The sequence below is a fragment of the Mesorhizobium sp. WSM4814 genome, from assembly GCF_055811595.1.
The window spans coordinates 1-57671 of record NZ_JBVVQT010000001.1 but is presented as its reverse complement, the minus strand read 5'-3'; the positions used below and the strand labels follow the sequence as shown (position 1 = coordinate 57671).

Annotated in this window: 47 protein-coding genes and 1 tRNA gene (1 of these 48 running past the window's edge); 33 read left to right on the top strand and 15 right to left on the bottom strand. The window is 62.6% G+C overall.

Annotated features, from left to right (window positions below):
* From AC0L2V_RS00240 to AC0L2V_RS00225, 4 genes are all read left to right on the top strand, one after another.
* Window positions 1-328, top strand: partial view of a M3 family oligoendopeptidase gene (locus tag AC0L2V_RS00240; protein ID WP_473519118.1) — the 3' end only. 1511 nt of this gene lie to the left of the window's left edge; only the last 328 of its 1839 coding nucleotides appear in the window; its start codon lies off the left edge, out of view; the stop codon is at window positions 326-328.
* Window positions 329-681: 353 nt separating this feature from the next.
* Window positions 682-1503 carry a proton-conducting membrane transporter gene (locus tag AC0L2V_RS00235; protein WP_473519117.1) on the top strand — a complete coding sequence of 274 codons (822 nt, stop codon included), beginning with the start codon at window positions 682-684 and terminating at the stop codon, window positions 1501-1503.
* 171 nt (window positions 1504-1674) lie between these two features.
* Window positions 1675-2820 carry an aminodeoxychorismate synthase component I gene (locus AC0L2V_RS00230; RefSeq protein ID WP_473519116.1) on the top strand — a complete coding sequence of 382 codons (1146 nt, stop codon included), beginning with the start codon at window positions 1675-1677 and terminating at the stop codon, window positions 2818-2820.
* Complete coding sequence (locus AC0L2V_RS00225; protein ID WP_091594871.1) at window positions 2769-3431, top strand: aminotransferase class IV family protein; 663 nt, start codon at window positions 2769-2771, stop codon at window positions 3429-3431. The genes AC0L2V_RS00230 and AC0L2V_RS00225 overlap by 52 nt, the downstream gene beginning before the upstream one ends.
* A gap of 120 nt (window positions 3432-3551) precedes the next feature.
* On the opposite strand, the gene aztD is transcribed toward AC0L2V_RS00225, so the two are convergent.
* Together aztD and aztC are read right to left on the bottom strand one after the other, a co-directional pair.
* Complete coding sequence (gene aztD / locus AC0L2V_RS00220) at window positions 3552-4763, bottom strand: zinc metallochaperone AztD (RefSeq protein ID WP_091594873.1); 1212 nt, start codon at window positions 4761-4763, stop codon at window positions 3552-3554.
* An 85-nt stretch (window positions 4764-4848) separates the two neighbouring features.
* Window positions 4849-5832, bottom strand: a complete 984-nt coding sequence (aztC, locus tag AC0L2V_RS00215; RefSeq protein ID WP_091594942.1) for a zinc ABC transporter substrate-binding protein AztC — start codon at window positions 5830-5832, stop codon at window positions 4849-4851.
* A 372-nt stretch (window positions 5833-6204) separates the two neighbouring features.
* Here aztC and AC0L2V_RS00210 point away from each other — a divergent pair, with 372 nt between their 5' ends.
* The 9 genes from AC0L2V_RS00210 to AC0L2V_RS00170 all read left to right on the top strand — a co-directional run bounded on the left by AC0L2V_RS00210 (window position 6205) and on the right by AC0L2V_RS00170 (window position 15377).
* Window positions 6205-6585, top strand: coding sequence for a Fur family transcriptional regulator (locus tag AC0L2V_RS00210; RefSeq protein WP_473519115.1), 381 nt, complete (start codon window positions 6205-6207; stop codon window positions 6583-6585).
* Between the two features lie 90 nt (window positions 6586-6675).
* On the top strand, window positions 6676-7680 hold the full coding sequence (locus AC0L2V_RS00205; RefSeq protein ID WP_167366456.1) for a CobW family GTP-binding protein: 1005 nt from the start codon (window positions 6676-6678) through the stop codon (window positions 7678-7680).
* Between the two features lie 72 nt (window positions 7681-7752).
* Complete coding sequence (locus tag AC0L2V_RS00200; protein ID WP_091594877.1) at window positions 7753-8013, top strand: nitrate reductase; 261 nt, start codon at window positions 7753-7755, stop codon at window positions 8011-8013.
* 365 nt (window positions 8014-8378) lie between these two features.
* Window positions 8379-9824 carry a homospermidine synthase gene (locus AC0L2V_RS00195; RefSeq protein ID WP_473519114.1) on the top strand — a complete coding sequence of 482 codons (1446 nt, stop codon included), beginning with the start codon at window positions 8379-8381 and terminating at the stop codon, window positions 9822-9824.
* Between the two features lie 198 nt (window positions 9825-10022).
* Window positions 10023-10394, top strand: a complete 372-nt coding sequence (gene omp10, locus AC0L2V_RS00190; RefSeq protein ID WP_128170933.1) for an outer membrane lipoprotein Omp10 — start codon at window positions 10023-10025, stop codon at window positions 10392-10394.
* 178 nt (window positions 10395-10572) lie between these two features.
* Window positions 10573-12591 (top strand): 5'-nucleotidase C-terminal domain-containing protein, encoded by a 2019-nt coding sequence (locus AC0L2V_RS00185; RefSeq protein ID WP_473519113.1) that lies wholly within the window; start codon window positions 10573-10575, stop codon window positions 12589-12591.
* A gap of 146 nt (window positions 12592-12737) precedes the next feature.
* The gene (gene hemH / locus AC0L2V_RS00180) at window positions 12738-13802 is read left to right on the top strand and encodes a ferrochelatase (RefSeq protein WP_473519112.1); all 1065 of its coding nucleotides are present in this window, start codon (window positions 12738-12740) and stop codon (window positions 13800-13802) included.
* A gap of 149 nt (window positions 13803-13951) precedes the next feature.
* The gene (locus AC0L2V_RS00175) at window positions 13952-14902 is read left to right on the top strand and encodes an SPFH domain-containing protein (RefSeq protein WP_091594884.1); all 951 of its coding nucleotides are present in this window, start codon (window positions 13952-13954) and stop codon (window positions 14900-14902) included.
* A 4-nt stretch (window positions 14903-14906) separates the two neighbouring features.
* Window positions 14907-15377 carry an NfeD family protein gene (locus AC0L2V_RS00170; protein WP_473519111.1) on the top strand — a complete coding sequence of 157 codons (471 nt, stop codon included), beginning with the start codon at window positions 14907-14909 and terminating at the stop codon, window positions 15375-15377.
* 72 nt (window positions 15378-15449) lie between these two features.
* Here AC0L2V_RS00170 and AC0L2V_RS00165 read toward each other — a convergent pair whose 3' ends face one another.
* Window positions 15450-16451 carry a KpsF/GutQ family sugar-phosphate isomerase gene (locus AC0L2V_RS00165; protein WP_091594888.1) on the bottom strand — a complete coding sequence of 334 codons (1002 nt, stop codon included), beginning with the start codon at window positions 16449-16451 and terminating at the stop codon, window positions 15450-15452.
* 162 nt (window positions 16452-16613) lie between these two features.
* Here AC0L2V_RS00165 and AC0L2V_RS00160 point away from each other — a divergent pair, with 162 nt between their 5' ends.
* Complete coding sequence (locus AC0L2V_RS00160; protein WP_473508121.1) at window positions 16614-18344, top strand: outer membrane beta-barrel protein; 1731 nt, start codon at window positions 16614-16616, stop codon at window positions 18342-18344.
* A 69-nt stretch (window positions 18345-18413) separates the two neighbouring features.
* On the opposite strand, the gene galU is transcribed toward AC0L2V_RS00160, so the two are convergent.
* Window positions 18414-19319 carry a UTP--glucose-1-phosphate uridylyltransferase GalU gene (galU, locus tag AC0L2V_RS00155; RefSeq protein ID WP_473519110.1) on the bottom strand — a complete coding sequence of 302 codons (906 nt, stop codon included), beginning with the start codon at window positions 19317-19319 and terminating at the stop codon, window positions 18414-18416.
* Window positions 19320-19531: 212 nt separating this feature from the next.
* Between galU and AC0L2V_RS00150 the strand changes: the two genes are divergently transcribed.
* Together AC0L2V_RS00150 and AC0L2V_RS00145 are read left to right on the top strand one after the other, a co-directional pair.
* The gene (locus AC0L2V_RS00150; protein WP_473519109.1) at window positions 19532-20755 is read left to right on the top strand and encodes a lytic murein transglycosylase; all 1224 of its coding nucleotides are present in this window, start codon (window positions 19532-19534) and stop codon (window positions 20753-20755) included.
* A gap of 127 nt (window positions 20756-20882) precedes the next feature.
* Window positions 20883-22118 (top strand): SGNH/GDSL hydrolase family protein, encoded by a 1236-nt coding sequence (locus AC0L2V_RS00145; RefSeq protein WP_473519108.1) that lies wholly within the window; start codon window positions 20883-20885, stop codon window positions 22116-22118.
* Between the two features lie 34 nt (window positions 22119-22152).
* On the opposite strand, the gene AC0L2V_RS00140 is transcribed toward AC0L2V_RS00145, so the two are convergent.
* Together AC0L2V_RS00140 and gltB are read right to left on the bottom strand one after the other, a co-directional pair.
* Entirely contained in the window at window positions 22153-23607 is a 1455-nt protein-coding gene (locus AC0L2V_RS00140) for a glutamate synthase subunit beta (RefSeq protein WP_023798073.1), read from the bottom strand.
* A 144-nt stretch (window positions 23608-23751) separates the two neighbouring features.
* On the bottom strand, window positions 23752-28500 hold the full coding sequence (gltB, locus tag AC0L2V_RS00135) for a glutamate synthase large subunit (RefSeq protein ID WP_473519107.1): 4749 nt from the start codon (window positions 28498-28500) through the stop codon (window positions 23752-23754).
* Window positions 28501-29090: 590 nt separating this feature from the next.
* On the opposite strand from gltB, the gene AC0L2V_RS00130 reads away from it, so the two are divergent.
* Window positions 29091-30149: a threonine aldolase family protein gene (locus tag AC0L2V_RS00130; RefSeq protein WP_473519106.1), complete on the top strand. Its 1059-nt coding sequence runs from the start codon at window positions 29091-29093 to the stop codon at window positions 30147-30149.
* Between the two features lie 59 nt (window positions 30150-30208).
* Here the strand turns inward: AC0L2V_RS00130 and AC0L2V_RS00125 are convergent, their stop codons facing one another.
* Window positions 30209-30673, bottom strand: a complete 465-nt coding sequence (locus AC0L2V_RS00125) for an Hsp20 family protein (protein WP_023798077.1) — start codon at window positions 30671-30673, stop codon at window positions 30209-30211.
* Between the two features lie 567 nt (window positions 30674-31240).
* Between AC0L2V_RS00125 and AC0L2V_RS00120 the strand changes: the two genes are divergently transcribed.
* Entirely contained in the window at window positions 31241-32215 is a 975-nt protein-coding gene (locus AC0L2V_RS00120) for an alpha/beta fold hydrolase (protein WP_473519105.1), read from the top strand.
* 133 nt (window positions 32216-32348) lie between these two features.
* On the opposite strand, the gene AC0L2V_RS00115 is transcribed toward AC0L2V_RS00120, so the two are convergent.
* The 3 genes from AC0L2V_RS00115 to AC0L2V_RS00105 form a co-directional block, all read right to left on the bottom strand.
* Entirely contained in the window at window positions 32349-32891 is a 543-nt protein-coding gene (locus AC0L2V_RS00115) for a DUF1579 domain-containing protein (RefSeq protein ID WP_473519104.1), read from the bottom strand.
* Window positions 32892-33011: 120 nt separating this feature from the next.
* Window positions 33012-33785: a histidinol-phosphatase gene (gene hisN, locus AC0L2V_RS00110; protein WP_077380458.1), complete on the bottom strand. Its 774-nt coding sequence runs from the start codon at window positions 33783-33785 to the stop codon at window positions 33012-33014.
* Window positions 33786-34155: 370 nt separating this feature from the next.
* The gene (locus tag AC0L2V_RS00105) at window positions 34156-35112 is read right to left on the bottom strand and encodes an N-formylglutamate amidohydrolase (protein ID WP_473491113.1); all 957 of its coding nucleotides are present in this window, start codon (window positions 35110-35112) and stop codon (window positions 34156-34158) included.
* Between the two features lie 147 nt (window positions 35113-35259).
* On the opposite strand from AC0L2V_RS00105, the gene cpdR reads away from it, so the two are divergent.
* Together cpdR and AC0L2V_RS00095 are read left to right on the top strand one after the other, a co-directional pair.
* Complete coding sequence (cpdR, locus tag AC0L2V_RS00100) at window positions 35260-35622, top strand: cell cycle two-component system response regulator CpdR (protein ID WP_006199474.1); 363 nt, start codon at window positions 35260-35262, stop codon at window positions 35620-35622.
* Between the two features lie 118 nt (window positions 35623-35740).
* Window positions 35741-35815 (top strand) — tRNA-Val (locus AC0L2V_RS00095).
* 251 nt (window positions 35816-36066) lie between these two features.
* Here the strand turns inward: AC0L2V_RS00095 and AC0L2V_RS00090 are convergent.
* The 5 genes from AC0L2V_RS00090 to AC0L2V_RS00070 form a co-directional block, all read right to left on the bottom strand.
* Complete coding sequence (locus AC0L2V_RS00090; RefSeq protein ID WP_473519103.1) at window positions 36067-37029, bottom strand: hypothetical protein; 963 nt, start codon at window positions 37027-37029, stop codon at window positions 36067-36069.
* Window position 37030: 1 nt separating this feature from the next.
* Window positions 37031-38143, bottom strand: a complete 1113-nt coding sequence (locus tag AC0L2V_RS00085) for an AAA family ATPase (RefSeq protein WP_473519102.1) — start codon at window positions 38141-38143, stop codon at window positions 37031-37033.
* Complete coding sequence (locus AC0L2V_RS00080) at window positions 38140-39270, bottom strand: DUF262 domain-containing protein (protein ID WP_473519101.1); 1131 nt, start codon at window positions 39268-39270, stop codon at window positions 38140-38142. Before AC0L2V_RS00080 ends, AC0L2V_RS00085 begins: the two co-directional genes overlap by 4 nt.
* A gap of 1024 nt (window positions 39271-40294) precedes the next feature.
* Complete coding sequence (gene fcl, locus AC0L2V_RS00075) at window positions 40295-41257, bottom strand: GDP-L-fucose synthase (RefSeq protein ID WP_473519100.1); 963 nt, start codon at window positions 41255-41257, stop codon at window positions 40295-40297.
* A gap of 143 nt (window positions 41258-41400) precedes the next feature.
* Window positions 41401-42555, bottom strand: coding sequence for a dihydrodipicolinate synthase family protein (locus AC0L2V_RS00070; RefSeq protein WP_473519099.1), 1155 nt, complete (start codon window positions 42553-42555; stop codon window positions 41401-41403).
* A 240-nt stretch (window positions 42556-42795) separates the two neighbouring features.
* On the opposite strand from AC0L2V_RS00070, the gene AC0L2V_RS00065 reads away from it, so the two are divergent.
* The 13 genes from AC0L2V_RS00065 (at window position 42796) to AC0L2V_RS00005 (ending at window position 57653) form a co-directional block, all read left to right on the top strand.
* Window positions 42796-43839 (top strand): LacI family DNA-binding transcriptional regulator, encoded by a 1044-nt coding sequence (locus AC0L2V_RS00065; protein ID WP_473491118.1) that lies wholly within the window; start codon window positions 42796-42798, stop codon window positions 43837-43839.
* Window positions 43836-44852: a Gfo/Idh/MocA family protein gene (locus tag AC0L2V_RS00060; RefSeq protein ID WP_473519098.1), complete on the top strand. Its 1017-nt coding sequence runs from the start codon at window positions 43836-43838 to the stop codon at window positions 44850-44852. Before AC0L2V_RS00065 ends, AC0L2V_RS00060 begins: the two co-directional genes overlap by 4 nt.
* Window positions 44849-46450, top strand: coding sequence for an acyl CoA:acetate/3-ketoacid CoA transferase (locus tag AC0L2V_RS00055; RefSeq protein WP_473519097.1), 1602 nt, complete (start codon window positions 44849-44851; stop codon window positions 46448-46450). The genes AC0L2V_RS00060 and AC0L2V_RS00055 overlap by 4 nt, the downstream gene beginning before the upstream one ends.
* Window positions 46443-47219, top strand: a complete 777-nt coding sequence (locus AC0L2V_RS00050) for an enoyl-CoA hydratase/isomerase family protein (RefSeq protein ID WP_473519096.1) — start codon at window positions 46443-46445, stop codon at window positions 47217-47219. Before AC0L2V_RS00055 ends, AC0L2V_RS00050 begins: the two co-directional genes overlap by 8 nt.
* A gap of 25 nt (window positions 47220-47244) precedes the next feature.
* Window positions 47245-48756 carry an aldehyde dehydrogenase family protein gene (locus AC0L2V_RS00045; RefSeq protein WP_473519095.1) on the top strand — a complete coding sequence of 504 codons (1512 nt, stop codon included), beginning with the start codon at window positions 47245-47247 and terminating at the stop codon, window positions 48754-48756.
* A gap of 59 nt (window positions 48757-48815) precedes the next feature.
* A complete protein-coding gene (locus AC0L2V_RS00040) occupies window positions 48816-50069 on the top strand; it encodes an ABC transporter substrate-binding protein (RefSeq protein ID WP_091600411.1) in 1254 nt (417 codons plus the stop codon).
* A gap of 165 nt (window positions 50070-50234) precedes the next feature.
* Entirely contained in the window at window positions 50235-51191 is a 957-nt protein-coding gene (locus AC0L2V_RS00035; RefSeq protein ID WP_236392586.1) for a carbohydrate ABC transporter permease, read from the top strand.
* Window positions 51188-52132 carry a carbohydrate ABC transporter permease gene (locus tag AC0L2V_RS00030; RefSeq protein WP_473519094.1) on the top strand — a complete coding sequence of 315 codons (945 nt, stop codon included), beginning with the start codon at window positions 51188-51190 and terminating at the stop codon, window positions 52130-52132. The genes AC0L2V_RS00035 and AC0L2V_RS00030 overlap by 4 nt, the downstream gene beginning before the upstream one ends.
* 4 nt (window positions 52133-52136) lie before the next feature.
* Window positions 52137-53252 (top strand): ABC transporter ATP-binding protein, encoded by a 1116-nt coding sequence (locus AC0L2V_RS00025; protein WP_473519093.1) that lies wholly within the window; start codon window positions 52137-52139, stop codon window positions 53250-53252.
* A gap of 5 nt (window positions 53253-53257) precedes the next feature.
* Window positions 53258-54760 carry a GMC oxidoreductase gene (locus tag AC0L2V_RS00020; RefSeq protein WP_473519092.1) on the top strand — a complete coding sequence of 501 codons (1503 nt, stop codon included), beginning with the start codon at window positions 53258-53260 and terminating at the stop codon, window positions 54758-54760.
* Window positions 54761-54968: 208 nt separating this feature from the next.
* Complete coding sequence (locus tag AC0L2V_RS00015) at window positions 54969-55730, top strand: 3-ketoacyl-ACP reductase (RefSeq protein WP_473519091.1); 762 nt, start codon at window positions 54969-54971, stop codon at window positions 55728-55730.
* Between the two features lie 12 nt (window positions 55731-55742).
* Window positions 55743-57371, top strand: a complete 1629-nt coding sequence (locus AC0L2V_RS00010; protein ID WP_473519090.1) for a GMC family oxidoreductase — start codon at window positions 55743-55745, stop codon at window positions 57369-57371.
* 9 nt (window positions 57372-57380) lie between these two features.
* A complete protein-coding gene (locus AC0L2V_RS00005; protein ID WP_473519089.1) occupies window positions 57381-57653 on the top strand; it encodes a Dabb family protein in 273 nt (90 codons plus the stop codon).
* Window positions 57654-57671 lie beyond the last annotated feature (18 nt).

Here is a 57671-nt window from a genome sequence, read left to right as displayed (position 1 = left end):
GCAGGCGGAAAGCCTCGGGCCGGCGATCAAGCTGCGCGAGGGTTACGAGGTCTTCTGGAGCTATATTCCACACTTCATCCATTCGCCTTTCTACGTCTACGCCTATGCGTTCGGCGACTGCCTAGTGAATTCGCTCTACGCGGTCTATCAGAATGCAGAGCGTGGCTTTCAGGACAAATATTTTGCCATGCTGCGCGCCGGCGGCACCAAGCATCATTCCGAGCTCCTGGCTCCCTTCGGTCTTGATGCCACCGATCCTGCTTTCTGGCAGATCGGCCTTGGCGTGATCAGCGGGCTGATCGACGAGCTCGAAGCTTTGGACAATTGACGCACAGCGCTGAACATCCAGGTTCGACAGAACAGATTAGCCGCAATGCATATTGAAGGCCATTCTATTCTTCCCCTAAATATCTGTTCTTAAATAACTCTCCATGGAATTTTTCCGTTAGCTTTCCGGAAGCTGTATGATAGCGTCCCGCCTCAAGCTCAGTCGGGCGCGGCCAAATCTTCGGCCGGTCACGGCGCTTCGACGATTGCGACAGCGCCGTTGGCCATGGCAGGAAAGCCGGTCGCCGACAGCGCGATTTAAGCCGGCTGTTCCACGAGCAGCGGAGCCACCATTGAATGGTCCTTGTGCCAAGGTCCCAGGCCACGGCAGATGGATCGGACTGGAGAGAGACAATGGGCACTTTTTTCTACATGCTCCTGGCGTTCCTGGTAGGTGCGTTGGCTGGCTGGTTCATCTGGGGACGCCCGCGTGGCGATCTCGACAGCCTGCGCGGTGACATGGACCGCACCCGCAGCGAGCGCGACAGGCTGCGCGCCGACGCCGACCGCCTGACCCGTGAGCTGGAAGTATGCCGCGGCGCCCGCGCCGACCTGGAGCGCCAGTTGGGCGAGGCGCAAGGCACCAAGGCCAGTGCGACAAAGGCAGCAATCCCGGCACCGCCGGCATTGATGGCGACATCCGCGCCGGCCAACACGACGCCCGCCAAGACGACGCCCGCTAAGACGACGCCGGCCAAGACCGGGCCGGCTAGGTCCGGGCCGGCAAGGACCACGTCCAAGAAACCGGCGGCCGGGAAGGCGGCAGCCGCGCCGAAGGCCAGTGCATCGAAAGCGAGTGCATCGAAAGCGAGTCCGTCGCAGGCAAGTGCGCCAAAACCTCCCGCATCGAAAACCAGTGCTGCACCAAAGAGCGCTGCGCCAGCGGCAAAGAAAGCCGCGACAACAAAGGCGGCGGTGGGCAAAGCCAGCAATCTGCGTCGCCTGATCGGCATCGGCCCGGCCAACGAGCGACTGCTCCACGAGCTCGGAGTGACGACCTACGCGCAAATCGCCGCCTGGACGGCCGCCGACGTCAAGCGGATCGAGGAGACATTGAACTTCGACGGCCGCATCGAGCGTGAGCGCTGGATCGAGCAGGCGAAACTGCTTGCCGCCGGCGATGAGGAGGAATTCGCGCGCCGCTTCCCGACCGCGGGGACCGGCAGCAACACCTGAATTGCCTGCCGGCATCGAGCACATAAGAGACCGGCGACGCCCGCGAGGTGCCGCCGGTTTGCTTTTGCACTAGCTGCGTTTGCGTCTTGAGACGCCGGTCTCTCGATTGCGCGCGATCGAGCCGCCATATAGAGCGATAGCTGGCGTCATCGATCGCAGCATCAGAGTCCCATGCCCCTGCCCTCTGCAATTTTTCGAAATGACGAGCGCGCTCATCAGCTCGTCTTCGACCAGCCGGCCGACATCATCGTGGCGCATGAGGCAGAGGATTTCCTGCCGGCGCTGGACATTGCGCAGGCCGCGCATGACGCCGGCAAATGGCTGGCCGGCTATTTCTCCTACGAGGCCGGCTACCTGCTCGAACCGAAGCTCGTTCCGCTGCTGCCGGGCGGACGCCGCGCCCCGCTTGTCTGCCTGGGGATCTTCGACGCGCCTGTCGAACTGCCGGTTGTGCCCGGCAACGCGTCGTCGACCAACGGCCCGATCTTCAACGCCAGGGCCGCCTGGACTTCGGAAGACTACGCAAAACGCTTTGCCCGACTCCACAATCACATTCGCAAGGGTGATTGCTATCAGGGCAATCTGACCTTTCCGGTTCATGCGCAATGGTCGGGCGATCCGCTGGCCGCCTTCGACGCGCTGACGGAGCGCCAGCCGGTGAAATACGGCGCGCTGATCGCGCTCGGCGATCCGGTCGTCTTGTCGCGTTCGCCGGAACTGTTCTTCGAGATCGACGCCGCAGGCATGATCGAGACGCATCCGATGAAGGGCACCGCCCCGCGCGGCGCGACCAAGGCGGAGGACAAGCGGCTGAAGACGTTCTTGCTCAATGACGAGAAGAACCAGGCTGAGAACCGGATGATCGTCGATCTCCTGCGCAACGACATTTCGCTGATCAGCGAAGTCGGCACGCTGGAGGTGCCGGAGCTTTTCCGCATCGAGAGCTACCCGACCGTCCACCAGATGGTGAGCCGCGTGCGGGCCAAGCTGTTGCCCGACCTCAGCATCCGCCGGATATTCGCTGCGCTGTTTCCATGCGGATCGATCACCGGCGCCCCGAAAATCCGCGCCATGGAAATCCTGCACGATCTGGAAGCCACGCCGCGCGACGTCTATTGCGGCGCGATCGGCTGGATCGCGCCCGGCGGCACGATGCGCTTTTCGGTGGCCATCCGCACCATATCGCTCTTTTCCAGCGGCGAGGCCGTCTACAATGTCGGCGGCGGCGTCGTCTTCGATTCGACGGCCGAGGAGGAGTATCAGGAGTGCCTGTTGAAAGCGCGCTACGCGACGGGAACACCGCCGATTTCGAGCTGATCGAAACCATGCGCTGGCAGCCGGGCCAGGGCTTCCTCCGTTTCGACCGCCATTTGGCACGCCTTTATGGCTCGGCGGCCGAACTGGGTTTTGCCTGCGATCCGCAGAAGGTCGGCGAGATGCTCAGGAACGCCGTCGACCGGCCGGACATAGCCTTGCGTACACGCCTGGTCCTGTCGCGCAGCGGCAAGGTGACGGTCTCGGCGCTGCCTTATGAGCCGCACGCAGCCGACAAGGTCTGGAGGTTGCAACTGGCGCGGGTGCGGCTTCAATCAAGCGACACGCTGCTGCGCCACAAGACGAGCCGCCGGGACATCTATCAGCGGGCGCGCTCCGAATATCTGATCAGCCGGGCCGACGAGGTTCTCTTGGCCAACGAGCGCGGCGAACTCTGTGAGGGCACGATCACCAATCTGTTTGCCGATTTCGGCGACGGCGCGCTGGCAACACCGCGGCTCGATTGCGGCTTGCTGCCTGGCGTGTTGCGCGGCGAATTGCTGGACGAAGGCCGCGCCCGCGAGGCAATCTACAGCCTGGATGATCTGAAGTCGGCCAAAGCGCTGTTCGTCGGCAATTCACTGCGCGGACTGATCCCGGCGCGGCTGGGCTGAAACGCAATCGAAGGGATACAATCTATGATTGCGAATCGCTTGTCTCCCCTTGAGTTGTAAAAGATGCGTCCGGCCCGAGAAGAATGGGCCGGACGCGCGGCAGCCGCTTGGGAGGAGCGACTATTCGCCTTCGTGGGTCTGACCGGAGCCGCCGACGGAAACGATGTTGAAGGGCTTGCCTTCGACGGCAATGTCGCCGGTTTTCTCAAACGACGTCGCGTCAACGACGTGCAGCACGCCTTGCAGGGGATCAGTGACCACGATCTTGTCGCCGGCGACCGCGACACGCGGCCTCGGATCGCTCCAGTGACCGTCCATCGAATAGGGGTCGGTCAGCTTGAGCGAGTTTGCGATCTCCCCCTTGACCACATCGAGCTGGTGAAGCTGGCCGTCCTCGGTGAAGACGTAGGCGAATTTTGCACGAACGGGGTCGATCGCGAAATGCACGCTGCGCGTCGGAAGGTTGATCAGCCGGAATGCGTCGCTCTCGATCGTCGGATCGATCAGCACCACCTTGTCGGCGCCGTAGTTGCCGAGGAAATATTGCAGGCCTCTGCCGCCGATCAGCGTCGTCGTTTTGCCATCCGGCAGGCTGTCGGCATAGGGCAGATGACGGATCGCCGGGCTGCCGTCGCCATGGCTGACGACAAGCAGGCCGGTCGCGCAGGCGAAAGCCAGGATATTGCCGGAAGACGCCTCGCCGTGGAGGTCTGGGCAGGCGTGGACGCCGTCGATCGGCGCGCCGGCTTTGTCAGCGACGCTGATCCCGACCGGGAGTTCGTCCGGCTTTTCCCGGTTCGGCTCCGACAGGAGGACATGGGAGCCATAGGCGACTGCGACGCCGTGCTGCGGCGCGTCGGTCTTCACTTGCCTGAAATCCGGCTTGCCTTCCAGGACGGATTTTTCGGAGATGATGCGGGCGACACCTTCGCCGTCGAAGAAAACGGCGAAGTCTCCGTCATGCTCGACGAAATGCGACGGCTTCTTGCCTGTGATCTCGACGCCGGCAAGTTTTGGCGCTTCGACGTCGATGTCGCCGTGCTCGCCGTGGTCCTCGAAGGAAATGCCGCTCGCGATCCCGGCAACGACGCCGGCCGAGCCCTGCACGGCAAACACGGTCCTGCCGCTTTCGCTGCGATGGAGCGACGCCGGCCCTTTGATCTCGAACGTGTCGAGCTTTTCGCCATCGATCGCATCGACTACGGTCACCTTCGGGTCCGCGTGATCCGAGATGAAGAGGCGCCATGCGGTCACCTCCTCGGCATGGGCAGCACTTGTTGATAGGGACACAAGCAGCGCGATGGCCGTGGCTGACGCCCAATTTGTCCTCACGGTATTCTCCTTGAATGTTATTACATAACTCTTGGTGATCGACGAAGAGGCGGATTGCTCCGCCTTTCCATCACAGGGCTGGCGGTCAGCTTCCGAGGATCGCGCCTTTGATCGTCGTGATGTTGTGCCGCATCATCTCGAGATAGGTCGCAGCCGGACCGTTCTTATCCGACAGGGCGTCGGAGTAGAGTTCACCGCCGACTTTCAGGCCCGTCTCGCTGGCGATCTGCTCGATCAGGCGCGGATTGGTGACGTTCTCCACGAAGATTGCCGAAGCCTTGTCTTGCCTGATCTGTTTGATCAGCGCCGCGACGTCGGAGGCTGAAGCCTCGGATTCGGTGGAGACGCCCTCCGGTGCCAGGAATTTTATGCCGTATTCGTGTTCGAAATAGCCATAGGCGTCGTGGGAGGTGATGATCGTGCGCTTGTCCTCGGGGATCTCAGCGACGGCAGCCTTGATCTCCGCTTCCAGTGCCTCGAGCTGCTGGCCGTATGATTCGGCATTGGCCCGATAAGTGTCGCAGCCGGCTGCATCGGCGGCACAGAAGGCGTCGGCGATGTTCTTCACATAGAGTTCGGCATTGTGCACGGACTGCCATGCATGGGGATCGGACTCGCCGTGATGATGGTGCCCTTCCTCATGGCCCTCTTCCGCCGCGGCGTGTTTTTCCCCGCCCTCGGCGGCTTGATCCTGATCGTGGTGACCTTCTTCCTCGGCGTTGCGCAACACCTCGCCACCTTTGGTCAATTCCACGATCGGCGCCTTAGTGGCGCTCGCCTCGACGAGACGCTGGAGGAAACCCTCGAACTGGAGGCCGTTGACCAGCACCACGTCGGCCGAACCGACGGTTGCCGCGTCGGCCGGTTTCGGTTCGTAGACATGGGCGTCGCCATTCGGGCCGACCAGCGTGACGATGTCGACACGATCGCCGCCGACATTCTTGGCGAAATCGGCGATGATCGAGAAACTGGCGACAACCCTGAGGTTCTCGGCAGCGGCCACCGACGGAGCGATTGGCATCGATGTTATAGCGCCTATCACGGCGGCGAGTTTTAGCGTCCTGGACATTCGACCGACTCCTTTGTTCAAGCGGTTCTGTGGGAGATGCGCCGGACGCGTGGCGAGCAGCCGCACACCCCGGCAGAGATAAAAGGGAATGTGGATCGTGCCCGCCGACATATGATCGTCGTCCTGCACGATCCCATCGAGGCGCGCTGTTGTGGCCCCAGCGTCAGGATTTGAAGTGTCAGGTCTTGAAAGATCAACACAGGCAGCCATTCGATCCATCTCCGCGGGAGCCATAGAAGTCAGCCCGCTCTTGACGTTCCGTTATGTTATGTTATCACGTTCGTCAATCCAAAATGTTATACTATAACTGACGCCCGCCATTGTGCTCGAAACTGCCTGGAACCAAACTGCTGGAAAAAGGGGGAACAGCGGATGCGTGGACGCAACCAGCAGCTGGTACTCGACGCGCTGACGCGCTTCGAGAGGCCGATGGGGGCCTATGAACTGCTTGGACTTCTTCGCCAGGAAGGGCTCCGCTCACCGCTACAGATCTATCGCGCTCTGGATCGGCTCGTCGAGCAGGGCCTGGCTCACCGGATCGAGAGCCTGAGCGCGTTTGCGCTCTGCGTCCACAGCGAATGCGGCACCCATGGCCGCGCCGCCTTTGCAATCTGCGCGAATTGCGGGCGGGCAAGTGAGGTTCATGACCCGGCATTGGAGCGGGTGCTGCGCCGGATTGCCCGACGGCAGGGCTTCCAAACCAACTCTGCCACGGTGGAGCTTTCGGGTCTATGCGAGGCTTGCGCGCATTGAACAGACGCCGGCCTTCCGTCTACGGGCGATCCAATCGGCTCGCGCCTGACCCAGCTTCAATCCGCAACAATCCAACATCCGGAGACGACCATGCCGCTTGAAGCCTCCCAGAAAATGCCCGTCACGGTTCTTACCGGCTACCTCGGCGCCGGCAAGACGACGCTGCTCAACCGCATCCTGTCCGAACAGCACGGCAAGCGTTACGCCGTGATCGTCAACGAGTTCGGCGAGATTGGCATCGACAACGACCTCATCGTCGATACCGACGAAGAAGTCTTCGAGATGAACAACGGCTGCATCTGCTGCACGGTGCGCGGCGACCTGATCCGGATCATTGAGAGCTTGATGCAGCGCAGGGACCGTTTCGACGCCATCCTGATCGAGACGACCGGCCTTGCCGATCCCGCCCCCGTCGCCCAGACCTTCTTCGTCGACGACGATGTGAGGCAGAAGACGACACTCGACGCGATCATCACCGTCGCCGATGCCAAGCATCTCCTCGGCGAACTGGATCATGCGCATGAGGCGCAGGAGCAACTCGCCTTCGCCGATATCGTCATACTGAACAAGACCGACCTGGTGGCGCCGGCCGAACTCAAGGCAGTGGAGGCGCGCATTCGCAGGATCAACCCGACGGCTGCGATCAAGCATTCCATACGTTGCAACGTTCCACTCGACGAGGTTCTGGATCGCGGCGCGTTCGATCTGAACCGTGTCCTTGAAGTCGAGCCGGACTTTCTCGACCCGGGCCACGACCATGTGCATGACGATCACGTCACCAGCTTCTCTCTCGTCACCGAAGCGTCGATCGATCCGCGCAAGTTCTTGCCGTGGATCCAGATGATCACACAGAAATTCGGCATCGACATGTTGCGCATGAAAGGCATCCTGGCGTTCAAGGGCGATGAGGACCGCTTTGTCGTTCAGGCCGTCCACATGCTGCTGGAAGGCGACCACCAGCGCCCCTGGAAAGCGGGGGAGAAGCGCGTCAGCCGCCTGGTATTTATCGGCCGCAACCTGCCCAAAGACCTGATCGAAGACGGCTTCCTCAAATGCCGCGCCGAAATGGACTCGCTGGTGGCGCTGAATGCATAGGGGCAAGGCCGACGACAGCGCGCGTCCTTTATCCCGTTGCCGAGCGCCGTCGTCTTCGGGACGGGATTGGATATGAACCGTCTCGCGAACCCACTCGCCCCGCGCGGCCTTGCCCTTCCGGAGAAGACCAGACAGATCAAGCTCTGGGTTCGCAGGGCTTGCGGGCTCGATGACGATGTCGTCGTGTCCGTCACGGAGCTGGCATGCCGCAAAAATGGCTGTCCCGACATCGAAACGGTGATCGGCATAATGCGTCCCGGCGAGAAAATCGAGACGATCCGGGTCAAAAAAGCAATCGCCGATGTGACCTCGCATGATCTGCCGCGAGGGTGAATGGATCGGGATATGCGCAGGGTGTCGGCCTCTTGGCCAAAGCTCTGGCGCGTACCGAGTGTCACCGGCATGGGACCGAGATCGGGAACCGTCGACGAGAGCTGGTGCTCGCCACATCTTTCGCCCGCGCCATTGCTGGCGGCCGACTTCGCCCAACTCGACTGCAAGGGCCAACTCGGGGAATGACGGCCGTCAGCGGCTGGTCGTCCTCCTTAACCACATGACGAATGCGGCGTAGCTCGCGGCTTTTCGCTGGTTTATGACAATGATCTGTGGTTGTAGCGCGTGGTGGTCGGGCAAAAAAGTGCTCCGCTTTGCGTCTGTTTGCCCGGCTTTTCAGCCTGTCTGAGGGAGTAATCGATAAAATGGCGAATGAAAACTGGCCCGTTTACGGTGAGATCACCGGCCCTGTCGTGATGATCGGCTTCGGCTCGATCGGACGGGGAACGCTGCCGCTGATCGAGCGCCATTTCAAGTTCGACAAGTCGCGCATGACGGTCATCGACCCACGCGATACCGACCGCAAGCTGCTCGACGAGCGCGACATCACCTTCATGCAGGATGCGGTGACCAGCAAGAACTACAAGAAGCTTTTGACGCCGCTGCTGACCAAAGGCGGTGGCCAGGGCTTTTGCGTCAACCTGTCGGTCGACACCGGCTCGGTGGATTTGATGCGGCTCTGTCGCAAGCTGGGTGTGCTTTACATCGACACCGTCGTCGAGCCATGGCTCGGCTTCTATTTCGACACCAAGGCCGACACTGGCAGCCGCACCAATTATGCGCTGCGCGAATCCATGACCGAAGAAAAGCGCGCGCACCCCGGCGGGGCGACCGCAATCTCCACCTGCGGCGCCAACCCAGGCATGGTCTCGTGGTTCGTCAAGCAGGCGCTGGTCAACCTCGCCACCGATCTTGGCCTCGAATTCTCCGAGCCCGCGCAGCACGATCGCGATGCTTGGGCCAGGCTGATGAAGAAGGCCGGCGTCAAGGGTATCCACATCGCCGAGCGCGACACACAGCGCACCAAGAAGCCGAAGCCGATGAACGTGTTCTGGAATACCTGGTCGGTCGAAGGATTCATCTCGGAAGGGCTTCAACCGGCCGAGCTCGGCTGGGGCACGCATGAGACGTGGATGCCGAAGAACGGCAAGAAGCACAAGCATGGCTCGAAGGCCGCAATCTATCTGGAGCAGCCGGGCGCCAACACGCGTGTGCGCAGCTGGTGCCCGACGCCGGGCCCGCAATATGGCTTCCTGGTGACTCACAACGAGTCGATCTCGATCGCCGACTTCTTCACCCTGCGCGGCAAGAAGGGCAAGGTCCAATATCGCCCGACCTGCCACTACGCCTACCATCCCTGCAACGACGCCGTGCTGTCGCTGCACGAGATGTTCGGCGCCGCCGGCAAGGCACAACCGGTGCATCACGTGCTCGATGAAAACGAACTGGTTGACGGTGTCGACGAACTCGGCGTGCTGCTCTACGGCCACGACAAGAACGCCTATTGGTACGGCTCGCAGCTGTCGCTGGCGGAGGCGCGCAAGCTGGCGCCTTATCAGAACGCCACGGGCATGCAGGTCACGTCGGCAGTGCTGGCGGGCATGGTCTGGGCGCTGGAAAATCCCGAGGCCGGCATCGTCGAGGCGGACGAGATGGACTACAGGCGCTGCCTGGAAGTGCAGTCGCCCTATCTCGGGCCGATCAAGGGCTATTACACCGACTGGACGCCGCTCGACAACCGCCCTGGGCTGTTCCCGGAAGACCTCGACAAAAACGACCCATGGCAATTCCGCAACATCCTCGTTCGATAGTTCAACATCCTCGTTCGAAAGCAATGTCTCACTGCCTTGCAATCGTCTGGAAATCGGGCGATTGAAGGAAGGCGGCCTGGAGCGACGTGCATCCATTTGGACGCACAAAGTACGCTCTGGCGGTTTGAGTGTACGCGTCGTGCTTTCCGAAAAATCGCATCGATTTTCGGGCCAATGCGAGAGGAGAGGATCTTGATGATGACGATTGCGCGCAAATTGCTTTCGGCCGGCATTGTCGCGGCCGCTGCCGCCTTGGCGGCGTGCACCACCGCCGGCCCGGGCGGGCCGCCATCGGCCACGCGGAGTCCGGTCGAAGGCTCATGGATCGACGCGCAGGGCACGGGCCTGTCGACCTTCGCCGGCGGCAGCTTCAAGACCGTCGCCACCGACACCGGCCAGAAGCTTGCCGACGGAAGCTACGCCATGACCGGCGGCACCTCGGTCCAAATCCAGGGCACTTCGCTGATCCGCCAGACGCCGATCAGCTTCAACTGCTTGTTGATCTCCACCTCGCAGCTTAACTGCACCAGCGTGAGCGGGCAGAACTTTGTGCTGACGCGACGCACCTGAGCCCATACTGAACTGCTTTTGCAAAGGGCGGCGGCTTGAGGCCGCCGTCCTTTTGTGCCGGCAAAGCTGGGCCCGATTCCACTTGCATCGGCCAAAACGCGATGTGAACATGGGCGAAAAGCCGGCTGTTATATTCCAGTCGAGCGAGGGCGTTAAACAGGTCATCCGGGAGACGAAGATGAAGAAGATCGCCGCCATTGCCGCCCTTTCGGCGTCTACGCTTGGCCTGTCGACCGGCATGTCCTTTGCCGACTACACTCTGAACATCCTGCACATCAACGACTGGCACAGCCGCATCGAAAGCAACAACAAATATGAATCGACCTGCTCGGCCGAAGAGGAGACCAAGGGCGTGTGCACCGGCGGCGCGGCGCGGCTGATCACGGCGATCGCCCAGCAGCGCAAGAAGCTGGAAGGCCAGAACGTGCTGCTGCTCAGCGCCGGCGACAATTTCCAGGGTTCGCTGTTCTACACGACCTACAAGGGCAAGACCGAAGGCGAATTCCTCAATCAGATGAAATTCGACGCCATGGCGGTCGGCAATCACGAGTTCGACGATGGCGAGGCGGCGCTGGCGCCGTTCCTGGATATGATCAAGTTTCCGGTGCTCGGCGCCAATGTGAAGGCCAACGCGCAATCCAAGCTCGGTGACCGCGTGAAACCGTCTGTTGTGATCGAGGTCGGCGGCCAGAAGATCGGCGTCGTCGGCGCGGTCACCAACGACACGCCGGAGTTGGCTTCGCCAGGCCCTAATGTCACGATCGAGGACGACGTCAAGTTGATCACGTCAGAGGTCGAGAGGTTGAAGGGAGAAGGCGTCAACAAGATCATCGCAGTCACCCATATTGGTTACAAGCGCGAGCGTGACGTCATCGCCAAGATCCCGGGTGTCGACGTGGTGGTTGGCGGCCACAGCCATTCGCTGCTGTCCAACACCGACCCCAAGGCTGAAGGCCCCTACCCGACGATGGTCGACAATCCGGACGGCTACAAGGTGCCAGTCGTCCAGGCGGCGTCCTATTCGAAATATCTCGGCGAGTTCAAGGTCGTGTTCGACGACAACGGTGTCGTCAAGCAGGCCAGCGGCGACCCGATCTACCTCGACAAATCGATCACGCCAGACCCCGCCGTGCTTGCCCGCATCAAGGAGCTCGGCGCGCCGATCGAGGCGTTGAAGAACCAGGAGGTCGCCGAGACCACCAGGGCGATCGACGGCAGTCGTGAGAACTGCCGCACCCGCGAGTGCGAGATGGGCAATCTCGTCTCGGATGCCGTCCTCGACCGCGTCAAGGACCAGGGTGTAGAGATCGTCATCACGAATGGCGGCGGTCTGCGCGCTTCGATCGACCAGGGCACCGTCACCATGGGCGAGGTGCTGAACGTGCTGCCGTTCCAGAACACAGTGGCGACCTTCCAGATTTCCGGCAAGGATCTGGTTGCCGGGCTGGAGAACGGTCTCAGCCAGATCGAGGACGGCGCCGGCCGCTTCCCGCAGGTTGCCGGCCTGAAGTATTCATTCGACAAATCGGCCGCCGCGAATGCCGGGCGCATCAAGTCGGTCGAGGTCATGCAAGGCAGCGGGTGGACGCCGATCAATCCGGACAAGGATTACCTGGTCGCCACCAACAACTATGTGCGCCAGGGTGGCGACGGCTACAAGGTGTTCGCCGACAAGGCCAAGAACGCCTACGATTACGGTCCGGGTCTCGAACAGGTGGTCGCCGATTATCTCGGCGCGCATCGGCCCTATACGCCGAAGCTCGAGGGCCGCATCACCGAAATCACGGCCGCCGCCGCGGCGGAACCGGCCCAGCAGCCGGCCCAAGAATCGGCGAAGCCGGCCGAGGCTCCCGCTCCGGCCGAGCCCGCAAAACCGGCAGAAACGGCTCCAGCCGCTACTGCGGAGCCGGCGATGCCTGAACCGCCGGCCGGTTCGGACGATATTGCCACGACACCGCCAGCCGTGCCGACGGAATCCGCCCCGGCAGCGCCGGCACCTGCCGAGGCTGCGCCTGCCGAGCCGGCAAAGCCGGCCGAAAGCAGCCATGTGATCGTTGCCGGCGACACCTATTGGGATTTGGCGGAAAAAGCCTATGGCGATGGCGCCAGGTGGAAAACGATCTCCGACGCCAACCAGGACTACGAGCCGCGCCGGCTTCCCGTCGGCGCAACCTTGACCATCCCGGCCGCAAACTGAATTCTTCTGTCATTGTTGGAAAACCCGTCCGGCAAACCGGGCGGGTTTTTCTGCTTCGCCTCCCAAGCTTAGATAAGGTGCGGCCAGACGCTGCATTGAAAACCGGCGCGGCATCGCTAGTTTCGCGCGGTGTCCGGAGATCCTTTATGACGCCTTCCAACCCTGCCGATCCCAAGGCCGCGACGGTCCTCGACCCGCTGCCGGCAGGACAGCCGCCGGTCGGCGCGGGCAGGATCGGCGTCATGCTGGTTAATCTCGGCACGCCCGACGGCACGGAATTCAAGCCGATGTGGCGCTATCTCAGGGAGTTCCTGTCCGATCCGCGCGTCATCGAACTCAACAAGGCGATCTGGTACCCGATCCTCTACGGGCTGGTTCTCACCACACGGCCGAAGAAGTCGGGTGCCAACTATGCCAGGATCTGGAACCGGCAGCGTGACGAGTCGCCGCTGCGCACCTACACCCGCGCTCAGAGCGAGAAGCTGACCGAGGCGCTGCGCGACCTGCCCGGCGTCAGCGTCGACTGGGCAATGCGTTACGGCAATCCTTCGACCGAGAGCGTCGCCAAAGGGCTGGTCGCGCAGGGCTGCGACCGCATTCTGACTTTTCCGCTTTATCCGCAATATTCCGCGACCACGACCGCCACCGCCAACGACCAGTTGTTTCGCGCGCTGATGAAGATGCGCCGCGCCCCGGCGATCCGCAGCGTGCCGCCCTACTATGCCGAACCGGTCTATATCGAAGCGCTCGCCGCGTCGATTGAGCGCCATCTGGCGAGCCTCGATTTCGAGCCGGAAATGGTCATCGCCTCTTATCACGGCATTCCGAAACCCTATTCCGACAAGGGTGACCCCTATCAGGCCCATTGCCTTGAGACGACCCGGCTGCTGCGGGAAAAGCTCGGCTGGGATGAGAAGAAGCTGATCACCACGTTCCAGTCGCGCTTCGGCGCGCAGGAGTGGCTGCAGCCTTACACCGACAAGACGGTCGAGAAATTGCCCGGAGAAGGCGTGAGATCGATCGCCATCGTCAATCCGGGCTTTTCTGTCGACTGCATCGAGACGCTGGACGAGATCGGCAGGGAGGCGGCCGAGACCTTCCATCATGCCGGCGGCGAAAAGTTCGTGCATATTCCCTGCCTCAACGACAGTGCCGAGGGCATGGCGGTGATCGAGGCGATGGTGCGGCGCGAACTGTCGGGTTGGGTGTGAAGCCGATACAATCGAGCGCCGCTAACCGGCTTTCTATGCACCGGTTACCCACTATCACCTGATTGTAACGTTCCTGAAACACACTTAAGTGTTTGGTGAAGTCGGTCGGGTTGAAACATTTCCGTGGCCGGCATCTGAGGGAGAGGCAAATGGATTTCAGTGGTTTCGATATCGCGCTTCTTGTTCTTGTCGCTCTTGTCGTGCTCGTGCTTTTCAAAGGCATCCGGACAATCCCGCAAGGCTACAATTACACCGTCGAACGCTTTGGCCGTTATACCAAGACATTGAGCCCCGGCCTCAACCTCATCGTGCCGTTCGTTGACCGCATCGGCTCCAAATTGAACATGATGGAGCAGGTGCTCGACGTCCCGACGCAGGAGATCATCACCCGCGACAACGCCACCGTCGCCGTCGACGGCGTCGCCTTCTACCAGGTGCTCAACGCGGCGCAGGCCGCCTACCAGGTCGCCGGTCTGGAGAACGCCATCCTCAACCTGACGATGACCAACATCCGTACCGTGATGGGGTCGATGGACCTCGACGAGCTTTTGTCGAACCGCGACGCCATCAACGAACGCCTGCTGCGCGTCGTCGATGAAGCGGCACATCCCTGGGGCATCAAGATCACCCGCGTCGAGATCAAGGACATCAATCCACCGGCCAATCTCGTCGAATCGATGGGTCGCCAGATGATGGCCGAGCGCAACAAGCGCGCGCAGATCCTCGACGCCGAAGGCCTCAAGCAGTCGCAGATCCTGGAAGCCGAGGGCCGCAAGGAAGCCGCCTTCCGCGACGCCGAGGCGCGCGAACGCTCGGCCGAGGCCGAGGCCCGCGCCACGCAAGTGGTGTCGGAAGCGATCGCCAAGGGCGACGTGCAGGCGCTCAACTACTTCGTTGCGCTGAAATACACCGAAGCACTGACCAGGATCGGCTCCGCCACAAACAGCAAGGTCGTGCTGATGCCTATGGAAGCTTCCTCATTGATCGGCACGCTCGGCGGCATCGGCGCGATCGCCAAGGAAGTTTTCGGCGCAGAGGGCACTGCCGGCACCACGCGGCAGGCTGCACGCCCGCCCGTGGTTCGTCCCAGCGAGACCTGAGGCCATGTTCGAACGCATCATTTCCGAACTCGGCCCTTGGGTTTGGATGGTTCTCGGCTTCGTCCTCCTAGTGATGGAGGTCATCGCACCGGGCATATTCATGCTGTGGATCGGCATCGCCGCTCTGCTGATCGGCGTGGTGTCCCTGCTCATCTGGGACGCGGACTTCTGGACCTGGCAGATCCAGGTTCTCGCCTTCCTGGCGATGTCGCTGGTTTCAACCTATGTCGGCAAGAGACTGGTGGGTGGGCGCGATGATGGCACCGATCAGCCACTGCTCAACCGCCGCGGCGCACAGATGATCGGCAGGATGGCCACCCTGGACGAGCCGATCAGGGACGGCCGCGGCCGCATAAAGCTGGGCGACACGCTATGGCGCATCTCCGGCCCCGACCTGCCGGCCGGCACGCAGGTGCGCGTGACGGGCGCGGCCGACACCGATCTGGAACTGACGGTCGAGGCGGTCCTGGACTGATCCGACCATCTCGGCAGGCGACTTTTCAAACAGGCCTGATGTCTCTCAGTTTCGAAATTCACTCTGGCGAGCTCAGGCCGCGCCGATGCGCAGCAGATCGTGCAGATGAACAAGTCCGACCGGCCGTCTGCCTTCGACAACCATCAGGCTGGAGATGGTCGAACTGTTGATCGTCTGCAGCGCGGTCGCCACCAGCGTATCCGGTCCGGCCGTCTTCGGCTCCTTGGTCATGACCTGATCGACGCTCATCGCCAGAAGATTGCTGCCGATGTGGCGCCTGATGTCGCCGTCGGTGATGATGCCGATCAGCGCACCATCCGCAGCGGTTATCGCCACGCAGCCAAACCCCTTGCGCGACAATTCGAGGATCGCTTCGCGCATTCCAGTGCCGGAAGGCACCAGCGGCAGCCTGTCGCCGACATGCATGATCTCGCGGATCTGCGTCAGATTGGCGCCAAGTTGCCCACCGGGATGGAAGGTGCGGAAATGATCCGGCGTGAAGCCGCGCGCTTCGAGCAGCGCGATGGCCAGTGCATCGCCGATCACCAGTTGCAGCAGCGTCGATGTCGTCGGCGCCAGGCCGTGCGGGCAGGCTTCCGGCGCACGCGGCAGCAAAAGCACCACATCGGCCGCCCGCGCCAGCGCCGATCGCTCTCCGGCGGTGACTGCGATCAGCGGAATCGAGAAGCGCCTGGAATAGGCGATGATGCCCTTGAGCTCGCGGCTCTCGCCCGACCACGAGATGGCGATGATGGCGTCGTCCCTGGCGATCATGCCGAGGTCGCCATGATTGGCTTCGGCAGAATGGACGAAGAAAGCCGGCGTGCCGGTCGAGGCGAGCGTTGCCGCGATCTTTGAGCCGATATGGCCGCTCTTGCCGACGCCGCTGACGATGACGCGGCCAGCGATATGCGACACCATATCGACGGCGCGCGCGAACGGTTCGGTCAATCCGTTCTCGAGCGCGGCCGCCAGCGCCGCGACACCGGCCTGCTCGGTCGCTACCGTTCTAAGCGCCGAGGCGATCGAAGCCTGCCCATCGAGCCGCTTCTTGTCTGGGGATCCCGCATGCATGGCTGATGCGATTAGCGCTTTGCTGCGCGCCTGTCCAACGGAATTGCCATCCGTTAGCCGTCAAGTGGGCTTTGATCGACCGCCGCCTCAACCCAACGTTAACCATCCCCGTTTACGGTTCGGTAAGTATGGCGCGCGTGCGCCGCGCAAGCAGTGGTAGCGATGTCCGAGGCCCCGCCTGAAAAGAAAAGAAGACGAAACGGCAAGGCGGTCTGCGCCTTGCTGCTGGCGACCAGCGTCTTCGCCTTGCTGCGGCCTGCGCAGCCCTATGCCCAAGTAACCGAGCTGCGCGGCGAGGTTTCGGAATCGGCGATTCTGGACGACCAGCAGCGCAAAACCAGGCAATTGAGCATTGCCCAGGATCAGACGGCGCAGGCCGGTGCAACCACCCAGAGCACGGCGCCGACGCCCGCCTATCAGCCGGCCAGCCCGGGCGCCGTGCAGGACGACGACGCGGCACCGGCGACCGGAAGCATTTTTGATCCGCCGGAAGCAACCGACGATCCGTTTGCGGACGCCCCCGTTCCCGTCCCGCCGCGCCGGCCATCGAGCGCAACCCAGGGCGCAGCCGATCAGGACGAAGCCGCCGAGACACAGGCCGCCAACGCGACGACGGCCCCGACGGATGACGAGGACACCGCCGAGACGGACCCAATCAATTCCCGTGCCGTGACCATCGATTCCGCCGACAGGCAGCAACTCGATCCGGGCGCCGAGCGCGCCGAAGCCATCGAAGGCCGGGACAGGAGGGCCGAGGACGACCCGTTCGCCGCCACCGGTATCAAACTCGGCTCGTTCGTGATCAGGCCGACGCTCGAGCAAGGCCTGAAGGCCTCATCGAATGCCGATTCAAGCAGCGAAGGCAAGCCGGCCCTGCTGTCGGAAACGACGCTGCGCTTCAACGCCATCTCCGACTGGCGGGAGAATTCGGCTACCGTCGACGGCTACGGCACATTTCTCAAGACCCTATCGGGCGACGAGGTTGAGGAGGCGCGCGGCCGTGTCGAAGGCACGCTCAATGTCGACTTCGACAACGATCTGCGCGCCATCGCCAAGCTCGGTTACGAGGCGGCACCGGAATCGGCTTCCTCGCCGGTCGTCATCGAAGGCACCGCCGAGCAGCCGGTGCGCCAGACCATTGATGGCAGCCTGGCGGTCGAGAAGGATGCCGGCAAGATGCGCTTCGCCCTGACCGGCGCAGTCGAACACGACATCTACGGCGACGCCAGGCTTTCGACGGGCGGAACGCTGTCGCAGAAAGACCGCGATTCGACGCTCTATACCGCCACCTTGCGCACCGGCTATGAGATTTCGCCCGCCATCACCCCTTTCACCGAGGTCGAAATCGGCCGCCGGGTCTATGATTTGCGCGTCGACAGCAATGGTTTCGAACGATCCTCGACGCGGCTTGGGGTTCGGGCCGGCGCCGAGCTCGACCTCGGCGAGAAGCTTGCCGGCGAGTTCTCGGCCGGCTGGCTGCGCGAGGCGATCGACGATGACCGCCTGCCGGCAATTTCGGGCGCCACGGTGAACGCCGACCTCAGATGGTCGCCGCAACGCGGCACCACGATCGGCCTCACCGGGCAGACGATCGTCGAGGGCACGACAACCGCCGACGAAAGCGGCACAATCCTTTACTCCGGCCGCCTCACCGCCGAGCGGGAAATCCGTGCCAACCTGATCGGCAACGCAGCTCTCGGCGTAGACTGGCGCGACTACATCGGGTCGGACGGCCATGATCTGACGCTGAGCGCCGAGGCCGGACTGACATGGTGGCTGAACCGATATGCCGGGCTGACCACCCGCGCCAGAACTGAAAAACAGACCAGCAACATCGAGGGCCGCGACTACACCGCCCACAGCATCTTTGTCGGGGTGACGCTGCAGCCGTAAACCAAGCCGCCGCGCACCCTCGGTTCAGGCCCGAGGGCATGCTTTTGCGCGCATGCATTAGCCCGGGGGTTAGAACGCCGCGCCCCGCTGCTCTGACGGTTTCATCTCGTCGAGAAGCTTGCTGATAGCGCCCGCCATGCGTCCGTTCATGTCGCTGCGCCACAGCGCGAAGGCGACGTTGGCCTCGACAAAGCCTTCCGGCGATCCGCAATCGAAGGTGCGCCCTCGGTAGTGGCAGCCATAGAAGGGCTGCTGCTTCTCCAGCTTCAGCATCGCATCGGTGAGTTGTATCTCGTTGCCGGCGCCCTTCTCCTGGCCTTCGAGTATCCCAAATATCTCCGGCTGCAGGATGTAGCGCCCGTTGATGTATAGGTTGGAGGGTGCCGTGCCGGTCTTCGGCTTCTCCACCATGCCGGTAATGCGGAAACCGTGATGCGTATCCTCGCCGCGGCCGACGATGCCGTATTTATGGGCCTCGGCGGGGTCGCATTCCTGAACCGCGACGATGTTGTTGCCGGTCTCGGCATAAAGCTCGACCATCTCCTTCATGCAGCTTTTTTCGGATTGCATGATCATATCGGGCAAAAGCAGCGCGAAGGGCTCGTCGCCGACCAGCTCGCGGGCACACCAGACGGCATGGCCAAGGCCAAGCGGCACCTGCTGGCGGGTGAAGCTGGTCTGCCCTGGCGAAGGTTGCAGCCGCTGCAGGCGGGCGAGCTCGTCGTCCTTGCCGCGTTGGGCGAGCGTGTCATAGAGTTCGAACTGAACGTCGAAATGGTCCTCGATGACCGCCTTGTTGCGTCCGGTCACGAAGATGAAATGCTCGATGCCGGCTTCGCGTGCCTCGTCGACCACATACTGGATGACTGGCCTGTCGACGACGGTCAGCATTTCCTTGGGTATGGCCTTGGTGGCCGGGAGAAAACGCGTGCCGAGGCCAGCGACCGGGAAAACTGCCTTGCGAACTCTCTTCATGCTGTCAAATATCCGCTTCTAAGGCTGTTCGGCAATCCCGCTTCAAGACATTTTCGTGCCGGAATCTGGGATTATGGAACGGCTGGTCAGAAAAAATCTGTAGTCCGTAAAGCACCAACCCGCCTTTTCGTTCCCAACGGCACCTATGGTAAACTAAATGCTAACCGGGTTCGGCGATGAATGATCTTCCTGTGATGAAGAAGGAGGAAAAGATGTCCGTTCGCGACGCCGCAAAGCGCTTCACCAGCATCGTTGCGGCCGCCAGTCTGTCGCTTGCCTTGCTGATGCCCACCGGATCGGCTTTTGCCGACGCCGGTTTCCGGCAATGGGTGGCGAGCTTCCGCGCCACCGCGGTGCGGAGCGGCGTTTCCGGCGCCGTTTACGACCGCGCATTCGAGGGCATCAGCGATGCCGACCCGGTCGTGCTGGAAAAAGCGCGTTATCAGCCCGAATTCACCGCGCCCGCCTGGGACTATTTCGACAACCGCGTCCATGACCAGTCGGTCGCTGTTGGCAAGCAGATGGCCAGGAAGTGGAAGCCGTGGCTGGACAGGATCGAGGCAAGATACGGCGTCGACCGTCACATCCTGCTGGCGATCTGGTCGATGGAATCGAACTACGGCGAAATCCTCAAGCGCGACGATGTCATGCGCAATGTCGTGCGTTCGCTAGCCACGCTTGGCTATGCCGATTCGAGACGATCGAAATTCGCCCGCACGCAGCTGATCGCGGCGCTGAAGATCCTGCAAAGGGGCGACATCGATAAAAGCCACCTCAGTGGCTCATGGGCCGGCGCCATGGGCCATACCCAGTTCATTCCCACCAGCTACCAGGCCTATGCGGTCGACATGGACGGCGACGGCAAGCGTGACATCTGGAATTCGATTCCCGATGCATTGGCAACGGCCGCCAATCTGCTCAGGAAGAACGGCTGGCAGGCCGGCAAGACCTGGGGCTATGAAGTCAGCCTTCCCGACGGAAAGAAGTTCCCGGCCGGATCGAAGTCGTTGTCGCAATGGCAAGCGCTGGGTGTCGCGCGTGCCAACGGCAAGCCGTTCAAGAGTGGGGAGAAGGCCACGCTGAAGGTGCCAGGCGGCCGTGGCGGCCCGGCTTTCCTGATGGTCAAGAATTTTTCGGTCATCAAGCGTTACAACAATGCCGACAAATATGCGGTTGCCGTTGGCCTTCTTGCCGACGAAATCGCCGGTTATGGTGGGCTTGTGCAGGACTGGAAGCGGCCTTTCACGAAGCTCTCCTTTGAGGAGAGGCAGGAGCTTCAGCAACGGCTTTCCCAGTACGGCTACTATGACGGCAAGTTCGACGGCAAGATCGGCGAGGGATCGAAAGCCGCCATCATGGCCTTCCAGGCGAAGGCTGGCTTGACCCAGGACGGACATCCGAGCATGGAAGTGCTCAAATGGCTCAGGCAGAACTAGCTTCGCATAGGGCAGACCTGGAGCATCGGACCCAAACCGGTTTTGAGGAAATCCGATGCTCAACTTAAGGTAGAGCGGCGGCACGGTTGTATCAGAGTCCGGCGCTCTTTAGGGATGGAGACGGTAATTGGTTTCGGCTGCGCGTATCCGTGTGATCCTTCGTCGCGTGCCGATCCTGATTCTGGCTATTGCCGTCCTGGCCGTCGGCACTGCCGCCGTCTTTCACACGCCGGCCGTGGCGCAGGAAGAACAAAGGCGTGGCTGGTCGCTGCGCGACCTGTTGTTTCTGCGCCGAAGCGAGCGGATGGAGCCGCCACGACTGATTGAGCCGCGACGGATTCAGAGGATCGGGCCACGCAAGCCAAAAGTCAGAAAGTCGCGTGCTGCGCCGCGCCGGCCGGCTGAGCCGGCAGCCCCCATTGTCGAGAAGGCGCCGGATGCCCGCACCGTTCTGGTGGTCGGCGATTTCATGGCGACCGGCCTCGCCGAGGGTCTCGACACCGCCTTCGCCGAAAACAACAAGGTCAGGATCGTCGTTCGCAGCAATGGTTCGTCCGGTTTCGTGCGTGACGATTTCTACAACTGGCCCGAACAGATCAAGTCGCTGATCGAGGCCGAAAAACCGGCGGCCGTGATCGTCATGCTGGGTTCCAACGATCGGCAGCAGATGCGCGTGAACGGTGAACGCGAACAGCCACGGTCCGAAGCGTGGACCAAGGAATACGAACGCCGTACCGAAGCGTTCGGCAGGGCCATCGCATCGGCCAAGGTGCCGTATCTGTGGGTCGGCATGCCGGCCTTCAAGGCGCCGAAGATGACCTCCGACATGCTGGCTTTCAACGACATCTACCGCTCGACGGCCGAGAGCCATGGCGGCGAATTCGTCGACATCTGGGACGGTTTCGTCGACGAGGAAGGCGCCTTTGTCACCAGCGGGCCTGATATCAACGGCCAGCCGGTGCGCCTGCGCACCGACGACGGCATCCGTGTGTCGAAAGCCGGCAAACGCAAGCTCGCCTTCTATGCTGAAAAACCCTTGCTGAAGATCCTTGGAATGACCTCGCCTCCGGGCACACTGGCAGCTTATGCGCCAGCCGGCGCTCCGGTCGGGGCGCCGGCAACGACACCCATGCCCGTCGATCGCACGGTGCCGATGCTGCTCAGCGATCCGGCACTCGACGGCGGTTCGGAACTTCTCGGCGCCGCAGCGCCGGCAAAGGCGGACGGGCCTGGCGAAAAACTCTTCGTCGAGGGCAAGGTATCAGCTGCTTCGCCCGGCCGCGCCGACGATTTTTCCTGGCCGCCAAGGAAGCAGCCTGCAGCGGCTGCCGTGCCCGAAACGACCACGGCGATCACTCCGTAAACCTGCCGGACGGCCGCACAAGTAGGAGACGGTCTCAGCGCGGCAGCACGCTCGATCCCATCAGCGCCTCGTCGATCGAACGCGCTGCCTGACGGCCCTCGCGGATCGCCCAGACGACCAGCGATTGACCGCGGCGCACATCGCCAGCTGCATAGAGCTTTTCGACGCTGGTCTTGTAGTCGCGATCATTGGCCTCGACGTTGTTCGAGCGGCGGCTGTCGATGGCGATCTTCATCTGGCCAGCCAATTCCGACACCGGCCCGACGGCGGCCGGCCCGGCAAAGCCGATGGCGATGAAGGCGAGATCCGCGCGGATGACGAATTCCGTGCCGGCGATCGGCTTGCGCTTTTCATCGACCTCGCAGCATTTGACGCCGGTCAACGCGCCGTCCTCGCCGATGAATTCGAGCGTCGCCACCTGGAACTCGCGCTCGGCGCCTTCCGCCTGCGAGGACGAGGTGCGCATCTTCGTCGCCCAGTAAGGCCAGACCGAAAGCTTGTCTTCCTTTTCCGGCGGCTGCGGCCGGATGTCGAGCTGGGTGACGCGCACGGCCCCCTGGCGGAAGGCGGTGCCGACGCAGTCGGACGCGGTGTCGCCGCCGCCGACGACGACGACATGCTGGCCGCCGGCGACGATCGGCGGCGACGGCCACGCCACCGACTGGATCGGCTCGCCGCCGATGCGCTTGTTCTGCTGCACCAGGTAAGGCATCGCGTCATGCACGCCGTCGAGATCGTCGCCGGGAATGTTGGCCGGGCGCGGCGTTTCCGAACCGCCGCAATAGAGCACCGCATCATATTCGGCGAGCAGCTCCGCAACCGGCTTGTCGACGCCGACATTGATCCCGCAGTGAAAACTCACGCCCTCGCCTTGCATCTGCTCGATACGCCGGTCGATGTAGTGCTTCTCGATCTTGAAGTCGGGGATGCCGTAGCGCATCAGCCCGCCCGGCCGGCTCTCGCGCTCGTAGACGTGAACGTCGTGGCCGGCGCGGCCAAGCTGCTGGGCGGCCGCCATGCCGGCCGGCCCCGAGCCAATGATTGCGACGCGCCTGCCGGTCTTCCTTTCCGGCGGATAGGGCCGGATATGACCGGTTTCATAGGCCTTGTCGGCGATCGCCTGCTCGATCGTCTTGATGGCGACCGGAATGTCCTCGAGGTTCAGCGTGCAGGCTTCCTCGCAAGGTGCCGGACAGATGCGGCCGGTGAATTCCGGGAAATTATTGGTCGAATGCAGGTTGCGGATCGCATTGTCCCAGTCGCCATTGTAGACGAGGTCGTTCCAGTCCGGGATCTGGTTGTGGACCGGGCAGCCGGTCGGCCCGTGACAGTACGGAATGCCGCAATCCATGCAGCGCGCGGCCTGTTTCTCGACCTCCTTGTCCGACATCGGCAGCGTGAACTCGCGAAAATGCCGGATGCGGTCGGAAGCCGGCTGGTACTTGTGCACCTGCCGGTCGATCTCGAGAAACCCTGTTACCTTGCCCATAGTCCAGTCCCTGCTGTCCAGATGGCGCGCTCGACGCCGCACCCGTTAACCTCATAAGGCAGCCATGGCAACCTTCAGTCCGAGGCCAGGATTGTTGATGGAGGCATCGACCGGGAAGCTTTGCCTCCCGGCAAATCCCAAAGCCTATTCCGCCGCAACGCCCATGCGCATGCGTTCCATTTCGATCAGCGCGCGGCGGTATTCGACCGGCATGATCTTCCGGAATTTCGGCCGGAAAGTCGCCCAGTTGTCGAGGATTTCGCGGCCGCGCACCGAACCCGTGTAATGGACGTGGTTCGAGATCAGCTGATAGAGCCGCTCCTCATCATGGCTGGTCATGTCGCCGGACACGTCGACGCGGCCTTTGTGGTCGAGATCGCCGCCATGATGGAGCAGTTTCTCCATCAGGTCGTCTTCTTCGGGAACGGGTTCCAGTTCGACCATCGCCATGTTGCAGCGCTCGGCGAAATCACCCACCTCGTCGAGCACATAGGCGACGCCGCCCGACATGCCGGCGGCGAAGTTGCGGCCGGTCTGCCCGATGACGACGACAATGCCGCCGGTCATGTACTCGCAGCCATGGTCGCCAACACCTTCGACGACGGCGGCGACGCCCGAATTGCGAACCGCAAAACGCTCGCCGGCGACGCCGCAGAAATAGGCCTCGCCCTCGGTCGCGCCGTAAAGCACGGTGTTGCCAACGATGATCGACTCGGCTGCGACGATCTTCGTGTTCTCAGGCGGGCGGATGACGATGCGTCCGCCCGACAGGCCCTTGCCGACGTAGTCGTTGGCGGCACCGACCAGCTCGAACGAAACCCCACGCGCTAGGAAGGCGCCGAAGGACTGGCCGGCGGTTCCGGTGAGTTTTACCGAGATCGTGTCCTCGCGCAGGCCCTTGTGCTTGAAGCGCTTTGCCACTTCGCCCGACAGCATGGCGCCGGTCGAACGGTCGACATTGCGGATCGGCAGCTCGATGCTGACCGGCTGCCTGGCGTCCAGCGCCGGCTTGGCCAACTCGATCAGCTTGCGGTCGAGCACGTCGTCGATCGGATGCTTCTGCCGCTCGGTCCAGTGCACCGCCTCATGCGGGGCATCCGGCTTGAAGAACATCTTGCTGAAATCGAGCCCGCGCGCCTTCCAGTGCTGGATCAGCGCCCGCTTCTCCAGGAGTTCGGTGTCGCCGATGATCTGGTCGAGGTGGGTGTAGCCCATCTCGGCGAGCAGCGCCCGCACCTCTTCCGCCACATAGAAGAAGAAGTTGATGACATGTTCCGGCGTGCCCTTGAAGCGCTTGCGCAACACCGGGTCCTGCGTCGCGACGCCGACCGGGCAGGTGTTGAGATGGCACTTGCGCATCATGATGCAGCCGGCCGCGATCAGCGGCGCGGTCGAGAAGCCGAATTCGTCGGCGCCAAGCAGCGCGCCGATGACGACGTCGCGGCCGGTGCGCAGGCCGCCATCGACCTGCAGCGCGACGCGCGACCTGAGGCCGTTGAGCACCAACGTCTGGTGCGTCTCGGCAAGGCCCATTTCCCACGGGCTGCCGGCGTGCTTGAGCGAGGTCAGCGGCGATGCGCCGGTGCCGCCGTCATAGCCGGAAATGGTGATGTGATCGGCGCGCGCCTTGGCGACGCCGGCCGCAACCGTGCCGACACCGACTTCCGAAACCAGCTTGACCGAGACATCAGCCGCCGGATTGACGTTCTTGAGGTCGTAGATGAGCTGCGCCAGATCCTCGATCGAGTAGATGTCGTGATGCGGCGGCGGCGAGATCAGGCCGACGCCGGGCGTCGAATGCCTGACCTTGGCAATGGTGGCATCTACCTTGTGACCGGGCAGCTGACCGCCCTCGCCAGGCTTCGCGCCTTGCGCCACCTTGATCTGCATCACATCGGAGTTCACCAGATACTCCGCCGTCACGCCGAAACGCCCGGAAGCGACCTGCTTGATCGCCGAACGCTCGGGGTTCTTGCCGCCGTCCGGCAGCGGCAGGTAACGGTCGGCTTCTTCGCCGCCCTCGCCGGTGTTCGACTTGCCGCCGATCGTGTTCATGGCGCGCGCCAGCGTGGTGTGCGCTTCCCTGGAGATCGAGCCGAAGGACATCGCCCCGGTCGAGAACCGCTTGACGATATCGGCAGCCGACATGACCTCGTCGAGCGCGACCTTGTTGCGCCCGGTTTCTTCGGCCAGCCTGATCTTGAACAGGCCGCGAATGCTCTGCGCCCGCGCCGTCTCGCTGTCGATCTGAGCGGAATAGTCCTTGAACGTCTGCGACGACCCTTGGCGCACGGCGTGCTGCAGGGTGGCCACCGCATCGGGCGACCAGATATGCGCTTCGCCGCGCATGCGGAACATGTATTCGCCGCCGACCTCGAGGCTGTTGCGCAGCACCGGGTCGTTGCCGAAGCCGTCGGCGTGGCGGCTGACCGTTTCGGCTGCGATCTCTTCCAGCCCGACGCCTTCGATCAGCGTCGCGGTGCCGGTGAAATATTTTTGCACGAAATCGGTCTTCAGCCCGATGGCGTCGAAGATCTGCGCGCCGCAATAGGACTGGTAGGTCGAGATGCCCATCTTCGACATCACCTTGAGAATACCCTTGCCGATCGACTTGATGTAGCGGGAGACGACCTCATTGGCGTCGACTTCGGCCGGCAGCTCGCCGCGCTTGTGCATGTCGAGCAGCGTGTCGAAGGCGAGATAGGGATTGATCGCCTCGGCGCCATAGCCCGCAAGGCAGCAGAAATGATGCACCTCGCGCGGTTCGCCGGACTCGACGACCAGCCCCACCGACGTGCGCAATCCCTTGCGGATCAAATGATGGTGGACCGCCGCCGTCGCCAGCAATGCCGGGATGGCGATGCGGTCCGGCCCGAGCTGACGGTCGGACAGGATGATGATGTTGTAGCCGCCGGCGACCGCCGCCTCGGCGCGCTCGCACAGCCGGTCGATGGCGCCCTGCATGCCGGCCGCGCCTTCGTTCGAAGCATAGGTGATGTCGATCGTCTTGGTGTCGAAACGGTCCTCGGTATGACCGATGGAGCGGATCTTCTCAAGATCGCCATTGGTCAGGATTGGCTGGCGCACTTCGAGCCGCTTGCGACGCGAATTGCCGACGAGGTCGAAGATGTTCGGCCTCGGCCCGATGAACGACACCAGGCTCATCACCAGTTCCTCGCGGATCGGGTCGATAGGCGGGTTGGTGACCTGGGCGAAGTTCTGCTTGAAATAGGTGTAGAGCAGCTTCGATCTGTCCGACATCGCCGAAATCGGCGTGTCGGTGCCCATCGAGCCGACCGCTTCCTGGCCGGTGGTCGCCATCGGCGACATCAGCAGCTTGGTGTCTTCCTGGGTAAAGCCGAACGCCTGCTGGCGATCGAGCAGGCTGACGTCCCTGCGCAGCGCCCGCGGCTCGACCGGCTTCAGGTCTTCGAGGATGAGCTGGGTGTTGGCGAGCCAGCTCTTGTAGGGATGCCTGGTCGCGATCTCCGACTTGATCTCCTCGTCGGAAACGATGCGGCCCTTCTCCAGGTCGATCAAAAGCATGCGGCCGGGCTGCAGCCGCCACTTCTTGACGATCCTTTCCTCCGGCACCGGCAGCACGCCGGCTTCCGATGCCATGATGACGCGATCGTCGTCGGTGACGATATAGCGCGCCGGGCGCAGCCCGTTGCGGTCGAGCGTGGCGCCGATCTGGCGGCCGTCGGTGAAGGCCACCGCCGCCGGCCCGTCCCACGGCTCCATCAGGGCGGCGTGGTATTCATAAAAGGCCTTGCGATCTTGATCCATCAGCTTGTTGCCGGCCCAGGCCTCAGGGATCAGCATCATCATCGCGTGGGCGAGCGAGTAGCCGCCCTGCGTCAGGAATTCGAGCGCATTGTCGAAACAGGCGGTGTCCGACTGCCCCTCATAGGAGATCGGCCACAGCTTGGAGATGTCGTTGCCGAACAGTTCGGAATCGACCGAGGCCTGCCGCGCCGCCATCCAGTTGACGTTGCCGCGCAGCGTGTTGATCTCGCCATTGTGGGCGACCATGCGATAGGGATGCGCCAGCTTCCACGACGGGAAGGTGTTGGTCGAGAAACGCTGGTGGACGAGGATCAGCGCCGTCTCGAAACGCGGATCGGTCAGATCCTTGTAATAGGCGCCGACCTGATAGGCCAGGAACATGCCCTTGTAGACGATGGTCCGCGATGACATCGACACGACGTAGAAGCCATTGTCGACGCCCTTGGTCTCTTCGTGGATACGACCGGAAATGACCTTGCGCAGGATGTAGAGCCGCCGTTCGTAATCGTCGTCGCTCTCGATCTCGGCGCCACGACCCAAAAACACCTGCCGCTGGACCGGTTCTGAAGCAGCGATATCAGGCGCCTTTGACAGCGATGAATTGTCGACCGGCACGTCGCGAAAGCCGAGCAGCGGCTGGCCTTCGAGCTGCGCGACCTCGGCGATGATGCCTTCGATATGCGCCTGAAGCTCAGGATCGCGCGGCATGAACACATGGCCGACGGCGTAATGGCCGGGCTTGGGCAGTTCGACGCCCTGGCTGGCCATCTCCTCGCGGAAGAAGCGGTCGGGAAGCTGCACCAGCACGCCGGCGCCGTCGCCCATCAGCGGGTCGGCGCCGACGGCGCCGCGATGCGTCAGATTTTCGAGCACCGCCAGGCCGTCCGTGACGATCTGATGCGACTTGACGCCCTTCATATTGACGATGAAGCCGACGCCGCAGGCATCGTGCTCGTTGCGCGGATCGTAAAGGCCGTGAGCGGCGAACCCGGTAGGGGTCCGCCCGATCCTGGCCAGGCCAGTGGCGATGGACGGATTTTTGACGGCTGGCGCTTTCGTCTGCGCGGCCGGGCCGTTCGTCGCAGATGGCGTCACTTCCGTCATCGTCCTGTCCTCCATCCCAGCCCTTAGGGCGCTGGTTTCCGTTGGGAAGCGCATGAGCTTCCCTTTCATCCTTGCGGCACGTCTTGCGAAATCCCGTCTTGCGAAATCCTTGCCGAACCAGGCGGCCTGGTTCGCATCCGGCAATCGTACAGGCCAGAGGCGGGCTGTCTACCTGTCGCTCGCGGCAACGGCCGGAGAGGCCCAATGATACGCCAATCCAGCCTGTTTTGTGCGACAAAATAAGACAGCACTACTGTCCTAAATTTTTATGACAGAAATTGCGGGTGCGCACAAGACCGATTCACAACAATTGTGGGCATCCAGAGACAGAAAATTACGCGCCACCCGGCCAAAACGCAACCTTCAGTCGTCCGCCTTAATGCATGTCGCGCAAAAGTGTGCAGCGGTTTTGCGATAACGACATGCATGAAAACAAAAACCTAAAGCGCGTCGCATGAGGCCGGCCGAACGCGACGCGCTTTAGGTCCCCGGCCTCTCGCTGGCTTTACCGCTTTTCCGGCGCTTGGCACTTGCGAGCGGCATGCGAAAGCGGCCAAGGTCGCCTTGATTTTCCCAGCACAGGCAAACGCATGAATTTCGCTTCCGACAATTGGGCAGGCGCCCATCCCAGCATCGCCGCGGGCCTGTCGGCCCATGCCGGCGGCTTTTCCGCCGCCTATGGCGACGGCGCCCTCGACGACGCGGCATACCAGCGCTTCAACGAAATCTTCGGGCGCGAGGTCGCGGTGTTTTTCGTGGCCACCGGCACCGCCGCCAATTCCCTGTCGCTGACCGCCTACAACAAATCGGGCGGCATTTCCTTCTGCCATCGAGAGTCGCATGTCATCGAGGATGAATGCGGCGCCCCGGAATACTTTACCGGCGGCTCACGGCTCCATCCCGTCGACGGCGCGCTGGGCAAGATCGATCCGAATATGCTGGACAGGGCGGTCGGCCGGTTCGCGCCAGAAATCGTCCATTCCGGGCGCCCGATGGCGGTGTCGATCACCCAGTCGACCGAGGTCGGCACCATCTACACACTGAACGAAATTGCCAGGATTTCGGCGATCGTCAAGCATCACAAACTGCCGCTGCACATGGATGGTGCCCGCTTCGCCAATGCGCTGGTCGCGCTCGAGACAACACCGGCGGAGATGACCTGGAAGGGCGGCGTCGACATCCTCTCTTTCGGCGGCACCAAGAACGGTTGCTGGTGCGCCGAGGCTATCGTGCTGTTCGACCTCGACCGCGCCAGGGAACTGGCCTTCCTGCGCAAGCGCGCGGCGCAATTGTTCTCGAAATCGCGCTTCATCGCAGCGCAGTTCGAAGCCTATTTCAAGGACGACCTGTGGCTCGACACGGCGCGGCATGCCAACGCCATGGCAGCACGCCTCGCAGCACTGATCGAGGATTCCGCGTCGGCGCGTCTGGCCTGGCTGCCGCAAGCCAACGAAGTGTTCGCAGTGATGAAAAAGGCCAAGGCTGAACGGGTGCTTTTGGCCGGTGCCGCCTTCTACGACTGGCACAAGCCGCACGACTTCGATGGCCATATCGGCGAGGACGAAGCGCTCTATCGTTTCGTCACCAGCTTTGCGACCACGGAAGAAGAGGTCGACCGCTTTGGCGAGCTAATTGCTGGCGGCACCTAATTCAAAAAGGGCGGCGCCAGGCGCCGCCCTTCGTCCTTTGGTCGTCTTTGCGACGCAGCTTACGCGGTGGTCTTGGCCTCGATCTGCTTGGCCTTCGCCGAAGACGCGGTGATCGCGATCTTGCGCGGCTTCAGCTCCTCGGGAATATTGCGCTTGAGGTCGACGAAGAGCAGGCCGTTCTTCAGCGAGGCGCCGACGACATCAACATGGTCGGCAAGCTGGAAGCGGCGCTCAAAGGCTCGGCTGGCGATACCGCGATAGAGCAGTTCGGAGCCTTCGCCATTGCCCTCCTTGCGCTCACCCTTGACTGTCAGAACGTTGCGGTGAGCCTCGATCGAGAGCTCATCGTCCGAGAAGCCGGCGACCGCCATCGAGATGCGATAGGAATCCTCACCGGTGCGCTCGATGTTGTAGGGCGGATAGGTCTGTGCACCTTCCGGCTGCGCAAGCGAATCGAGCATGGTGAACAGCCGGTCGAAACCGACGGTCGAACGATAAAGCGGGGAAAAATCAACGTGACGCATGGTGTGTTCTCCTGTTGAGCAACAAGGTTTGCGTATGGCCGGTGCGAAACCCGTGACGGCGTTCCGGATGGGCCAGCGGCCCCGACATTGGCGGCCGCAGCAGACATTTGGGGAGCAGGAGAAGGCATTTCAAGATTCTACCGCCTCGATGAACGGCAGATGAACCGCGGCTTCGGCGGACGTTCAGCTAAGTCGCGCTAATCTGCTTCCAGGATCAAGGAACAGGCGGCGGTTACAGCGTCGCGCGTCCTCTCGGACACGCAAAAGGAAGCTGTAACACTTTGATTGCGCATGATTCACGGCGAAATCGGCTGCGGTTTTCGCGGTTATGCGCGAGATGCCGCAACGAGGCCGACCGGGTGTAACGTCCCTTCCTCCCGGATCGACGGGGGGCCGGAAGCACGCCGCAAGCTGCTTTCGGCCTCACTCGCCGGCTGCCTCGTTCAGCCTTTCCAACGCGTCCGGAATTCCTTTGCTTTTTGCTGCCCTTTGCTTTTGCTGCATGGGGCGTCTATGCCTACCAAAGCTTGCGCCATGCAGGCAGCGACACTTGAAACGCAGCGCCGAATGACGGACCTCCTCGCCAAAACTCCCCTCTTCCACGAAATTCCGGGCAATCCGCTGCCGGAAAATGCGGCCGGTGGTTTCTTCACCGCGCGCGACGGCAAGAAAATCCGTTATGGCCTCTTTGCCGCCGTTGCCCGCCCGATGAAGGGCACCGTGGTCCTCTTGACCGGCCGCAACGAGTGCATCGAAAAGTATTTCGAGACCATCCGTAACCTCGCCGACCGCGGTTTTGGCGTCGCCACCTTTGACTGGCGCGGCCAGGGCGGTTCCGACCGGCTGATCAGCGATCGCGAGCGTGGCTATGTCCGCAGTTTCTTCGACTACACCGGCGACCTGGAACAGTTCTTCGAGGAGATCGTGCTCCCCGACTGCCGCGGGCCGTACTACATATTGGCCCATTCGGCCGGGGCGGTGATCACGCTGCTTGCCGGGCCGTCGATGGTGAACCGCGTACGGCGCATGGTGCTGATCGCGCCCTTCCTCGCGGTGCCCGACCTGCCGGTCTCGACAGCCACCGTTCGCCGCCTCTGCTCGCTGTTCTGTCTGCTGGGTCTTGGCAAGCTTTACGCCGCCTGGGGTCCGCGGCCCAGAAAAACCATACCCTTTGCCGTCAACAAGGTGACATCGGATCCCGAGCGGTATCGGCGCAACACGCTGCTCTACGAAACCTACCCGCAGCTGGCGCTCGGCGGCCCGACGATCCGCTGGCTGAAAGCGGCGGCGCAGGCCTCCGAGGTCATCAGCGATCCCGACTTCATGGCCAGGATCCGGGTTCCCTTGCTGGTGGTCGCCGCCGGCGCCGACCAGGTCGTCTCGACGAAGGCGGTGGAAACCTACACCAGACGCCTGCGTCTCGGTTCGCTGCTGGTGATCGATGGCGCACGCCATGAAATATTGCAGGAGGCCGACTTCTATCGCGAGCAGTTCTTTGCCGCCTTCGATGCCTTCATTCCGGGAAGCGACGACAACGCCTGATTGAGTGCCGCGCTCCCTCCGGACGCCAAAAGACCGCTCCAAATCATTGAAAATCCATGATTTGGCTTGAAAGAATGACTTGGCCTGGAAACGAACCTGGCTTGAAAAAATGCCTTCCAGGTCGATCGTCGGCCTACGCTTGCCGGGCGAAATCCATGATCCAGTTGGTCTCCCAGGTCTTGCCGCCATCCGCTGAAAAAGCCTGCTCCCAGCGCGCCGATTTTTCAGTGATCCGCGACCACAGGAAGCGAACCTGGATAGCGCGTCCGTCAAAAACGTCTTCACACAGGAACGTGCCGACGCCTGCTTCGAAGGCGCCGCGCATCGGAATATCGATGGTCGCCGGGCTGCGGCCGTCGATCCACCAGATCGACCATTGTCTCGTCGCCGGATCGAAGGTCCGCAGCGTGGCGGCGCGATAGGCGCCGCCGGGCAATTCAATCACATTGTCGTCGACATTGCCGACCCCGCCAAGGATCGGGCGCACCTCGCATGTCCCGCCAAACACGTCCCAGTTCGTGTCGCCTTGCAGGCGCTCATGCAACCTTCGATGGCTGACGTTCCAGTGTCCGAAGAAGAAATCGAAATCGGCCCGCCCATCTCCCAGGGCATTTTCTGCCGGCGCATTTTCTACTGGAGCATCTTCGGAACGGCTGGTTGTTGACTGCGTCGGCATGAGGCTCCCTCCCGTGGCATTGTCTCCATATCCGAGAGCTGCTGACACCCTGCCGTCAGGAGCATTGGGTTATCGTCGCCGGGGGCACCTCAGTGCGTAATGGCCATCTGCCCAGCCGGTTCAGCCGCGCAGCGCCGCCATCGCGGCGGCATGAAGCTCCGGCGTCGCCGCAGCTAGGATGTCGCCGCCCCTTTCCGCCGGTCCGCCTTCGAAGGTGGTGACGACGCCGCCGGCCTTCTCGATGATCGGGATCAGCGCGACGATATCGTAGGGTTTCAAGCCGGGGTCGGCGACGATGTCGACGCTTCCCGCCGCGACCATGGCGAAGGCATAGCAGTCGGTGCCGTAGCGGGCGAGTTGGACCTGCCGCTCGAACAGGTCGTAGCGCAGGCGCGCGTCTCCCTTGAACAGTGCCGGCGTGGTGGTGAACAGCGTCGCCTCGGCGAGGCTTGTCGTCTTGCGTGTCGTCAGCCTTCGCGGTCCGCCCGGGCCTTCATAATGGGCACCGGACGCGTTGGCGTAGAAAAGCTCGCCGGTGAAGGGCTGCGACATCATGCCGGCGACGGCATCGCCGTCGACCGTCAGCCCGACCAAGGTTCCCCAGACCGGCAGGCCGGAAATGAAGGCACGGGTGCCGTCGATCGGATCGATCACCCAGACATGCCTGCTGGAAATGTTCTCGCTGCCATGCTCCTCGCCGAGGATGCCGTGATCGGGATATTCCGCTGAAATAAGCGCCCGGATGACCCGCTCGGCCTCGCGGTCCGCCTCGGTGACCGGGTCGAAGCTGCCTTGCTCCTTGTTGGCGACTGCGCCCTGGCTGCGGAAGCGCGGCAAGGTTTCGGCCGCGGCAGCATGCGCAATGCGCCGCATGAAATCGATGCTGATGTCCAAGTGAGTCTCCCCGCGCTGCAGCCTGCTGGAACTCGTTTGCCTGCGGTATTGCGTCAAGACAAGGGCGCGCGGACATTTCCGCATCGACAACTGTTGCTAAAATGCAACGTTGGCGCCCTCGATATGCAATTCCACATCATAGTGAATTAAAAACGCCGCACGGCCGCTTGACATTTGTGCATCGCACAATAGATTTGTTCTCGGACAGGTTCTCCTGTCCATGCCCTCCTTGGGCGTTTCCTCCCTAGACTTCGACCGTGTCGTGCAAACGATGCGGTCTTTTTTTCGGCGCGGCACTCAGCCGATTGCACGTCCCGACCCGCACCCCGATGCCTTTATCCGGCGCCAGATCTCGTTTCGTTTTCGGCAATCATTCGGCGGCAAGCGGCAGGTCGATAAAATTGTGGTCGGGCATCGCCATCAGGTCGGCCGAGAATTGCGCCAGATCGTCGGCGAGCGCATCGAAGCCGGCGGATTTCTGGAACGTCCGCTCGTTCATGTAAAGCCCGCGATTGACCTCGATCTGCAGTGCATGGAGGTGGCGCACGGGGCGGCCATAGTGCTCGGTGATGAAGCCTCCGGCATAAGGCTTGTTATGGGCGACGGTGTAGCCCATGCCGATGAGCAGGCCGATCGCCGTCTCGGTCAACGCTGCCGCGGCGGAGATGCCGAAACGGTCGCCGACGATGAAGTCGGGCCTGACACCGCTGTCGCCGACCCTGATGCTCGCCGGCATCGAGTGGCAATCGATCAGCACGGCAAAGCCGAACCGCGCATGGGTCCTGGTCAAAAGCCGCTTTAGCGTCTCGTGATAAGGCTTGTAGACAGCCTCGATGCGCGCGACGGCTTCCGCCAGCGGCAAGCGGCCGGCATAGATTTCGAGCCCCTCTCCTACCAGCTTGGGCACGGTGCCAAGCCCGCCGGCGACGCGCGCCGAACGGATGTTGCAGAACGACGGCACCGGTTCGGCGAACATGCGCGGATCGAGTTCCCACGGCTCCCGGTTGACGTCGAGATAGGCGCGCGGGAAGTTTGCCGCCAGCATCGGCGCGCCGAGCGCAACAGCGCCACCGAACAATTCGTCGACATAGCAATCTTCGGAGCGGCGGATGGCGTTTCGGTCCAGCCTTGCCATGGCCAGGAACCGGTCCGGATAGTGACGGCCGCTATGCGGCGAGTTGAAGAGGAAGGGAACACGCTGTTCGGCGCCCGACCGGATTTCGAAGGGGGGAACGACCGAAAAATCCTCGGCTGCCGTTTTCAATTTGAACGTACCCGGAAACACCAATGCATCATGGTTGGAAAGGTGCCACCTCGCCGGCCGCATGTCCAGCGTTTCGGCGTCCGGACCGCTTTGTCAAAGCCGGATCGGGCCTTTATCGTTCACTTGATGTTTACCCTCACCTCCTCATATACAGGATGGTTAACGGGCTGCCCCACGGCAGTCCCGGGCGGGTGATTCGGACGGGACAAGATGGCACGCATTCTACTGGCGGAAGACGACGATGACATGCGCCGGTTCCTCGTCAAGGCGCTGGAACGTGCCGGCTATCAGGTCAGCGACTTCGACAACGGCGCCAGCGCCTATGAGCGGCTGCGCGAAGAGCCGTTCTCGCTGCTGTTGACCGATATCGTCATGCCGGAGATGGACGGCATAGAACTCGCCCGCCGCGCCACCGAGATCGATCCCGACCTCAAGGTCATGTTCATCACCGGCTTCGCCGCCGTTGCGCTCAATCCGGATTCCAAGGCGCCGAAAGACGCCAAGGTGCTGTCGAAGCCGTTCCATCTGCGCGACCTCGTCAACGAGGTCGAAAAGATGCTGCAGGCAGCCTGACCCGTTTTCCGCCGCCGGCCTCCGGCGCGCCTTCGACGGTGCGGCAAGGCGAACCTTTCTTTCCCCTTTCCTGCTATTGACGCGCCGCGGCAAAAATGGTGTATGCGCGGCTTCGGATGGGCGTGTAGCTCAGCGGGAGAGCACTGCATTGACATTGCAGGGGTCACAGGTTCAATCCCTGTCACGCCCACCATCCAGACAATCCGCCGTCTCTGTAGGTGGAACCTGACATCTGCATTTTTCTTTGCATTCTTGGCAACTTAGGTTGCAGCATTGCGGAATCCTAGGGATGCCAGAGCTTCTTTTTTGGCGATTATATCAGTGCGATCGCTATCTGGTTTTCAAGCTCTGCATTTTTCTGCAAGCGCCAACGGGGTTGATCGTATCCCGCGGCGATTTGGCACCGTTCGTGCCTACACTGGCGGGCGTCCCACCGCATATCACTCAGCTCTTCGTAATTTTTGGACCCAGGTAGAAAATCTCCAACTTCTTTCGATGTTTCTCCAGCGGCCATTCGAAATGCATTCGGAAGAATCGGTGACTGATCTTGCCGTGCCAATGCGCAAAATAGCTGCCGCCCGATACCCGTTGAAACATCATGTCCTTGGCAAAGAGATTCTGGTTCGTCGCAGACTCGCCGGTGAACAGTGCCCTGTCGCCGGTGAAGTAGGTATTGATGATCTCTCGCGCCGCTGGTTCTTCCGCTCCATCCTCTGTTCGACTTGTGACGTAGTCATTGAGCACCTTCATAAGGTCCAAGCTGCGATCGCGTAGCGATGCTTCGAAAGGCTCGCGAGCCAGCGCGGGGTTCGAGGCGAGCGCCCCGATCTCGAGATTGGGGAAGCGCTGGCGGGCGGCATCTACCAAGGCCGTCCACGACCGGGTCGGTGCCTCCGCAGCGAGCGCTTGGTCGACGAGCGCGTCGGCCTGCCAGAGATTGGTCACGCTGTACCGGCCGTAACGCTCCTCGCGCAACCCATGATCGACCTCGAGCGGGTTGACCGCGTAGTCGATCTCCCCTCCCACGAAGCTGTACGTAGTGCACTCGGTTCCGACCTTCGTCCTCCGCGCAGCCTCGCCGAGCCCCGTCGCAGTGATTTCGACGTCCCGATACTCGAAATAATCGTCCATTTCGTCCAGCCGGTCGTCCTCAACGAAAGGGCCGGTCCTGTCGAGCCATGAAAAAGTGGCCGCCCTCAGGTCCTTGTCACGCAGTTCAAACAATGCTCGCCTGACGTTGGTCCCGGGAGCGACCAGCGCCTCCTGCAGCGAGCGTGTCGACCGCAGATTCTGACGGATCGCCGGAATTCGGAATCGGGTGGAGATCAGACCACGAAGTGCGCTTTCGAACTCGGTGCGGTTGGCAAATTGTCCCTGCAGAGATGCGTCGTTCAGATACCAGCGCACGTCAACTCCACCCGGCGAGCTGCGCGACGTCTTTATCGCCCTGATCAAAGAACCCGTCCGGCCATTCATTGATGCGGCCCTCACTATCTATTCGCGGACTGGTGACGCCATGTCCCGCCAGCGAGCTGCCGGCGAAGAACAGCAGGCTGAGTTCCGCCGCGGTCAGCACCTTGTCGCGGACCGCGAGTCTAATACCGTTCAGAACATGGTCGCTGTGCGTTTCGATGATGAGCTGTACGCCGGCTGAGGCAAAGGCGGCCAGCATCCGTCCCATGCGCGACTGCGCTTGGGGATGGAGATGCGCCTCGGGGCTGTCGATGACAACGATGTCGCCCGGCTCTGCGGCGAGTAGAGCGACCAGGATCGGGAAGCCGTAGGTCAGGCCGTAGCCGACATTCGCCGGGCGCCTCCATTCACCTGTCTCCGACAGTCGGAATTGTAGCGCCAGCATCGAAGCGACCGGTAAGGACTGCACATTAGCGCTCGCACCCGGAGCGAGACGGCTGAGCCAAGCGTCGATCTGCTTACGAAACGTAATACCGGCTTCGTCCGGGCAGCGCCGAGCCATATCGATCTCGGTGTCCGCGCGTTCGTGGTACCAATAGCTCGCGAACCGTCCGTCGGCACCTACGTCTGGCGCTTGATCGGTGACGCGATCGGGCGTCGGGAAGGCTTCAGCCGGTCCGCCGCGCACCGCACTTAAGTGAACGAGACGCGCCAAGCTAGTAAATAGTTCCGGCCAGTCGCCGCTGCTGCGCTTAGTCACGCTCAGGCTGCGGTCACCGCTCTTGGCGGTCGCGCTCAGCGCGAGCGACCTCTGTTCGCCAAACAATTCGAAACGCGCAGCAGCATCCAGCGATTGCGCGCGAATGACATCGCCGGCGGAGCCGAGGCGCACGATCTCGCCGTTCAAGGGCAAATCGCCCGTCTCGGCATCGAGGGTCCAGGTTCGGCGGCGCGCAGCCTGTGCCAACAGGAGGATCGGCTGCAGCGCGGTCGATTTGCCGGCGCCGTTAAAGCCGCTCAGCACGGTCAGAGATGCCAGCGGAATACGCAGCTGCTCGAAGCACTTGAAGTCCTCGATCTGAAGCGCGTTTAGGATCGGGGCGTTCACAAGAAGTCCTCCACCTTGGCCTCGAGGCTGCCAAATCGCCTATGCACAGCCTGAGTGCTATTAGTAGAATATGTAATCGATTTGCCGAACACGTCGTCTCTCACGAGTTGAACGATGCTTTCGTGGAGAACTTGGTCGCTTTCAGGATCGAACGTTTCGGCGAAGCGCGCGAACACTACGGCGCTCACCTCGAACAGCGAGATATTGATGACGCTTCGCGCGGCCCCGACGAACTCGGACGCCAACGATTTGCGAAAGGCGTGCTGCTGGAATAGTCGGTGGTTAAGCGTCATGGCGGCATCGAATCTATGCCGGAGATCCTGCCGTTCCGACTCAGGACTGTCGGCTAGCAGTTTAAGCCCCTTTGCTAAGAACCCATCCATATCGCCAGTCGTGTAGTTCTGCCACCCGATCAGTGAGAACGAGACGAACCGATTGATGGCCTCGCGGTCTCGCATAGTCTTGCTGTCCAGCGCCCCTGCGGTGGCCGCCCTGAACGGTGCTCCCCCTGCAGCCGATTTGAGCCATTGCGTCGCAGGACCGTTGTAAAGAGCATTCCGCATCTGCTGGCGCGTTAGCATGGCACCGCTGTTAACGCGTTCGAAAATGTCCAGCCGCGCGCGCTCGGGTGCCTTCGCATCGAGGATGTACATTGTAAGCTGCGTATCTGCCACACGCTCCTGCAAGTTTAGCGGCAGTCGCTCGTAGGTCTTTCCTTCCAACTCATGCGATCCAGCGTTTTCCCCACTGACCAGCCCCGACAGCTTTAACTCGCCGCCGAGGAATCGCGCGAAAGTCGTGAGGCGCTGCAAGCCATCGACGACGATGATGCGGCCGTCCGGCGCCTCGGCCACATAGAAGACCGGCAGCGGGATACGCATTATGCAGCTCTCGATGAGCTTGGATTGCTTGACGTTCGGCCACACGAAGTCACGTTGGAAATCGGGGTCCAGGATGTAGCGGCCCTTCTCGATACGGCTCACGACCTCGCCGACGGTGCGCTGCTCAGTGCGCACGAATACGGCATCGAGTGGATAGTCCCCCCAACCGTCGCCGCTTGGATTATCGAGGCCCTCAGGATCCTCGGCGGTATCGGCAGGCGATTGTTCGTTCACGTTCGTTGCCATTCACTGTCTTTCTCGCGGCGATTGAAGCGATGTCTCGTTACACGTTTCCTGGGGAACAATCTCCATTTCTCTTTAGCGGCAGCCATACGCGCCGCCAAGCTTCTGGCGGTCCCAATGTAGAGCGCCATCTTCAGGCAGCGAGAACGACCGACATTTTCGGGAACCCGCGCATTCCTCACGCTGGCAAATTAACCTACACCGGAGTGACCTTCTTTCGATCGACGAATCTGGGCGATCCCGGCGTACACGCGCATGCTGTTGATGCAATCCGCCGGTGGTCCCACCTATACCCCGACCGTAAAAAGGCCGTCTTCCATTAACCCTTCTTGTTGTCACTCGGCACGTGGGGTTCGATCTGCTCGACCGTCTTCTCGTACAGCACAGCCGGCTGCTTCTGTATATCCCAAACATGGAAGACATAAGCCTATCCGAACTTGTTTGCCTGACCCCATTCATTCGCGTCAGAAAAAATCGAAGCGGCGAAGCAATGGTCGGTTTGACCCCAATTGACTTGTTAGCGGTCCGAATTGTCCGGGGTTGTAGGAAAGAACATCGTATCCGACTGTGTTATCCTCAATCGGCATCCACCGCGGTTCGAGAGGAAGGCCTAACGTGGCGAGCCGTTGACGCTCATGTTGGATCGAAAGCTGCTCGGCCCCCCGCGCTCGGCGCAACTTCTCGGCATCACTATGAAGCCGGACGTGGGCCTGAATGTCGTCCCACCATTCGACATCCCCAGCCGACGGTGGCTCATCCAGCAGTCGAGCTTGCCGGACGGCGTATTTTCGAGAACGCCAAGATCGGACGCCTTGATTTTTTTGCCAAGCCAATGCTTCTCAATAAGGTCGGCAGAGAATATCTTTTCGACTACATCGACGACATGAAATCATAAAATTTTGGTGAGGGGGATCGCTCATCCAGGTGAATCCGAAACGCTAAACCAAGCGTGTCGGCGAGCGATTTTGCATTGGCCATGGCCAGAAGCCGTCCGCCCATGTCTGCTGGCATCAATCAGCGTCGACGATCACGCCGCGCCGAGGCGGAGATCGCCTGTCTCGATATGCTGGAGAAACCAGGCATAGGTTTGCTCCAATCCGCTTTGAAGCGAGTACCGCGGCCGCCAGCCCGTGGCAAACAGGCGCGACACGTCCATCAGCTTGCGCGGCGTGCCGTCCGGCTTCGTCGCATCGAATGTGAGCGCCGCCTCGGCGCCGACGACGGCGAGCATGGTGCGGGCCAGCTCGGCAATGGTGATGTCTTCGCCCGAGCCGACATTGACGTGGCTGTCGCCGGCATAGTTTTTCAGCAGCCAGACCAGAGCGTCGGCGGCGTCGTCGACATGCAGGAACTCGCGCATCGGCGTGCCCGATCCCCAGACCTCCAGGGTTTTGTCGCCGGCGCGCTTGGCCTTGTGTGCCTTGCGCATCAGGGCTGGTACGACATGGCTCGTGGAGAGGTCGAAATTGTCGCCGGGGCCATAGAGGTTGGTCGGCATCGCCGAGATGTACTCGACACCATATTGGCGCCGATAGGCCTGGCACAGTTTCAGCCCGGCGATCTTGGCGATCGCATACCATTCGTTGGTCGGTTCGAGCGGACCGGTCAGCAAGGCATCCTCGGCGATCGGCTGCGCCGCAAACTTCGGATAGATGCAGGACGAACCGAGAAACAGCAATTTCCGCACTTCGTTGCGGAAGGCGCTCTCGATGACATTGGTCTGCATGATGAGATTGTCCTGCAGAAAATCGACCGGCAATTTGTTGTTTGCCAGGATACCGCCGACCTTGGCCGCCGCCATCACCACCGCATCCGGCCTGTGGTCTGCCATCCAGCGCCGCACGCCGGCCTGGTCCATCAGGTCGAGTTCATCGCGGGATGCGGTCAGGACCTCGCAGTCCTCGTCCGCCAGCCTGCGCAATATGGCCGATCCGACCATGCCGCGATGCCCGGCCACGAAAACGCGCTTGCCCCTTAGGTCGAAATCCATTGGCGTATCCCTATGCAGAACGGCCGCTATGACCATCTTGCGTCGGCGTGCCGGATGGTCCTGCGTCGGACGCATAGCGCATTCAGATTTGCCGAGACAAGCCAAATCGGAGATTCGGGCGAGCTCTTCTAGTGGTATGGCGGTCAGACACCCGCCACGGCGCACAGGCTCTTCATTCTGGCGACGGCAAGCTCCGGGTCGGCCAGCAATCCGGCCTGGTCGGCGAGGCGGAACACATCGGCATAGTGGCAAATGCCGCGTGCCGATTGCATGCCGCCGACCATCGAAAAATGGTCCTGGTGGCCGTTCAGCCACGCCAGCAAGACGATACCGGCCTTGTAGTATTCGGTCGGCGCCTCGAAGATTTTCCGCGACAGAGGTACCGTCGGCGCCATCAGCGCGTCATAGCCTGAGCGGTCGCCAGCGGCCAGTTTCGCCAGCGCGGCATTGGCGACCGGCGCGATGGCGTCGAAAATACCGAGCAGCGCATGCGAGTGTCTTTCGCCGTCGCCGGCGATCAGCTCGGGATAGTTGAAGTCGTCGCCGGTGAACATGACGACGCCTTCCGGCAGCCGGTTGCGCAGGGCAACTTCTTTGCCGGCATCGAGCAGCGATATCTTGATCCCCTCGACCTTGCCGGCGTGGCGTTCGATGATGGCGACGACCGTATCGAGCGCAGTGTCGAAATCATGGCTGCCCCAATAATTCTTCAGCGCCGGATCGAACATGTCGCCCAGCCAGTGCAGGATGACCTTGCCGGAGGCTTGGCGAAGGATGCGGTCATAGACGCTGGCATAGTCTTCGGGACCCTTGGCGACAGCCGCCAGCGCTCGGCTGGCCATCATGATCGCCTTGCCGCCGAGGCCTTCGATGAAACCGAACTGCTCCTCATAGGCCGCGATGACATCGTCGAGCGTCCTGGCGGCGCCTGGCGCCAGATGGTCTGTTCCGGCGCCTGAGGCGAGATCGGCGCCCTCGACGGTTCGCGCCTCGGCGATCGAGCGGCGGACCAATTCCCTGGCGTTTGCCCAGTCGAAACCCATGCCCCGCTGCGAAGTATCCATCGCCTCGGCGATGCGGAAGCCGAGCCGCCACAGATGATGGCGGAACGCCATCGTGCGCTCCCAGTCGACCGCTGGATGAGCCCACGGATCGGTCATCGCGAGAGGATCGGCAACGACATGGGCGGCGGCATAGGCGATACGCGAAAACCGCGCGCCGATCACCGGCTGTGCCGGCTGGCCGACAAGGCGGTAGCGAGTGCTGCGACCGCCCTCCCCGGGCAAGGCAATGTCCATCGATCTCTCCCTTAATCGCGCTATTAAATGGAACGTTCCAACAAATCAAGGGACCTTTGTGGATTCTCGATCCATACCCCAGAATGCTGCATCGCAGCGATGAAAGCCGTCTAAGAGCGGCATTTAAGCGCCGATTGCCAGATTTTTCGAATTGGGGAAAAATCCTGATTGACTCAAATCCGGCTCAGAATTAGAACGTTCCAATAAATTCGGCCAGAAAACAGCGGAGGACGTATCTGAATGGCCAGCAGGCCCAAGGCGACGATACTCGACATTGCCCGTGAGGCGGGCGTGTCCAAGTCGACGGTGTCGCTGGTGCTGCAGGGCAGCGGTCTGATCCGGCCTGAGACCGCGCTGAAGGTTCGCAAGGCGATCGAGGATGTCGGCTATGTCTACAACCGCGGCGCCGCCAATCTGCGCAAGGCCCATTCCAACGTCATCGGCATGGTCATCAACGACCTTACCAACCCGTTTTTCGCCGAAATGGCGGTCGGCATGGAGCGCGTGTTCCAGTCGGCTGATATCGTGCCGTTCATCGCCAACACGGCGGAGAATCCGGTGCGCCAGGAAGAGGTGCTGAAATCGCTGATGGAGCAAGGTGTCGCCGGGCTGATCGTGTCGCCGGCGCGCGGCACGACCCCTGGTGCTTTCCGTCGCATCGAGATGGCGGGCCTTCCGATCGTCTTCACCATGCGCCGCCTTCCTGAAAGCCGCATCCCGGTGATAGCGCCCGACAATCATCGCGGCGCCTGGCTCGCCACCGCCCATCTGATCGGCAAAGGGCATCGCCGGCTGGCGTTCTTCGGCGGCTCATCGGATCTGGTGGTCTATCACGAGCGGCTGGGCGGTTTTCGCGAGGCCTGCGAGGGGCTCGGCATCGCCAAGCGCGATACATTGGTCGTCGAAGGCGAAACCAGCCGCAAGGGCGGCATTGCCTGCCTGGAGACGGCCCTCGCCATGGCCGAGCCGCCGAGCGCGGCGCTGTGCTTCAACGATGCGGTTGCCTTCGGAGTCATGCTGGCGCTGCGCAAGCGCGGCCTCGAGCCCGGCGCGGATTTCGCTGTTGTCGGCTTCGACGACGTGATCGAAGCCCAGCACTACATGCCGGCGCTGACCAGTGTCGCAGTGGATTCGGCAGGCCTCGGCGAGCGCGCCGCCCATGTCATGCTGAAGATGATCCAGTCGCGCACCACGCGCGCCGAGGATCATATCGGTGCCGTCAACCTCGTCGTCAGGGACAGTTGCGGTCCTGATCGCCGTGCCGGAATGGGAGACGCGGCATGACCGTCAGATGGGGACTGATCGGCGCAAGCACGATCGCCAGGCAATTCGTGATCAACGCCATTCGCGCGCAACCGAACAGCGAGATCGCGGCGGTGATGAGTTCCAGCCCGGAGCGCGCTACGACCTATGCCAAAGAGAACGGCATTGCGCTCGCCGTCTCGACGCTCGATGCATTGCTCGGCTCCGACATCGACGCCGTCTACATCTCGACCACCAACGAATTGCATCTCGAACAGGCACTGGCCGCCATCACCGCGGGAAAACATGTGCTGTGCGAAAAGCCGCTGGCGCTGACCAGCGCCGATGCGCGGAAGATGGTCGCCGCCGCCAAGGCGGCCGGTCTCGTGCTCGGCACCAACCATCATCTGCGCAATGCCGGCTCGCACCGGGCGATGCGCGAAGCCATTGCCGCCGGCCGCATCGGCAAGCCGATTGCCGCGCGCGTCTTCCACTCGGTCTATCTGCCTGAAAATCTGCAGGGCTGGCGCATCACCAGGCCGGAAGCCGGCGGCGGCGTGGTGCTCGACATCACCGTGCACGATGCCGACACGCTGCGCTTCGTGCTCGGCGACGATCCGCTCGAAGTTTCGGCGTTCACCCAGGCCGCAGGCATGGCCAGCGGCGGGCTGGAAGACGGCGCCATGTGCATCTGGCGCTTCAGATCGGGCATCATCGCCCAGTCGCATGAAGGCTTCACCACCAAATTCGCCGGCACCGGCTTCGAGGCGCATGGTAGCGAAGGCTCCCTGATCGCGAAAGATGTGATGACGCAGAAGCCGATCGGCTCCGTGCTGCTGCGCACGGCAAAGGGCGAGGAGGAATTGAGCTTCGACCGCGAAGATCTCTATGTCCGTTCCCTGCGCCAGTTCCACGCGGCGATCGGTGGCGAAGGCCAGCCGTCGGCCACCGGCGAGGACGGCGTCTGGTCGCTGACATCAGCCGAAGCCGCGTTGCGATCCGCGAAGTCCGGAAAATCTGTCGCGATCGATCCTCATCTCGGGGGCGCAGCGTGAGCAAACTCGTCTCCGCAGCGCAAGCCGCCAGCCTGATCATGGACGGCATGGTCGTTTCGGTGTCGTCGTCGAGCGGTCTCGGCTGCCCGGATGCGGTGCTCGCCGCGATCGGCGAGCGCTTCGACGCGGAAGGCCATCCGAAGAACATCACAACGCTGCACCCGATCGCCGCCGGCGACATGTACGGCATCAGGGGTATCGACCATCTGGCCAAGCCCGGCCTGTTGAAGCGCACGCTGTGCGGCTCCTATCCGTCCGGCCCTTCATCCTCTGAACCGCCGCAGATCTGGAAGATGATCGGTGACAATTCGGTCGCCGCCTACAACGTGCCCTCAGGCATCCTGTTCGACATGCATCGCGAGGCCGCTGCCAAGCGCCCCGGCGTGCTGACCAAGGTCGGCCTCGACACCTTCGCCGACCCGCGTCATCAGGGCTGCGCCATGAATGCGGCGGCCAGCGAGCCGATCGTTTCGGTGCAGCAGTTCGACGGCGAGGAATGGCTCTATTTCCGCTCGATCGTGCCTGATGTCTCCATCATCCGCGCCACCACCGCCGACGAGCGCGGCAACCTCACCTATGAGCACGAGGGCGCTTATCTCGGCGGGCTGGAGCAGGCGCTCGCCGCCCGCAACAATGGCGGCATCGTCATCGCGCAGGTCAAGCGCGTCGTCGAGAACGGCACGCTGAAACCGCATGACGTACGCGTGCCCGGTGTGCTGGTCGACCATATTGTGGTGGCACCCGACCAGTTGCAGACGACGCTGACACCCTACGACCCGGCCATCTCCGGCGAGATCTTCCGGCCGCTGTCGACTTTCCGCAACGCCGAGATGAGTGTCCAGAAGGTCATCGCGCGACGCGTCGCCATGGAGCTTGCCGACGGCATGGCCGTCAACATTGGCTTCGGCATCTCGGCCAACGTGCCGCGCATCCTTATCGAGGAAGGCCAGCACGGCAAGGTCACCTGGGTGATCGAACAGGGCGCGGTCGGCGGCGTGCCGCTGCTCGATTTCAAGTTCGGCTGCTCGTCGAACGCCGACGCCTTCATGCCTTCGCCACACCAGTTCACCTACTTCCAGGGCGGCGGTTTCGACGCGTCGCTGCTGTCCTTCCTGCAGATCGACCGCCACGGCTCGGTCAATGTGTCGAAGCTTTCGGCCAGACCGCATGTCACCGCCGGCGCCGGCGGTTTTGTCGACATCACCGCGCGGGCGAAGAAGATCGTCTTTTCCGGTTTCTTCAATGCCGGCGCCAAACTGTCGCTGGCCGATGGCGGCATCCGCATCGACGGGGAAGGCAAGGTCAAGAAGCTGGTCGGTGAGGTCGAGCACATCTCCTTCTCGGGCAAGCGCGCCGTCGCGCAAGGACAGGACATCACCTATGTCACCGAGCGCTGCGTCATGGAGCTGACGCCGGATGGGCTGATGGTGACTGAGTTGGCACCGGGCATCGACCTCGAGCGGGACGTGCTGGCGCAGGCCGAGATCCCGCTCGCCGTCGCCAACGACCTGAAGGTCACGCCGGACGCGCTCTACCGTGACCGGCCGATCGGACTGTTGCTCAATGGCGGCGCCTCGCTTGGAGGCGCGCATGGCTGAGCGTCTCGTCAGCTTTGAAACAGACGGTGCCATCGGCATCGTCACGCTGCGCCGACCGGAGAAATTCAACGCGCTCGACATCGCGATGCTGCGCGCGCTGGAAGCCGTACTCGATACGGCCGAGGCCGCGGACGGCGTCCGCGTCGTGCTGCTGCGCGGCGAAGGCAAGGGTTTTTGCGCCGGCGGCGACGTCGAAGCCTGGTCGCAAATGAGTCCCGCCGATTTCCAGGTGCAATGGGTTCGCTACGGCCACCGCGTCTTCGATCGGCTGGCGCGGTTGCGGCAGCCGACGATCGCCGTTCTGTCCGGCCATGCGCTGGGCGGCGGCCTGGAACTGGCGGTCGCCTGCGACTTCCGCGTCGCCGAGGCGCAGGTGAAATTAGGTTTTCCGGAAACCTCGATCGGCGTGGTGCCCGGCTGGTCCGGCACGCAGCGCGCGGTGCGCCGCTTCGGCGCCCAGACGGTGCGGCGCATGGCGCTTGGCGGAGAACTGTTCGTGGCTGCCGAAGCACTCGTTCTGGGCATCGTCGACCGGGTGGTCGAAACGGGCAACGCATTCACCGAGGCCAGGGCCTGGGCCGGCAAGATCGCCGAGCGCGGCCCGCTGGCAACCGAAGCAGCCAAGCTGATGATCGCGGTCGCCGAGGGCGAGGAAAGTGCCGCCGCGACAGAGGCGCTGGCCAGCGGCTTCATCGCGCGGACCGGAGACCTCAAGGTCGGTGTCGACGCCTTCAAGGCCAAGCGGAAACCAGCGTTTTCAAGATCCTAGAATGCAAGCGGAACCCAGAACTCACATGAACTTGCCCCTCACCATCGCCATGCCCGCCGAGGCATCCGCAGCACCGAAGACCTACCGGCTGCTGATCGACGGCAAGTTCGTCGATGCCCGCGACGGCCGCACGCTGGAGCGCAACAGCCCCGGCCACGGCTTCACCGTTTCGCGCTATGCGCAAGCCGGCGCGGCGGAAGTCGAGGCGGCGGTACAGGCCGCGCACAAGGCTTTCGAGACCGGCCCCTGGCCGCGCATGAAGGCCGGCGAGCGCGCCGCGATCCTGCTCAAGGCAGCAGACCTGATCGAGGCGCGGCTCGAGGAGATTGCCCGGCTCGACGCGCTGGAATCCGGCAAGCCGATCGCCCAGGCGCGCGGCGAGATCGGCGGCGCCGTCGACATCTGGCGCTATGCCGCGGCGCTTGCCCGCACGCTCCATGGCGAAACCTACGCCAACCTCGGCGATGCCATGCTGGGCGTCGTGCTGCGTGAACCGATCGGCGTCGTCTCGATCATCACGCCGTGGAATTTTCCGTTCCTCATCGTCAGTCAGAAACTGCCGTTCGCGCTCGCCGCCGGCTGCACGGCGGTGGTCAAGCCGAGCGAGATGACCTCGGCCTCGACCTTCGTGCTCGGCGACATCCTGATGCAGGCCGGCTTGCCGGACGGCGTCGTCAACATCCTCGCCGGACTGGGCGCCGATGTCGGCGCGCCGATGGTCAGCCATCCGCTGGTCGAGATGGTGTCGTTCACCGGCTCCACCCGGGTCGGCAAGATGACCATGGCGTCGGCTGCGAACGCGCTGAAGAAGGTCTCGATGGAGCTCGGCGGCAAGAACGGCCAGATCGTCTTTCCAGATGCCGACCTCGAAGCCGCGGCCGACGCGGCGGTGTTCGGCGGCTTCTTCAACGCCGGCGAATGCTGCAACGCCGGCAGCCGGCTGATCGTCCATGAGGCGATCGCCGACGACTTCCTCGGCGCAGTGAAGGCGCTTACCGCCAGGGTCACCGTCGGCGATCCGCTCGACGACAGCACCAAGGTCGGCGCGATGATCTCTTCCGAGCACCTCTCCAAGGTCACCGGCTACGTGGCGGCGGCGGCAAACGACGGCAGCAGCGTCTATAGCGGCGGCAAGCAGATCGCCTCCAATGCCGGTCAGTATCTCGATCCGACCATCCTTCGCGGCGTCACCGAAGACATGGCCATTGCACGTGAGGAAGTGTTCGGCCCGGTGCTGTCGGTGTTGACGTTTGGATCGATTGAAGAGGCGTTGCGCATCGCCAACAACACGCCCTATGGTCTATCGGCGGGTGTGTGGAGCGCCAGCATCGACACCTGCATGTCGGTGGCGCGGAGTGTGCGTTCGGGAACCGTTTGGGTGAACACGTTCATGGAAGGTTATCCCGAGCTGCCTTTCGGAGGCTACAAGCAATCCGGTCTCGGACGCGAACTCGGCAAGCGCGCCGTCGAGGACTATACCGAGGAAAAGACAATCCAGTTTCATCGCGGCCAGCGCACCGGATGGTGGGTCGGCTGAGCTGTGAAGAACCCGGCGGACAGCCGCCGGTCGTGTAGCTGCAACAAGGGAGGAAGTACATGTTGCGCAAACTGCTTATCGGAACGGCTCTCGGCTCGGGTCTTGCGTTCGCGGCCCATGCCCAGGACGTCAAGGAAGTCGAGATGCTGCATTGGTGGACGTCTGGCGGCGAAGCGGCTGCCTTGAACGTGCTCAAGGAGGATCTGGCCAAGCAAGGCTTTGCCTGGAAGGACGTGCCTGTGGCCGGCGGCGGCGGCGACGCCGCCATGACCGCGCTGAAGGCGATGGTCGCGGCGGGCAACTACCCGACTGCCTCGCAGATGCTCGGCTATACCGTGCTCGATTACGCGGCTGCCGGCGTAATGGGCGACCTGACCGAGACGGCGGTAAAGGAAGGCTGGGACAAATCCGTGCCGGCCGCCCTGCAGAAATTCTCGGTCTATGACGGCAAGTGGGTCGCGGCTCCGGTCAACGTCCACTCCGTCAACTGGCTGTGGATCAACAAGGCGGTGATGGACAAGATCGGCGGCACCGAGCCCAAGACCTTCGACGAATTCATCGCGCTGCTCGACAAGGCCAAGGCGGCGGGCGTCATCCCGCTCGCGCTTGGCGGCCAGAACTGGCAGGAAGCCACCATGTTCGATTCGGTCGTGCTGTCGACCGGCGGACCTGAGTTCTACAAGAAGGCCTTCAACGACCTCGACGAAGAGCAGCTGAAATCCGACACGATGAAGAAGTCGTTCGACAACCTCGCCAAGCTCGTCACCTATGTCGACCCGAACTTCTCCGGCCGCGACTGGAACCTTGCCACCGCCATGGTCATCAAGGGCGATGCGCTGGTGCAGGTCATGGGCGACTGGGCCAAGGGCGAATTCAACGCCGCCAAGAAGACCCCGGGCACCGACTTCCTGTGCTATCGCTTCCCGGGCACCGACGGCAGCGTGGTCTACAACTCCGACATGTTCGGCATGTTCGACGTTCCGGAGGACCGCAAGGCCGCGCAGGCCGCCTTGGCCACCGCAACTTTGTCGAAGAGCTTCCAGTCGGCCTTCAACGTCGTCAAGGGCTCCGTCCCGGCCCGTACCGACGTGCCCGACACCGATTTTGACGCTTGCGGCAAGAAGGGCATGGCCGACCTGAAGGCCGCCAACGAAGGCGGCACGCTGTTCGGTTCGCTGGCGCAAGGCTATGGCGCGCCGCCGGCCGTCGCCAATGCCTACAAGGACGTCGTCTCGAAATTCGTCCACGGCCAGATCAAGACCTCGGACGAGGCCGTGACCCAATTGGTCAACGCGATCGAAGACGCCAAGTAGGAATCAGGCATGAAAGGACCTTCCCCGCTCCGGTGGGGAAGGTTCCACCAAGCCAGGATGGTCGGCTTCTGGTCGGAATGGCGCCGGCGATCAACCAACACGCCCCGTCTCGACGGGGCTATCCTTCCCCGCCTGGCGGTGAAGGGACCCGCGAGGGAGGAGCCCATGACAACGGTCGCGACCCAGATCAAGCTGACGCCGGAGCATAATGCGCGCCCGGGCGCGTCGGTGCGTTCGCGCCTGCAGGACGCGCTGCCGAAGATCGTACTGGCGCCAAGCTTTGCGATCACCATCGTCTTCGTCTACGGCTTCATCCTGTGGACGGTCTATCTGTCCTTCACCAATTCCAAGACCTTCCCGTCCTATGCGTTGACTGGGCCGCGTGCCTATCAGCGGCTGTGGCGCTGGACCTTCGAGAGCGACCCGCCGTCGAGCTGGTACACGTCGATCACCAATATGGGCATTTTCGGCTTTCTCTACATCTTCATCTGCCTGGCGCTCGGCCTTTTCCTGGCGATCCTGCTCGACCAGAAAATCCGCGGCGAAGGCATGTTGCGGCCGATCTATCTTTATCCGATGGCGCTGTCCTTCATCGTCACCGGCGTCGCCTGGAAATGGTTCCTCGATCCCGGCCTCGGCCTGGAGCAGACGCTGCACCAGTGGGGCTGGACGAGCTTCCATTTCGACTGGATCAAGAACAAGGATTTCGTCATCTACACCGTGGTCATCGCAGGCGTCTGGCAGGCCTCGGGCTTCATCATGGCGATGTTCCTCGCCGGCCTGCGCGGCATCGACGGCGAGATCATGAAGGCGGCGCAGATCGACGGCGCCACCACGTTCCAGCTCTATCGCCGGATCGTCATCCCGCTGCTGCGGCCGGTGTTCCTCTCGGCCTTCATCGTGCTCGCTCACCTCGCCATCAAGTCCTACGACCTGGTCGTAGCACTGACCAGCGGCGGGCCGGGCGGCTCGGCCTGGCTGCCGTCGAACTTCATGTACGAGTACACTTTCAAGCGCAACGAAATGGCCGTCGGCTCGGCCAGCGCCGTGATCATGCTGATGACCATCACCGCGATCATCGTGCCCTATCTCTATTCCGAGCTCAGGGAGCGACCGCGATGAGCGTCATTGCCACGCCCGCTCGCCAGAGCACTGGCGGTATCAGCGCCAGGACCGTCAACCGCATCGTCATCTACGGCCTGCTGGCGCTGTTCGCGCTGTTCTACCTGATGCCGCTGTTCGTCATGCTGGTGACCTCGTTCAAGACCATGGACGAGATCCAGAACGGCAACCTGCTGGCGCTGCCGCAGGCGCCGACCTTTGAGCCGTGGCTGAAGGCGTGGGGCGAGACCTGCGTCGGCCTGACCTGCGCCGGCATCAAGGGCTATTTCTGGAATTCCATCAAGATGGTGGTTCCGGCGGTGCTGATCTCGACGCTGCTCGGCGCGCTCAACGGCTATGTCCTGACCAAATGGCGCTTCCGCGGCCACACGCTGGTTTTCGGGCTGATGCTGTTTGCCTGCTTCATCCCTTTCCAGTCGGTGCTGTTGCCGATGGCGACGATCCTCGGCAGCCTCGGCCGCTTCGGCGTGACGCTGCGAAACGCAACGGGATTTTCATTCGGCCTGGGCAATCCGACGGTCAACCTGGTCTTTGTCCACGTCGTCTACGGGCTCGGCTTCACCACTTTGTTCTTCCGCAATTATTACGAGGCGTTCCCGACCGAACTGGTCAAGGCGGCACAGGTCGACGGAGCCAGCTTCTTCCAGATTTTCCGGCGCATCATGCTGCCGAATTCGATGCCGATCTTCGTCGTCACCGTCATCTACCAGTTCACCAACATCTGGAACGACTTCCTGTTCGCCTCGGCCTATGCCGGCACCGGCGACGCGATGCCGATGACCGTGGCGCTGAACAACGTCGTCAACACCTCGACCGGTGTCGTCGAATACAACGTCAACATGGCGGCGGCGATGATCGCCGCACTGCCGACCCTTCTCGTCTATGTGGTCGCTGGCCGCTATTTCGTGCGCGGCCTGATGGCCGGCGCCGTCAAAGGATAATCGAATGGCTTTTCTCGAAATCAATGGGCTGAGGAAGCGGTTCGGATCGGTCGAGATCCTGAAGGGAATCGACCTCGATCTCGAAAAGGGCGGCTTCCTCGTGCTGGTCGGCCCGTCCGGCTGCGGCAAGTCGACCTTGCTCAACACCATCGCCGGCCTGGAAACCATCACTGAAGGCGAAATCCGCGTCGACGGCCGGACGATCAACGATCTCCACCCTTCGAAGCGCGACATCGCCATGGTGTTCCAGAGCTACGCGCTCTATCCGAACATGACCGTCGCGGGGAACATTGCCTTCGGCATGGAGATGCGCGGCGTGCCGGCCCAGGAGCGCCAGAAGGCGATCGACAAGGTGGCGAAGGTGCTGCAGATCGGCCACCTCTTGCAGCGCAAGCCGAGCCAGCTTTCCGGCGGCCAGCGCCAGCGCGTCGCCATGGGCCGGGCGCTGGTGCGCGACCCCAAGCTCTTTCTCTTCGACGAGCCGCTCTCCAATCTCGACGCCAAGCTGCGTGTCGACATGCGCATCGAGATCAAGCGGCTGCACGCAACCACCGGCACCACGATCGTCTACGTCACCCACGACCAGATCGAGGCGATGACGCTGGCCACCAAGATCGCGGTGATGCGCGACGGCGAGGTGCAGCAGTTCGGCACGCCTGCCGAAATCTACAACAACCCGACCAACCTGTTTGTTGCCGACTTCATGGGCTCGCCGGCGATGAACCTGATCCCGGCGACGATCGGCGGCAATGGCAACGCGCTTTCCGTGGTGCTGCAGCGCGAGGCGCGCGAGCCGATCTCGCTGCCCCTGGCCGATGCGCCGACGGGCCTGTCGGCATTCCACAGCAAGCCGATCATCTTCGGCGTCCGCCCCGAGGCCCTGACCGATCCTGAAGGCGCCGAACGCAACGCATCGAACATCGCCACTGCCGCCTGTCATATCGAAGTCGTGGAACCGGCCGGCTCCGATACCTTCGCCGTCACCAATCTCGGCGGCAAGGCGGTGGTGGCGCGTCTGCGCGCCGACGCCAACATCCAGCCGGGCACCGTCACGCCGCTCGCCTTCAACCTGACCAAGGCGGTGTTCTTCGATCCAGCGACCGAGAACCGCATCCTCTGACAGCCATGACAAACCCGGACATCGTCATCATCGGCTCCGGCATCGGCGGCGCCACGATCGCTTCCGGCCTTGCCGGCAGTGGCGCCTCGATCCTGATGCTGGAGCGCGGCGAACTATTGCCGGCGACGCCGCACACGCGCGACACGCGCGCCATCTTCGTCGACGGCCACTACCGGCCGAAGGAGATGTGGCGCGAGGCCGGGGGTGCTGCGTTCAATCCCGGCAATTATTACTATGTCGGCGGCAATTCGAAATTCTATGGCGCAGTGCTGATCCGCTACCGCAAGGAAGACTTTTCGGAGATGGAGCACTATGGCGGCGTCTCGCCGGCCTGGCCGTTCTCCTATGAGGAATTCGAGCCCTGGTATTCCAAGGCCGAGCAGCTTTTTCGCGTGCGCGGCGCACTCGGCGAAGACCCGACCGAACCGTTCCACTCGATCCCCTACCCCTTCGGGCCGGTGCCGGACGAGCCGCCGATCGCCCGCGCCCGCGCCGAACTCATGGGCCTCGGCCTGCATCCGGCATCGCTGCCGCTCGGCGTCGACATCGATGCCTGGCTAAAGGACGGCAAGACAGGCTGGGACGCGTTTCCCAACACCGGGACCGGTAAGGTCGACGCCCAATCGGGGCCCCTGACAGCGGCACTTGCCGACCGGAACATCAGGCTTGAGACCGGTGCTCATGTCGAATACCTTGAAGCCTCATCGGATGCCAGGACGATCGCCGCCGTTCACTATCGCCAGGACGGCAGGCTGAAGAAAGTGACGCCGAAACTGGTCATCCTCTCGGCTGGCGCGGTCAATTCCGCCGCCATCCTGCTGCGTTCGCCGTCCCCGAACGGAAACGGCCTTGCCAACCGCTCCGACCAGGTCGGCCGCAACTTCATGAACCACAATTCGAGCGCCATGCTGGCGATCGATCCGCGCCGCAGGAACACCTCCGTCTACCAGAAGACGCTGATGCTCAACGACTACTATCTATCCGACGGCAAGGGCGGCAAGCCGCTCGGCAACGTCCAGCTTCTCGGCAAGATCGACGGTCATATCCTGAGGGCCAACGTCAAGCTTGCACCCAAATTCGCGCTGGACTTCATGGCCGGCCACGCCGTCGACTGGTACCTGATGTGCGAGGACCTGCCGGACCCCGAAAGCCGCATCATGGTCGACGGCAAGGACATCGTCATGCAGTGGCGGCGCTCCAACATGCAGTCGCTCGACGGGCTGACCAAGGTGATGCGCGAGAACTTCCGCGCCTGCGGCTATCCGATCGTCCTGTCGCGGCCTTTCGACAAGCGCACGCCGTCGCACCAGTGCGGCACGGTCAAGATGGGCGACGATCCGGCAACCTCGCCGCTCGACCCGTTCTGCCGCTCGTTCGACCACAAGAACCTGTTTGTCGTCGACGCTGGCTTCCTGCCGAACTCGGCCGCAGTCAATCCGGCGCTGTCGATCGCCGCACAAGCGCTGCGCGTCGCCGACCACATCCGCAAGAGCGAGCTTGTCCTATGATCGGTCTGCGCCGCCCCTCATCCGCCTGCCGGCACCTTCTCCCCGTGAACGGGGAGAAGCCTGCTGGCCGCAACCTCGGCGCCTTTTTTGCAACGCTGGCGATTGGCGAAGCAGGCGATGAAGGCGTCCTTCTCCCCGTCACTATACGGGGAGAAGTGCCCGGCAGGGCGATGAGGGGCGGCGCTGACGTCCAAAGGAACATCTTCACATGAGCCGTCCGGCAGCCATCATCACCGGCGGCGCGCGCGGCATCGGCCTTGCCTGCGCCGAGGCGCTGGCCGATGCCGGCTTCGATATCCTTGTCGTGGACCTTGCCGAAAAAGCCGGCGACGGGGTTGCCGCTGACATCACCGCCCGCGGCGCGAAATTCGCCTACCACAGCAGTGACATTGCCGACCTCGACGACCATGCCGCATTGGTCGATGCCGCGACGAGCGCCTTCGGCCGCATCGACTGCCTGGTCAACAATGCCGGCATCGGCGCCGTGGTACGTGGCGACCTGCTGGAATTGAAACCGGAAAACTTCGACCGGATCCTCGCCATCAACCTGCGCGGCACCGTCTTCCTCAGCCAGGCCGTTGCCAGGGCGATGCTTGCGGCGCCGGGTGACCACCCGAAATCGATCATCACCATCACCTCGGTCAGCGCCGAAATGGCCTCGCCGGAACGTGCCGACTACTGCATCTCCAAGGCCGGACTTTCGATGTGGGTGAAAACCTTGGCGCTACGCCTCGCCGCCGAAAACATTGGTGTGTTCGAGCTGCGGCCGGGCATCATCCACACCGACATGACCGCGGGGGTAACCGCCAAATACGATGCGTTGATCGACGGCGGGCTGGTGCCGGCAAGGCGCTGGGGCGAAGCCGCCGATGTCGGCGCCGCCGTAGTGGCACTCGCCGGCGGCAAGCTCGGCTTTTCGACCGGCTCGATCATCAATGTCGACGGTGCGCTGTCGGTGCCGAGGCTGTGAACAGGTGACGCCATGACCGACTACATCATCGTCGGCGCCGGCCCGGCCGGCTGCGTGCTGGCCAACCGGCTGAGCGAAGAGCCATCGAATTCAGTGCTGCTGCTCGAGGCCGGCGGCAAGGACTGGCACCCGCTGATCCACATGCCGGCCGGCTTCGCCAAGATGACCAAGGGCATCGCCGCCTGGGGCTGGTCGACCGTGCCGCAAAAGCACATGAAGGACCGCGTCTTCCGGTACACACAGGCCAAGGTGATCGGCGGCGGCTCCTCCATCAACGCCCAGATCTACACACGCGGCAATGCCCGCGACTACGACGCCTGGGAGAAGGAAGAAGGCCTTGCCGGCTGGGGCTATCGCGACCTGCTGCCCTATTTCAAGCGGGCCGAGAACAACCAGCGCTACGCCAACGATTTTCACGGCGACCAGGGTCCGCTCGGCGTGTCGAACCCGATTGCGCCGCTGCCGATCTGCGAGGCTTATTTCCGCGCTGGGCAGGAGATGGGCATTCCCTTCAATCCGGACTTCAACGGGGTAGCCCAGGAAGGCGTCGGCTATTACCAATTGACGCAGAAGGACGCGAGACGCTCCTCTGCCTCGGTCGCCTATCTCAGGCCGATCCGCGCGCGAAAAAACCTGACCGTTAGGTCGGATGTGCTGGTGACGCGCATCGTCATCGACAAGGGCCGCGCCACTGGCGTCGAGATCGTCGACAGGCCGGGCGGCGAGAAGAAAATCCTGCGCGCCGAGCGCGAAGTCATCGTCTCGTCCGGCGCCATCGGCTCGCCGAAGCTGCTGATGCAGTCGGGCATCGGCCCGGCCGACCATCTGAAGTCGGTGGGCGTGACGCCGGTGCACGATCTGCCCGGCGTCGGTTCCAACCTGCAGGATCATCTCGACCTGTTCGTCATTGCCGAATGCACCGGCGACCACACCTACGACAACTACGCCAAGCTGCACCGGACGGTGTGGGCCGGCCTGCAATACCTGCTGTTGAAAAAAGGCCCGGTTGCCTCCAGCCTGTTCGAGACCGGCGGCTTCTGGTACGCCGACCCGACCGCCGCCTCGCCCGACATCCAGCTGCATCTCGGCCTCGGCTCCGGCATCGAGGCCGGCGTCGAAAAACTGAAAAATCCGGGCGTGACGCTGAACTCGGCCTTCCTGCGCCCGCGATCGCGCGGCACGGTGCGGCTGAACAGCGCCGACCCCGCCGACCACCCGCTGATCGACCCGAACTACTGGTCCGATCCCTACGATCGTGACATGTCGATCAAGGGGCTCAGGCTGGCGCGCGAGATCATGTGGCAGAAAGCGCTGGCCTCCTACGTGCTGCGCGAGGTGCTGCCGGGACCGGCACTCACCAGCGACGACGAGCTGTTCGACTATGCCTGCCGCAGTTCCAAGACCGACCACCACCCTGTCGGCACCTGCCGCATGGGCCATGACACGATGAGCGTGGTGACGCCGGATCTCAGGCTGCGCGGTATCGAGGGCTTGCGCGTCTGCGACGCTTCGGTGATGCCGCGCATCCCCTCCTCCAACACTAATGCGCCAACGATCATGGTCGGCGAAAAGGGCGCCGATCTGATCCTTGGCCGCGAACCACTGCCGCCGGCCGTGTTTTCCACCAACCAAGCCCCATGAGATTCCAAGATGATCAGGCACTGTATTTTCGTTCGATTCCGCAATGACGTCACCGACGACGAGCGCGCGGCAATCCATGCCGATCTTGAGGCGCTGCGGTCGGTGATCGACGGCATGGCCAAGGTCGAATTCAGCGCCAATGTCAGCCCAGAACCGTTCGCGCGCGGCTTCACGCACGGCTTCACCATCGACTTCAGCGATGCCGCCGCACGCGACGCCTACCTAGAGCGGGATGAAGAGAGGCTGAATCGAAGGGGGATTCCCAAATCAGCGGGGATTTGATTCAACATGCTGGCTGGG

Bases quoted from the DNA above. Each gene is read 5' to 3' on its own strand.
- cpdR (WP_006199474.1), top strand. From the start codon at position 35,260: ATGGCACGCATTCTACTGGCGGAAGACGACGATGACATGCGCCGGTTC.
- aztC (WP_091594942.1), bottom strand. From the start codon at position 5,832: ATGTCCAGGACGCTAAAACTCGCCGCCGTGATAGGCGCTATAACATCG.
- AC0L2V_RS00140 (WP_023798073.1), bottom strand. From the start codon at position 23,607: ATGGGCAAGGTAACAGGGTTTCTCGAGATCGACCGGCAGGTGCACAAG.
- AC0L2V_RS00005 (WP_473519089.1), top strand. From the start codon at position 57,381: ATGATCAGGCACTGTATTTTCGTTCGATTCCGCAATGACGTCACCGAC.
- AC0L2V_RS00120 (WP_473519105.1), top strand. From the start codon at position 31,241: ATGACGGACCTCCTCGCCAAAACTCCCCTCTTCCACGAAATTCCGGGC.
- AC0L2V_RS00130 (WP_473519106.1), top strand. From the start codon at position 29,091: ATGAATTTCGCTTCCGACAATTGGGCAGGCGCCCATCCCAGCATCGCC.
- AC0L2V_RS00045 (WP_473519095.1), top strand. From the start codon at position 47,245: ATGAACTTGCCCCTCACCATCGCCATGCCCGCCGAGGCATCCGCAGCA.
- AC0L2V_RS00105 (WP_473491113.1), bottom strand. From the start codon at position 35,112: ATGCGGCCGGCGAGGTGGCACCTTTCCAACCATGATGCATTGGTGTTT.
- AC0L2V_RS00025 (WP_473519093.1), top strand. From the start codon at position 52,137: ATGGCTTTTCTCGAAATCAATGGGCTGAGGAAGCGGTTCGGATCGGTC.
- AC0L2V_RS00125 (WP_023798077.1), bottom strand. From the start codon at position 30,673: ATGCGTCACGTTGATTTTTCCCCGCTTTATCGTTCGACCGTCGGTTTC.
- AC0L2V_RS00040 (WP_091600411.1), top strand. From the start codon at position 48,816: ATGTTGCGCAAACTGCTTATCGGAACGGCTCTCGGCTCGGGTCTTGCG.
- galU (WP_473519110.1), bottom strand. From the start codon at position 19,319: ATGAAGAGAGTTCGCAAGGCAGTTTTCCCGGTCGCTGGCCTCGGCACG.
- AC0L2V_RS00210 (WP_473519115.1), top strand. From the start codon at position 6,205: ATGCGTGGACGCAACCAGCAGCTGGTACTCGACGCGCTGACGCGCTTC.
- AC0L2V_RS00015 (WP_473519091.1), top strand. From the start codon at position 54,969: ATGAGCCGTCCGGCAGCCATCATCACCGGCGGCGCGCGCGGCATCGGC.
- omp10 (WP_128170933.1), top strand. From the start codon at position 10,023: ATGACGATTGCGCGCAAATTGCTTTCGGCCGGCATTGTCGCGGCCGCT.
- AC0L2V_RS00030 (WP_473519094.1), top strand. From the start codon at position 51,188: ATGAGCGTCATTGCCACGCCCGCTCGCCAGAGCACTGGCGGTATCAGC.
- gltB (WP_473519107.1), bottom strand. From the start codon at position 28,500: ATGACGGAAGTGACGCCATCTGCGACGAACGGCCCGGCCGCGCAGACG.
- AC0L2V_RS00010 (WP_473519090.1), top strand. From the start codon at position 55,743: ATGACCGACTACATCATCGTCGGCGCCGGCCCGGCCGGCTGCGTGCTG.
- AC0L2V_RS00065 (WP_473491118.1), top strand. From the start codon at position 42,796: ATGGCCAGCAGGCCCAAGGCGACGATACTCGACATTGCCCGTGAGGCG.
- AC0L2V_RS00165 (WP_091594888.1), bottom strand. From the start codon at position 16,451: ATGCATGCGGGATCCCCAGACAAGAAGCGGCTCGATGGGCAGGCTTCG.
- AC0L2V_RS00115 (WP_473519104.1), bottom strand. From the start codon at position 32,891: ATGCCGACGCAGTCAACAACCAGCCGTTCCGAAGATGCTCCAGTAGAA.
- AC0L2V_RS00195 (WP_473519114.1), top strand. From the start codon at position 8,379: ATGGCGAATGAAAACTGGCCCGTTTACGGTGAGATCACCGGCCCTGTC.
- AC0L2V_RS00150 (WP_473519109.1), top strand. From the start codon at position 19,532: ATGTCCGTTCGCGACGCCGCAAAGCGCTTCACCAGCATCGTTGCGGCC.
- AC0L2V_RS00020 (WP_473519092.1), top strand. From the start codon at position 53,258: ATGACAAACCCGGACATCGTCATCATCGGCTCCGGCATCGGCGGCGCC.
- AC0L2V_RS00185 (WP_473519113.1), top strand. From the start codon at position 10,573: ATGAAGAAGATCGCCGCCATTGCCGCCCTTTCGGCGTCTACGCTTGGC.
- AC0L2V_RS00200 (WP_091594877.1), top strand. From the start codon at position 7,753: ATGAACCGTCTCGCGAACCCACTCGCCCCGCGCGGCCTTGCCCTTCCG.
- AC0L2V_RS00070 (WP_473519099.1), bottom strand. From the start codon at position 42,555: ATGGACATTGCCTTGCCCGGGGAGGGCGGTCGCAGCACTCGCTACCGC.
- AC0L2V_RS00160 (WP_473508121.1), top strand. From the start codon at position 16,614: ATGTCCGAGGCCCCGCCTGAAAAGAAAAGAAGACGAAACGGCAAGGCG.
- hemH (WP_473519112.1), top strand. From the start codon at position 12,738: ATGACGCCTTCCAACCCTGCCGATCCCAAGGCCGCGACGGTCCTCGAC.
- AC0L2V_RS00050 (WP_473519096.1), top strand. From the start codon at position 46,443: ATGGCTGAGCGTCTCGTCAGCTTTGAAACAGACGGTGCCATCGGCATC.
- AC0L2V_RS00080 (WP_473519101.1), bottom strand. From the start codon at position 39,270: ATGGCAACGAACGTGAACGAACAATCGCCTGCCGATACCGCCGAGGAT.
- AC0L2V_RS00205 (WP_167366456.1), top strand. From the start codon at position 6,676: ATGCCGCTTGAAGCCTCCCAGAAAATGCCCGTCACGGTTCTTACCGGC.
- AC0L2V_RS00230 (WP_473519116.1), top strand. From the start codon at position 1,675: ATGCCCCTGCCCTCTGCAATTTTTCGAAATGACGAGCGCGCTCATCAG.
- AC0L2V_RS00170 (WP_473519111.1), top strand. From the start codon at position 14,907: ATGTTCGAACGCATCATTTCCGAACTCGGCCCTTGGGTTTGGATGGTT.
- AC0L2V_RS00060 (WP_473519098.1), top strand. From the start codon at position 43,836: ATGACCGTCAGATGGGGACTGATCGGCGCAAGCACGATCGCCAGGCAA.
- AC0L2V_RS00035 (WP_236392586.1), top strand. From the start codon at position 50,235: ATGACAACGGTCGCGACCCAGATCAAGCTGACGCCGGAGCATAATGCG.
- AC0L2V_RS00235 (WP_473519117.1), top strand. From the start codon at position 682: ATGGGCACTTTTTTCTACATGCTCCTGGCGTTCCTGGTAGGTGCGTTG.
- AC0L2V_RS00175 (WP_091594884.1), top strand. From the start codon at position 13,952: ATGGATTTCAGTGGTTTCGATATCGCGCTTCTTGTTCTTGTCGCTCTT.
- fcl (WP_473519100.1), bottom strand. From the start codon at position 41,257: ATGGATTTCGACCTAAGGGGCAAGCGCGTTTTCGTGGCCGGGCATCGC.